The organism is Synechococcus sp. Minos11 (genome assembly GCF_014279855.1).
In the GTDB taxonomy this organism is placed as follows: Bacteria; Cyanobacteriota; Cyanobacteriia; order PCC-6307; family Cyanobiaceae; genus RCC307.
This window is the reverse complement of sequence record NZ_CP047953.1, coordinates 879,082-932,347: the sequence shown is the minus strand read 5'-3', so window position 1 is coordinate 932,347 and position 53,266 is coordinate 879,082. Positions and strand designations below refer to the sequence as shown.

General features: G+C 61.5%; 61 protein-coding genes and 2 tRNA genes (2 of these 63 running past the window's edge). 41 read left to right on the top strand and 22 right to left on the bottom strand.

Annotated elements, in window-relative coordinates:
• From SynMINOS11_RS05055 to SynMINOS11_RS05020, 8 genes are all read left to right on the top strand, one after another.
• On the top strand, positions 1 to 280 hold the 3' portion of the coding sequence (locus tag SynMINOS11_RS05055) for a hypothetical protein (RefSeq protein WP_186550256.1). 110 nt of this gene lie to the left of the window's left edge; 280 of the gene's 390 nt are visible here — the last part of the coding sequence; its start codon lies beyond the left edge, outside the window; it ends in the stop codon at positions 278 to 280.
• Positions 280 to 1,389: a Gfo/Idh/MocA family protein gene (locus SynMINOS11_RS05050; protein ID WP_186550254.1), complete on the top strand. Its 1,110-nt coding sequence runs from the start codon at positions 280 to 282 to the stop codon at positions 1,387 to 1,389. Before SynMINOS11_RS05055 ends, SynMINOS11_RS05050 begins: the two co-directional genes overlap by 1 nt.
• 41 nt (positions 1,390 to 1,430) lie before the next feature.
• Complete coding sequence (locus tag SynMINOS11_RS05045; protein ID WP_011935407.1) at positions 1,431 to 2,504, top strand: sirohydrochlorin chelatase; 1,074 nt, start codon at positions 1,431 to 1,433, stop codon at positions 2,502 to 2,504.
• 364 nt (positions 2,505 to 2,868) lie between these two features.
• Positions 2,869 to 3,126 carry a DUF2811 domain-containing protein gene (locus tag SynMINOS11_RS12905; RefSeq protein WP_043737972.1) on the top strand — a complete coding sequence of 86 codons (258 nt, stop codon included), beginning with the start codon at positions 2,869 to 2,871 and terminating at the stop codon, positions 3,124 to 3,126.
• A gap of 130 nt (positions 3,127 to 3,256) precedes the next feature.
• Complete coding sequence (locus SynMINOS11_RS05035; protein WP_186550253.1) at positions 3,257 to 3,973, top strand: GAF domain-containing protein; 717 nt, start codon at positions 3,257 to 3,259, stop codon at positions 3,971 to 3,973.
• A 143-nt stretch (positions 3,974 to 4,116) separates the two neighbouring features.
• Positions 4,117 to 4,281 carry a hypothetical protein gene (locus tag SynMINOS11_RS05030; RefSeq protein WP_186550251.1) on the top strand — a complete coding sequence of 55 codons (165 nt, stop codon included), beginning with the start codon at positions 4,117 to 4,119 and terminating at the stop codon, positions 4,279 to 4,281.
• Positions 4,282 to 4,328: 47 nt separating this feature from the next.
• Entirely contained in the window at positions 4,329 to 4,703 is a 375-nt protein-coding gene (gene mscL / locus SynMINOS11_RS05025) for a large conductance mechanosensitive channel protein MscL (protein WP_186550249.1), read from the top strand.
• A 181-nt stretch (positions 4,704 to 4,884) separates the two neighbouring features.
• Positions 4,885 to 5,112, top strand: coding sequence for a helix-turn-helix domain-containing protein (locus SynMINOS11_RS05020; RefSeq protein WP_011935402.1), 228 nt, complete (start codon positions 4,885 to 4,887; stop codon positions 5,110 to 5,112).
• A gap of 257 nt (positions 5,113 to 5,369) precedes the next feature.
• Here the strand turns inward: SynMINOS11_RS05020 and SynMINOS11_RS05015 are convergent.
• From SynMINOS11_RS05015 to SynMINOS11_RS04995, 5 genes are all read right to left on the bottom strand, one after another.
• Positions 5,370 to 5,446 (bottom strand) — tRNA-Met (locus SynMINOS11_RS05015).
• A gap of 48 nt (positions 5,447 to 5,494) precedes the next feature.
• Complete coding sequence (locus SynMINOS11_RS05010; RefSeq protein ID WP_011935401.1) at positions 5,495 to 6,460, bottom strand: asparaginase; 966 nt, start codon at positions 6,458 to 6,460, stop codon at positions 5,495 to 5,497.
• 15 nt (positions 6,461 to 6,475) lie between these two features.
• Positions 6,476 to 6,961, bottom strand: coding sequence for a CGLD27 family protein (locus SynMINOS11_RS05005; RefSeq protein WP_186550247.1), 486 nt, complete (start codon positions 6,959 to 6,961; stop codon positions 6,476 to 6,478).
• A gap of 3 nt (positions 6,962 to 6,964) precedes the next feature.
• Positions 6,965 to 7,336, bottom strand: coding sequence for a ribosome silencing factor (gene rsfS, locus SynMINOS11_RS05000; RefSeq protein WP_186550245.1), 372 nt, complete (start codon positions 7,334 to 7,336; stop codon positions 6,965 to 6,967).
• Complete coding sequence (locus tag SynMINOS11_RS04995) at positions 7,329 to 7,964, bottom strand: DUF3318 domain-containing protein (protein WP_011935398.1); 636 nt, start codon at positions 7,962 to 7,964, stop codon at positions 7,329 to 7,331. Before SynMINOS11_RS04995 ends, rsfS begins: the two co-directional genes overlap by 8 nt.
• Positions 7,965 to 8,071: 107 nt before the next feature.
• Here SynMINOS11_RS04995 and carB point away from each other — a divergent pair, with 107 nt between their 5' ends.
• The 3 genes from carB to SynMINOS11_RS04980 are packed head-to-tail and all read left to right on the top strand — an operon-like array spanning position 8,072 to position 13,424.
• Positions 8,072 to 11,374 (top strand): carbamoyl-phosphate synthase large subunit, encoded by a 3,303-nt coding sequence (gene carB / locus SynMINOS11_RS04990; protein WP_186550243.1) that lies wholly within the window; start codon positions 8,072 to 8,074, stop codon positions 11,372 to 11,374.
• Complete coding sequence (locus SynMINOS11_RS04985; protein ID WP_186550241.1) at positions 11,371 to 12,036, top strand: DUF3386 domain-containing protein; 666 nt, start codon at positions 11,371 to 11,373, stop codon at positions 12,034 to 12,036. The genes carB and SynMINOS11_RS04985 overlap by 4 nt, the downstream gene beginning before the upstream one ends.
• A gap of 53 nt (positions 12,037 to 12,089) precedes the next feature.
• A complete protein-coding gene (locus SynMINOS11_RS04980; RefSeq protein ID WP_186550239.1) occupies positions 12,090 to 13,424 on the top strand; it encodes an alanine/glycine:cation symporter family protein in 1,335 nt (444 codons plus the stop codon).
• Here the strand turns inward: SynMINOS11_RS04980 and SynMINOS11_RS04975 are convergent.
• Positions 13,405 to 13,629 (bottom strand): DUF6447 family protein, encoded by a 225-nt coding sequence (locus SynMINOS11_RS04975; protein WP_011935394.1) that lies wholly within the window; start codon positions 13,627 to 13,629, stop codon positions 13,405 to 13,407. The genes SynMINOS11_RS04980 and SynMINOS11_RS04975 overlap by 20 nt on opposite strands.
• A 99-nt stretch (positions 13,630 to 13,728) precedes the next feature.
• Positions 13,729 to 15,471 (bottom strand): ABC transporter ATP-binding protein, encoded by a 1,743-nt coding sequence (locus SynMINOS11_RS04970; RefSeq protein ID WP_186550237.1) that lies wholly within the window; start codon positions 15,469 to 15,471, stop codon positions 13,729 to 13,731.
• 21 nt (positions 15,472 to 15,492) lie between these two features.
• Between SynMINOS11_RS04970 and SynMINOS11_RS04965 the strand changes: the two genes are divergently transcribed.
• The 3 genes from SynMINOS11_RS04965 (at position 15,493) to folP (ending at position 17,352) form a co-directional block, all read left to right on the top strand.
• Complete coding sequence (locus tag SynMINOS11_RS04965) at positions 15,493 to 15,702, top strand: RNA-binding S4 domain-containing protein (protein ID WP_186550235.1); 210 nt, start codon at positions 15,493 to 15,495, stop codon at positions 15,700 to 15,702.
• A 73-nt stretch (positions 15,703 to 15,775) separates the two neighbouring features.
• Positions 15,776 to 16,492: a triose-phosphate isomerase gene (tpiA, locus tag SynMINOS11_RS04960; RefSeq protein WP_370586195.1), complete on the top strand. Its 717-nt coding sequence runs from the start codon at positions 15,776 to 15,778 to the stop codon at positions 16,490 to 16,492.
• Positions 16,489 to 17,352 (top strand): dihydropteroate synthase, encoded by an 864-nt coding sequence (folP, locus tag SynMINOS11_RS04955; RefSeq protein WP_186550231.1) that lies wholly within the window; start codon positions 16,489 to 16,491, stop codon positions 17,350 to 17,352. Before tpiA ends, folP begins: the two co-directional genes overlap by 4 nt.
• Here folP and SynMINOS11_RS04950 read toward each other — a convergent pair.
• Both SynMINOS11_RS04950 and dapB read right to left on the bottom strand, forming a co-directional pair.
• A complete protein-coding gene (locus tag SynMINOS11_RS04950; RefSeq protein ID WP_186550229.1) occupies positions 17,309 to 17,953 on the bottom strand; it encodes a hypothetical protein in 645 nt (214 codons plus the stop codon). The two genes, folP and SynMINOS11_RS04950, sit on opposite strands and share 44 nt — an antisense overlap.
• A 3-nt stretch (positions 17,954 to 17,956) precedes the next feature.
• Positions 17,957 to 18,778 (bottom strand): 4-hydroxy-tetrahydrodipicolinate reductase, encoded by an 822-nt coding sequence (gene dapB / locus SynMINOS11_RS04945; RefSeq protein ID WP_186550227.1) that lies wholly within the window; start codon positions 18,776 to 18,778, stop codon positions 17,957 to 17,959.
• A gap of 67 nt (positions 18,779 to 18,845) precedes the next feature.
• Between dapB and SynMINOS11_RS04940 the strand changes: the two genes are divergently transcribed.
• From SynMINOS11_RS04940 to SynMINOS11_RS04925, 4 genes are all read left to right on the top strand, one after another.
• The gene (locus SynMINOS11_RS04940) at positions 18,846 to 22,835 is read left to right on the top strand and encodes a magnesium chelatase subunit H (protein ID WP_186550224.1); all 3,990 of its coding nucleotides are present in this window, start codon (positions 18,846 to 18,848) and stop codon (positions 22,833 to 22,835) included.
• A gap of 67 nt (positions 22,836 to 22,902) precedes the next feature.
• The gene (locus SynMINOS11_RS04935; RefSeq protein WP_043736756.1) at positions 22,903 to 23,148 is read left to right on the top strand and encodes a hypothetical protein; all 246 of its coding nucleotides are present in this window, start codon (positions 22,903 to 22,905) and stop codon (positions 23,146 to 23,148) included.
• A 65-nt stretch (positions 23,149 to 23,213) separates the two neighbouring features.
• Positions 23,214 to 24,377 carry an FAD-dependent monooxygenase gene (locus tag SynMINOS11_RS04930; RefSeq protein ID WP_186550223.1) on the top strand — a complete coding sequence of 388 codons (1,164 nt, stop codon included), beginning with the start codon at positions 23,214 to 23,216 and terminating at the stop codon, positions 24,375 to 24,377.
• Positions 24,378 to 24,464: 87 nt separating this feature from the next.
• On the top strand, positions 24,465 to 24,677 hold the full coding sequence (locus SynMINOS11_RS04925; protein ID WP_011935384.1) for a DUF2949 domain-containing protein: 213 nt from the start codon (positions 24,465 to 24,467) through the stop codon (positions 24,675 to 24,677).
• A 2-nt stretch (positions 24,678 to 24,679) separates the two neighbouring features.
• Here SynMINOS11_RS04925 and SynMINOS11_RS04920 read toward each other — a convergent pair whose 3' ends face one another.
• Positions 24,680 to 25,213: an adenine phosphoribosyltransferase gene (locus SynMINOS11_RS04920; protein WP_186550221.1), complete on the bottom strand. Its 534-nt coding sequence runs from the start codon at positions 25,211 to 25,213 to the stop codon at positions 24,680 to 24,682.
• A gap of 2 nt (positions 25,214 to 25,215) precedes the next feature.
• Here SynMINOS11_RS04920 and SynMINOS11_RS04915 point away from each other — a divergent pair, with 2 nt between their 5' ends.
• Genes SynMINOS11_RS04915 through SynMINOS11_RS04900 form a run of 4 tightly spaced genes read left to right on the top strand, consistent with a single transcriptional unit; the run spans position 25,216 to position 27,209 of the window.
• Positions 25,216 to 25,827 (top strand): DUF3038 domain-containing protein, encoded by a 612-nt coding sequence (locus tag SynMINOS11_RS04915; protein WP_255445500.1) that lies wholly within the window; start codon positions 25,216 to 25,218, stop codon positions 25,825 to 25,827.
• On the top strand, positions 25,824 to 26,489 hold the full coding sequence (locus SynMINOS11_RS04910) for a DUF4335 domain-containing protein (protein WP_186550219.1): 666 nt from the start codon (positions 25,824 to 25,826) through the stop codon (positions 26,487 to 26,489). The genes SynMINOS11_RS04915 and SynMINOS11_RS04910 overlap by 4 nt, the downstream gene beginning before the upstream one ends.
• Entirely contained in the window at positions 26,486 to 26,773 is a 288-nt protein-coding gene (locus SynMINOS11_RS04905; RefSeq protein WP_011935380.1) for a hypothetical protein, read from the top strand. Before SynMINOS11_RS04910 ends, SynMINOS11_RS04905 begins: the two co-directional genes overlap by 4 nt.
• Before the next feature lie 49 nt (positions 26,774 to 26,822).
• Positions 26,823 to 27,209, top strand: coding sequence for a hypothetical protein (locus SynMINOS11_RS04900; protein WP_186550217.1), 387 nt, complete (start codon positions 26,823 to 26,825; stop codon positions 27,207 to 27,209).
• Positions 27,210 to 27,213: 4 nt separating this feature from the next.
• Here the strand turns inward: SynMINOS11_RS04900 and SynMINOS11_RS04895 are convergent, their stop codons facing one another.
• Positions 27,214 to 27,663 carry a nucleoside deaminase gene (locus SynMINOS11_RS04895; RefSeq protein WP_011935378.1) on the bottom strand — a complete coding sequence of 150 codons (450 nt, stop codon included), beginning with the start codon at positions 27,661 to 27,663 and terminating at the stop codon, positions 27,214 to 27,216.
• A 2-nt stretch (positions 27,664 to 27,665) separates the two neighbouring features.
• Positions 27,666 to 28,109: an EF-hand domain-containing protein gene (locus SynMINOS11_RS04890; protein WP_011935377.1), complete on the bottom strand. Its 444-nt coding sequence runs from the start codon at positions 28,107 to 28,109 to the stop codon at positions 27,666 to 27,668.
• Between the two features lie 187 nt (positions 28,110 to 28,296).
• Here SynMINOS11_RS04890 and SynMINOS11_RS04885 point away from each other — a divergent pair, with 187 nt between their 5' ends.
• Genes SynMINOS11_RS04885 through SynMINOS11_RS04870 form a run of 4 tightly spaced genes read left to right on the top strand, consistent with a single transcriptional unit; the run spans position 28,297 to position 31,370 of the window.
• Positions 28,297 to 29,025, top strand: a complete 729-nt coding sequence (locus SynMINOS11_RS04885; RefSeq protein ID WP_011935376.1) for a response regulator — start codon at positions 28,297 to 28,299, stop codon at positions 29,023 to 29,025.
• Positions 29,026 to 29,059: 34 nt separating this feature from the next.
• Entirely contained in the window at positions 29,060 to 30,346 is a 1,287-nt protein-coding gene (locus SynMINOS11_RS04880; RefSeq protein WP_011935375.1) for an ATP-binding protein, read from the top strand.
• Between the two features lie 50 nt (positions 30,347 to 30,396).
• Entirely contained in the window at positions 30,397 to 30,588 is a 192-nt protein-coding gene (locus SynMINOS11_RS04875) for a hypothetical protein (protein ID WP_011935374.1), read from the top strand.
• On the top strand, positions 30,585 to 31,370 hold the full coding sequence (locus SynMINOS11_RS04870; protein WP_186550213.1) for a UDP-2,3-diacylglucosamine diphosphatase: 786 nt from the start codon (positions 30,585 to 30,587) through the stop codon (positions 31,368 to 31,370). The genes SynMINOS11_RS04875 and SynMINOS11_RS04870 overlap by 4 nt, the downstream gene beginning before the upstream one ends.
• Positions 31,371 to 31,732: 362 nt before the next feature.
• On the opposite strand, the gene SynMINOS11_RS04865 is transcribed toward SynMINOS11_RS04870, so the two are convergent.
• A tRNA-Ser gene (locus SynMINOS11_RS04865) sits at positions 31,733 to 31,817 on the bottom strand.
• 137 nt (positions 31,818 to 31,954) lie between these two features.
• Here SynMINOS11_RS04865 and SynMINOS11_RS04860 point away from each other — a divergent pair.
• Positions 31,955 to 32,131 carry a hypothetical protein gene (locus SynMINOS11_RS04860; protein WP_186550211.1) on the top strand — a complete coding sequence of 59 codons (177 nt, stop codon included), beginning with the start codon at positions 31,955 to 31,957 and terminating at the stop codon, positions 32,129 to 32,131.
• Here SynMINOS11_RS04860 and nrdJ read toward each other — a convergent pair.
• On the bottom strand, positions 32,128 to 34,407 hold the full coding sequence (nrdJ, locus tag SynMINOS11_RS04855; protein ID WP_186550722.1) for a ribonucleoside-triphosphate reductase, adenosylcobalamin-dependent: 2,280 nt from the start codon (positions 34,405 to 34,407) through the stop codon (positions 32,128 to 32,130). The two genes, SynMINOS11_RS04860 and nrdJ, sit on opposite strands and share 4 nt — an antisense overlap.
• Before the next feature lie 98 nt (positions 34,408 to 34,505).
• Between nrdJ and SynMINOS11_RS04850 the strand changes: the two genes are divergently transcribed.
• Positions 34,506 to 35,267 carry a Coq4 family protein gene (locus SynMINOS11_RS04850; protein ID WP_255445499.1) on the top strand — a complete coding sequence of 254 codons (762 nt, stop codon included), beginning with the start codon at positions 34,506 to 34,508 and terminating at the stop codon, positions 35,265 to 35,267.
• On the opposite strand, the gene SynMINOS11_RS04845 is transcribed toward SynMINOS11_RS04850, so the two are convergent.
• Positions 35,261 to 35,503 carry a hypothetical protein gene (locus tag SynMINOS11_RS04845; protein ID WP_255445498.1) on the bottom strand — a complete coding sequence of 81 codons (243 nt, stop codon included), beginning with the start codon at positions 35,501 to 35,503 and terminating at the stop codon, positions 35,261 to 35,263. The two genes, SynMINOS11_RS04850 and SynMINOS11_RS04845, sit on opposite strands and share 7 nt — an antisense overlap.
• A 71-nt stretch (positions 35,504 to 35,574) precedes the next feature.
• Here SynMINOS11_RS04845 and SynMINOS11_RS04840 point away from each other — a divergent pair, with 71 nt between their 5' ends.
• From SynMINOS11_RS04840 to SynMINOS11_RS04830, 3 genes are read left to right on the top strand one after another with little or no spacing between them, the layout of a single operon-like run.
• Positions 35,575 to 37,212, top strand: a complete 1,638-nt coding sequence (locus SynMINOS11_RS04840; RefSeq protein ID WP_186550208.1) for a peptide chain release factor 3 — start codon at positions 35,575 to 35,577, stop codon at positions 37,210 to 37,212.
• Positions 37,213 to 37,244: 32 nt separating this feature from the next.
• The gene (locus SynMINOS11_RS04835) at positions 37,245 to 37,490 is read left to right on the top strand and encodes a hypothetical protein (protein WP_186550206.1); all 246 of its coding nucleotides are present in this window, start codon (positions 37,245 to 37,247) and stop codon (positions 37,488 to 37,490) included.
• Between the two features lie 45 nt (positions 37,491 to 37,535).
• Positions 37,536 to 38,216, top strand: coding sequence for a CPP1-like family protein (locus SynMINOS11_RS04830; protein ID WP_186550204.1), 681 nt, complete (start codon positions 37,536 to 37,538; stop codon positions 38,214 to 38,216).
• On the opposite strand, the gene SynMINOS11_RS04825 is transcribed toward SynMINOS11_RS04830, so the two are convergent.
• From SynMINOS11_RS04825 to SynMINOS11_RS04815, 3 genes are all read right to left on the bottom strand, one after another.
• A complete protein-coding gene (locus SynMINOS11_RS04825) occupies positions 38,213 to 39,040 on the bottom strand; it encodes a peptidoglycan recognition protein family protein (RefSeq protein WP_186550202.1) in 828 nt (275 codons plus the stop codon). The genes SynMINOS11_RS04830 and SynMINOS11_RS04825 overlap by 4 nt on opposite strands.
• Positions 39,040 to 39,627: a hypothetical protein gene (locus tag SynMINOS11_RS04820; RefSeq protein ID WP_011935364.1), complete on the bottom strand. Its 588-nt coding sequence runs from the start codon at positions 39,625 to 39,627 to the stop codon at positions 39,040 to 39,042. The genes SynMINOS11_RS04825 and SynMINOS11_RS04820 overlap by 1 nt, the downstream gene beginning before the upstream one ends.
• Positions 39,628 to 39,698: 71 nt before the next feature.
• Positions 39,699 to 40,148 (bottom strand): TM2 domain-containing protein, encoded by a 450-nt coding sequence (locus tag SynMINOS11_RS04815; protein ID WP_255445497.1) that lies wholly within the window; start codon positions 40,146 to 40,148, stop codon positions 39,699 to 39,701.
• A 61-nt stretch (positions 40,149 to 40,209) separates the two neighbouring features.
• Between SynMINOS11_RS04815 and thrS the strand changes: the two genes are divergently transcribed.
• From thrS to SynMINOS11_RS04790, 5 genes are all read left to right on the top strand, one after another.
• Positions 40,210 to 41,982 carry a threonine--tRNA ligase gene (gene thrS, locus SynMINOS11_RS04810; protein ID WP_370586187.1) on the top strand — a complete coding sequence of 591 codons (1,773 nt, stop codon included), beginning with the start codon at positions 40,210 to 40,212 and terminating at the stop codon, positions 41,980 to 41,982.
• 48 nt (positions 41,983 to 42,030) lie between these two features.
• The gene (glk, locus tag SynMINOS11_RS04805) at positions 42,031 to 43,074 is read left to right on the top strand and encodes a glucokinase (protein ID WP_186550197.1); all 1,044 of its coding nucleotides are present in this window, start codon (positions 42,031 to 42,033) and stop codon (positions 43,072 to 43,074) included.
• 26 nt (positions 43,075 to 43,100) lie between these two features.
• Positions 43,101 to 44,045, top strand: a complete 945-nt coding sequence (gene thrB, locus SynMINOS11_RS04800; protein WP_011935360.1) for a homoserine kinase — start codon at positions 43,101 to 43,103, stop codon at positions 44,043 to 44,045.
• A gap of 66 nt (positions 44,046 to 44,111) precedes the next feature.
• Positions 44,112 to 45,629, top strand: coding sequence for an NAD(P)H-quinone oxidoreductase subunit 4 (locus SynMINOS11_RS04795; RefSeq protein ID WP_186550195.1), 1,518 nt, complete (start codon positions 44,112 to 44,114; stop codon positions 45,627 to 45,629).
• Between the two features lie 6 nt (positions 45,630 to 45,635).
• The gene (locus SynMINOS11_RS04790) at positions 45,636 to 47,714 is read left to right on the top strand and encodes a M3 family metallopeptidase (RefSeq protein WP_186550193.1); all 2,079 of its coding nucleotides are present in this window, start codon (positions 45,636 to 45,638) and stop codon (positions 47,712 to 47,714) included.
• Here the strand turns inward: SynMINOS11_RS04790 and SynMINOS11_RS04785 are convergent.
• Positions 47,711 to 48,010: an MTH1187 family thiamine-binding protein gene (locus SynMINOS11_RS04785; protein WP_186550191.1), complete on the bottom strand. Its 300-nt coding sequence runs from the start codon at positions 48,008 to 48,010 to the stop codon at positions 47,711 to 47,713. The genes SynMINOS11_RS04790 and SynMINOS11_RS04785 overlap by 4 nt on opposite strands.
• Positions 48,011 to 48,048: 38 nt before the next feature.
• On the opposite strand from SynMINOS11_RS04785, the gene SynMINOS11_RS04780 reads away from it, so the two are divergent.
• The 3 genes from SynMINOS11_RS04780 (at position 48,049) to SynMINOS11_RS04770 (ending at position 49,523) form a co-directional block, all read left to right on the top strand.
• On the top strand, positions 48,049 to 48,837 hold the full coding sequence (locus SynMINOS11_RS04780) for an ABC transporter ATP-binding protein (protein ID WP_186550189.1): 789 nt from the start codon (positions 48,049 to 48,051) through the stop codon (positions 48,835 to 48,837).
• 54 nt (positions 48,838 to 48,891) lie between these two features.
• Positions 48,892 to 49,116, top strand: coding sequence for a hypothetical protein (locus SynMINOS11_RS04775; protein ID WP_011935355.1), 225 nt, complete (start codon positions 48,892 to 48,894; stop codon positions 49,114 to 49,116).
• Positions 49,117 to 49,358: 242 nt separating this feature from the next.
• On the top strand, positions 49,359 to 49,523 hold the full coding sequence (locus SynMINOS11_RS04770; protein WP_186550187.1) for a hypothetical protein: 165 nt from the start codon (positions 49,359 to 49,361) through the stop codon (positions 49,521 to 49,523).
• Positions 49,524 to 49,729: 206 nt separating this feature from the next.
• Here SynMINOS11_RS04770 and SynMINOS11_RS04765 read toward each other — a convergent pair whose 3' ends face one another.
• A complete protein-coding gene (locus tag SynMINOS11_RS04765; RefSeq protein ID WP_011935353.1) occupies positions 49,730 to 49,972 on the bottom strand; it encodes a hypothetical protein in 243 nt (80 codons plus the stop codon).
• Between the two features lie 115 nt (positions 49,973 to 50,087).
• Entirely contained in the window at positions 50,088 to 50,348 is a 261-nt protein-coding gene (locus SynMINOS11_RS04760; RefSeq protein WP_043736744.1) for a hypothetical protein, read from the bottom strand.
• Between the two features lie 92 nt (positions 50,349 to 50,440).
• Between SynMINOS11_RS04760 and SynMINOS11_RS04755 the strand changes: the two genes are divergently transcribed.
• Positions 50,441 to 50,620 (top strand): hypothetical protein, encoded by a 180-nt coding sequence (locus tag SynMINOS11_RS04755; protein WP_011935351.1) that lies wholly within the window; start codon positions 50,441 to 50,443, stop codon positions 50,618 to 50,620.
• Positions 50,621 to 50,662: 42 nt separating this feature from the next.
• Positions 50,663 to 53,230, top strand: coding sequence for a cyclic nucleotide-binding domain-containing protein (locus SynMINOS11_RS04750; RefSeq protein WP_186550185.1), 2,568 nt, complete (start codon positions 50,663 to 50,665; stop codon positions 53,228 to 53,230).
• 1 nt (position 53,231) lies between these two features.
• Here the strand turns inward: SynMINOS11_RS04750 and SynMINOS11_RS04745 are convergent, their stop codons facing one another.
• A protein-coding gene (locus SynMINOS11_RS04745; RefSeq protein ID WP_186550183.1) for a hypothetical protein crosses the window boundary here: on the bottom strand, positions 53,232 to 53,266 show its final stretch. Its footprint extends 763 nt past the window's final position; only the last 35 of its 798 coding nucleotides appear in the window; its start codon lies beyond the right edge, outside the window; it ends in the stop codon at positions 53,232 to 53,234.

The window sequence follows — 53,266 nt, the reverse complement described above, 5'->3', positions numbered from 1 at the left end:
AGGCCAACAGTGGTGGGACAAAGGCAGCCTCAGGCTCAACCGCCGCGGTGAGCTCACCGTGCTCAGCCGGTTCACGCCAGCGGCCACCGATGACAAACCCAATCCATCCGGCCAGTTGTATGTGATGGCGATTGAGTGCGGAAGCCAGCGCTTTCGTGATCTGCAAGTCAATGGCCTGCCCAAGCTTCAGGCCGATTGGGAGATTGCCTCCGAAGACGCCTTGATCTCCAGCGTGATGGAGCAGGTTTGCCAAGAAGCTCAGCTGGAGGGTTTGGCTTGATGAGCGCTCCACGCCCCCTTGGAGTTGCCGTTGCTGGTCTGGGCTTTGGCGAGAAGGTGCACATACCAGCGCTGCGGGCCTGCCCCCAAGCCGTGCCCGTGGCGTTATGGCATCCACGCCAAGACCGGGTCGAGCAAGCCAGCCGCGCCGCCGAGCTGCCCGGCAGCAGCAACTTTGAGCAAGTTCTTGGCGACCCTGCAGTGGAAGCTGTGGTGATTGCCACCCCACCAGCTGCTCGGTTTGAACTCGCCAAACAGGCGCTGTTGGCCGGCAAGCATCTTCTACTGGAAAAGCCTGTGGCCCTCAATGCCTCAGAAGCCCAGCAGCTCGAACAGCTGGCCCTTGAACGCGGGCTGATTTGCGCGGTGAATTTCGAATACCGGGCCGTTCCAGCGTTTCAACAGCTGGCCGCCCTGCTTCACCAGGGCTGGCTCGGCGATCCCTGGCTGCTTCGTTTTGATTGGTTGATGGGCAGCCGGGCCAACCCGCAGCGCCCCTGGAATTGGTATTCCCAGCAGGCCCTCGGAGGAGGGGTCTTGGGCGCCTTGGGAAGCCATGCCTTCGACATGATGCAGTGGCTGGTGGGCCCCGTCCGCCAAGTGCAATCTCAGCTCTCGGTGGCGATCAGCGAAAGGCCCAAAGCTGATGGATCTGGGCTGGGCCAGGTGGATGCAGCCGACACGGCATTTGCCCAACTGCAACTCGAACCCCAGTGGCCAGGAGCGCGTCAACAGCTCTCAGCCCAGCTCGCCCTCGCCTCCACAGCCCGCCAAGGGCGCGGCTGCTGGATGGAGTTCTACGGCTCAGAGGGAACGCTGGTGCTGGGGTCCAGCAATCAGAGCGACTACGTCCATGGCTTTTCCCTACAGGGATCCAAAGGTGGCGCTGGGTTGGCGCCCCTGCCTCCCGATCCAAGCTTGAGCTTTGCTCGCAGCTGGGAAGACGGCCGTATTGCTCCTGTGAGCCGCCTGATCGGCTGGTGGGCTGATGCCGTTCGCAAACAGCGCCCCATGGTGCCGGGGCTCCTGGAGGGGCTCGCCAGCCAGCAGGTCATGGATGCCTGCGTGAGCAGTCATCAGTCGGGACAAACCGTGGGGCTCGGGCTCTAGAGAAAGCCAGGCGATAGCGTCGCTTGCAGTAAGGCCAACCCATGGCGGACGACTTCACCAGCGCAGACGGACTCGGCGTACTGATCTGCGGCCATGGCAGCCGCAATCGCTTGGCCGTCGATGAATTCGCCAAGCTGGCTGATGGCCTGCGCCGCAAGCTCCCCCAGCTACCGGTGGAACATGGCTACTTGGAATTTGCCAGGCCCATCCTTCGCGATGGCCTCGAGAAGCTGAGGCAGCAAGGGGTTCAGCGGGTGCTCGCCGTGCCCGGAATGTTGTTTGCCGCAGGCCATGCCAAGAACGACATCCCATCGGTGCTGAACACCTACAGCGCTGAGACCGGTCTGCAGGTCGACTACGGCCGCGAACTGGGGGTTGACCTCAAGATGATCCAAGCGGCGGGGGCACGCATCCGCGAGGCCATTGATCAGGCCAGCGGCGATGTGCCCTTGAGCGACACCCTGCTGGTCGTGGTGGGCCGCGGCTCATCCGACCCTGATGCCAACTCCAATGTCGCCAAGGTGACCCGGATGCTGGTGGAGGGTTTTGGCTTTGGCTGGGGTGAAACGGTGTATTCCGGTGTCACCTTCCCCTTGGTGGAGCCTGGCCTACGCCATGTGGTGAAGCTGGGTTTCAAGCGCGTGATCGTGTTCCCCTATTTCTTGTTTTCAGGGGTGCTGGTCAGCCGCATCCGGCAACACAGCGAGCGCGTTGCCGCCGACCACCCCGAGGTGGAATTCCTACAAGCCAGCTACCTCGGTGATCACCCAATGGTGATCGACACCTTCATCGAACGGGTGGCGGAGGTGGTTCGCGGCGACACCGCCATGAATTGCTCACTCTGCAAATACCGCCAGCAGGTGCTCGGCTTTGAAACCGAAGTTGGCGCTCCTCAGCACAGCCATCACCACCACGTCGAGGGCCTCAATGAGCCCTGCCAACTCTGTGAAAACGAATGCACCGGGGCTTGCCAGCCCGATGGCGTGCCGCTTCCCCAGGGCAGTCATGACCACAGTCACGACCATGGTCATCACCACCCGATCTATCCCCACGCGGATCACCCCCTCGGGCCTCGCACGATGCAGATCAAATCGGAAGAAAAACCCAGCATCTAACGATCACATCCGTCGCGCTCTCATGCCAGTCTCGCAAGACTCACAATCATTAGCCCTGCTAATCGTTTCCTGTTCTCCACAGCCAAGCGGGCTTTTCCCCAGGCGGCCGGGGGGCTTTCCACAGGTTTTCTCCTTACAAGCTCCTAATTTGGTCGTTCTGTGGAGATCGCATCAGCCCGAACGAATCACTTGACGCTCGAGGCCAAGCGATTCAATCAGCAGAAAGTCGTCATGTTCGGTTGATACAGACACTGGTAGCGAGAGCAATCTCAGCGATGAGACAGGAGCTGATTCGACATCAGCACCACCTTTGACGAAGCACCCCGATGTGTGGCTTCATCACTGGGCAAGCGGAGAGCCAACGTTGAACGACGGGTGCAACAGCCAGACCAGTAACGCCAACCCAAGCCAAGAAATCATCAGCCTGGAAGCCGAAATCCCCGAAGCCCTGTTCGGCAGCATGCAGGGCTTCCTGCAATCCAACCCGCAGTGGGATCAATACCAACTCGTGAGCTCGGCGTTGGCCAGCTTCCTGTTCCAAAACGGCAGCAGTGATCGCGCGGTTGCCCAGCACTACCTGAACGGCCTGTTCAGCCGGTCCTGCGATGTTGCCGCTAGCTGAGCAGGGGGCAAACCATTTGATTGCCAATCAATACGTTTTATCCCCGATCAATAATTCACGAGCCAGACAATCCTGATCGCCATTAACACCGTCATAGGGCCCTTTACAGGGATGAACCTCAGGTTTTTGGATGGCTCTGTATTACTCAGCCAAACGGGCAGCCAATGAGGCAGAAAGGCTCCAAGCCCTCGCCGAATATCGCGTGCTGGGGACCCGGCCAGAGCAGTGTTACGACGACATCACCCGCATCGCTTCGATCACCTGCGGTACACCAATTGCCCTGATGAGCTTGGTGAGCGATGAGAAGCAATGGTTCAAGTCAACCGTTGGCTTAGAAGCGCGAGAAACACCACGGGATTGGTCGTTTTGCGCCCATGCCATCGCCGATTCCGAGCCGATGATCATTGAGGACGCCCTCAACGACACACGCTTTCGGCATAACCCTCTGGTCAGCGGCGATCCCAACATTCGCCTCTATGCCGGCTTCCCACTGGAAACACCCGCGGAGCATCGCCTCGGCACCCTCTGCGTGATTGACCGCAAACCGGGAGCACTCAGTGATGCGCAGCTGATCGTGATGAAGTCGCTGGCCCGGCAGGTGGTGACCCTGTTGGAACTGCGCCGCCGCTCGCTGCGCCTGCTCAACAGCTTGAGCAGCATCACCAGCAGCCAACAGGTGCTCCCCATCTGCTCCTATTGCAGAAAGGTGCGTGATTCCGAAGGGGACTGGGACTACCTGGAGAACTACCTCAGCCGCACCACCTCGATGGGCTTTAGCCATGGCGTCTGTGACCACTGCCTCGATGAGCACTTCCCTGAGGTGGTGGATGCTTTGAAGACGTCGTAGTCGTTATGGCTTGCAGTCAATGCAACACAAGTAACGCAACATCACGTTGAACGTCACAGAGTCCAACGTTCTGAGTCGAAAGAACAAATCAACGCCATTTCTGGCTGGTTCTGATAATTTCGCCTGAGCGAATAATGGTTGAAATGTCAGACACCATTTCATTCATTGAAAAGCTGGCTGAGCGCCGCAGCCAACTCATCCAGCGGGCAGAAGACGCCACAACAGAGGGCGAACGCCAGCACTGGCTCGAGGTGGCTGAGCAGCTGCAAATCATGATCCACCTCCACACCACACCGATTGCAGCCTGAAACCAAGCGGCAAAGTCGGCATCCTGAAACCCAACTTGGGCAATCCCATGGGCAAAGGACTCGGCCGTGAATTTCTTGACTTCATCAACCGCGGCAACGTGGTTGATCTGGCGGTTGCCGTGATTATTGGAGCGGCCTTCACCAAGGTGGTGCAAGCGGTTGTGGAACTGTTCACCACCGCAGCCCTCAACCCCACCATGGCCGAGCTGGGCATTGATTCAATCAGCAGCTGGCCAGCAGGCAACCTTTTGGTGGCACTGCTGAACTTTGTGGTCGTGGCGGCGGTTGTGTTTGTGGTGGTCAAGAGCGTGGAGCGGCTCAGGCACCGCACCGCCAAACCCGATCCTGCTGCGGAAAGCCAAAAGCAATTGGCGCAAGCGGTGGAGCGGCTCAGCGCAGCTTTGGAGGAGCGACGTCTCTAGGGCTGTGTCGTTGTGAGTCGTACGACTCTTGACAACAACCGCAACGATTCAGTCGCGCGGTGGTCACACAAAACCCATTCAGTAGGTTCGCCAGCTCCTGAAGCGGTGGGATGCAGGGGAGCTGGCTGGGCTGGATCGTTCCGCAGACACCAGCCCAACTCTTCACACCAGCTGAGCAACCATGGCGATCACCAGCAAACGCTATCCAGACCCGCTGCAACTCACGCGCCGCGAATGCGAAGTGCTACAGCTGCTCTGCGATGGCCTCACCAATCAGCAGATCGGCCAACGGCTGCATATCGCTGGCTCGACAGCCAGAGGACATGTGCAAACGATCATGCAAAAGCTTGATGTTCAAGGCCGCACAGCAGCCGCAGCGGAAGGGATCCGGCGGCAGCTGGCTCATTAGGACGTTGCCACCAAAGGGCTGAGATCCCGCTGACGACACCGCGGTGCTATCAGCAGCTCAAACGGTTTCGAAGCTGAGATGCGCATTGATGCCAACGAGCTCATCGTCAATGTCACAGCACGGCAACACCTGCTAGCCATCACAAGCTGCATCTGCAGAACCGAACGGCGAGCGTGGGAGAAGCGATCCGCACCCACCTGATAGCTGGTGGACTAAGCCAATAAAAAACCGCCCCCAGAAGGAGCGGTTGAAGGAATTGGTGGCGGGGGGGAGATTTGAACTCCCGACCTTCGGGTTATGAGCCCGACGAGCTACCAGGCTGCTCTACCCCGCGGCAACCGAAACCAAAACTTAGGTGACAACGGCGACAGTTGGCAACCAATCAAACCAATTCGCCGATCACCTCAAGCCGCTGACCAGCCATCGGAATCATGAATTGCTGCTCCAGTTCCTCCAAAGCGGTGGGCGTGAGCCAATCCAACTGACGCAACAGGTGCAAAGCCACCGCACGTTTGGCGCGGCTCGCGCCGTCTTCCACCTTGATCGCCAAACCAAGACCCTCGCCCACACGAGCCAGGCATTGAATCCCCTCAGCGCCACCTTTGCTGATCAGCATGTCCAAGCCGCGGCGCATCAGCTCGGTGTCAAAACGACCAACCCCTGCCACCAGCTCGGGGTGGGCCTGCATCGCGCGCACCAAGCGCTCGAGGTTGGGCAGCGTTCCAGCCCCAAGGTGGGCAAACAGCAGCGCCATCTGACTCAAAGGAAGCTGAACGGTGGGGGCGCCACAGTCATCGCTCGCGATGATCAGTTCATCTTTTGGCAACCCCAGGAGCTCAGCGATGCGGCCAAACAACTCCTGCTGCAATGGGTGATTTTTGTTGAGGTAGCCCTCCAAAGGCCAGCACATGCGCCGGCAACTGGCCAAAAACGCCGCATGCTTTCCCGAGCAGTTGTGCTCCAGCGGGCTCTCTTTGCCCGCTGGGACCGGGCAACGCAACATCGACGCATCGATGTCGGCCCGCCAGAGAATCTGGAAGGCTTCACGGGCTTTGTCTTTGCCGCCGTCATGGGAGGCGCAAGCAATCGCCATTGCGCGCTCCGCGCCCCCTTGAGCATCGAGGGCACCACTGGAGACAAAAGTCTGGGCTTGAAAGGGCTTGAGCGCCGAACGAATAAAGCTCAGATGCTGGGCATCTCCAGCGCGCATCAACAGGCGGCCGCGCTGGTCACAGACCACGGCATGCACCCGGTGCACCGATTCGGTCATCCCATCGCGCAGCAGCCGCACCTCCAGCGGGGGATGGCCCGCAAGGCTGGAACCACTAAGACCCATCGATGACGTCATGCGTCGGTGCCGATCTCAAAGAGCCTGGCAGAGGCTGGCGCCCCAGAGCAGTAGCGCAGCCAGAACACTGATAGCCCGCAGCAAACGGCCCAGCACAGGCCTCACCTGATGTTGAGCAATCAACAGATCTTTCTCACGCCACTCCAAGGGCTTCTCCCACTCCTGCCCGTCGTACCAACCCGATTCCTCATAGGTGATGCGCTCACGCATCAAGCGGCGATGCACATAGGTCCAGCCCAGCCACTGACGCACCAACAGCAGCAAAGGCAACACCAAGGCGGAAACGGCACCAGCGGCAAACAACCGCGGCACGTCGTGGCGCAACGGAATGCTGCCGCTGGCCACCAACAAAGTGATCGGCAGCAGCAGCAACCAACCCTGGGCTAGCCGGCGGCTCAAGGCCGCAAAACTGGTGGAAGGCCACCGAAAAAACCAAGACGCGGTCAGTTCCTCGTACTGGCGCAGGGGTTGTTGTTCCGCCGGCACCGGACAGACGCTCATGGTTCAGCTTGAAGATCCAGTCGACGCCACCGCAGAGACAAAAGGAACAGTTGTTCCGTGTCCCCAGAAAGCCTCCAGATCGTAGTAACTGCGTTCTTCTGGTGTGAGCACCTGGACAATCACATCGCCGTAATCCAGCAGGACCCAGCGCCCTTCGCTGAAGCCCTCCTTGCGCAAGGGAAGCTGCCCCTGCTCTTCCAAACGATCTTCAACTGAGCGGGCAATGGCCTTGACCTGCACCGTGGAGAGACCGCTGCAAACCAGAAACCAGTCGGTCAAGGTGGTGACGTCATCCACCTTGAGCAGGCGGATATCAACGGCTTTGCGGTCGTCGGCAGCTTCAGCAGCCAGCTGCACCAGCGCTTCACTATCCATACACGTTCTCACTACTTACAGAGCGACTGCTGCCCTGCTGTTGGGCCATTTCAGCGCGGGCGCGGCCAGCGCTCTTGCGCAGAGCTTCAAGCCGATCTTCAAAAAAGCTGCGCTGCCGCTTTTTACGGGTCTGCTCGATGCGTTCCTTCAGGGCGCCACCCAAGCTTTTGTAGGCATTGGGCAGGGTGTAACCAAAGCGGGTGGCCAGGTTGATGGCCCGCTCATCAGCGGCAATGGCGTCTTGCAGACGCTTCTCAGAATTGTTTTTCAGATACAAGCGATAGCCGGCAAAGCCCGAAAGCCCCATGGCCAACACAAGCAGCAAGCCGTCTTGAACCCACAGCTCACCAATGGCACCGCCTAGGCCGATGGCCAAGGCAGCCATTTCCCAGCCATCGCGGGGAATCGCATCGTTTTGGATGCGGCCCACCTCATGCCAGAAGAGCAGATTGCGGTGGTCGAGCGCCAGGGCATCCCACTTCTCGAGATCCACCTGGATCTCCACCTCATCACGCCCGATCTCCTCAAGGCTCACCAGCGGTGGATCAGCAGCGGCCGCGGCCTCCACGAAGACCCAGCTCTGCATCTCTGGAGGCAGCAGCCCTTTCAGGCGCTGAAGCTCACTCATGAACGGGGACGACTCAAAGGTCAAGGTCAACCTTCAGCGTAGCGACCGCCAGCCGAAGCACGACGGGGGGATGAGAAGCTGAGAATGTTTTGAGTCAACGCTGGCCCATGCCCCGTCGCACGGACCTTCGCCGCATTTTGCTGCTTGGATCTGGGCCGATTGTGATCGGCCAGGCCTGCGAATTTGACTATTCCGGCACGCAAGCCTGCAAAGCCTTGCGGGCTGATGGCTTTGAGGTGGTGTTGGTGAACTCCAACCCCGCCTCGATCATGACCGATCCAGAGATGGCAGATCGGACCTACATCGAGCCCTTAACCCCCGATGTGGTGCGGCGTGTCATTGAGCTGGAGAAGCCCGATGCCCTGCTGCCCACCATGGGCGGCCAAACCGCGTTGAACTTGGCCGTGAGCCTGGCCAAGGACGGCACACTCGAGCGCTATGGCGTGGAGCTGATTGGCGCCAACCTGGCTGCCATTGAGAAAGCCGAAGACCGCGACCTGTTCAAACAGGCGATGGAACGGATCGGTGTGGGGGTATGCCCATCGGGGATCGCCACCTCCATGGAAGAAGCCGAAGCCGTTGGCAATCAAATCGGCAGCTACCCACGCATCATTCGCCCCGCCTTCACCCTGGGAGGTTCGGGTGGCGGCATCGCCTACAACCCCGAGGAATTTCGGGCGCTGTGCAATAGCGGTTTAGAAGCCAGCCCCGTTGATCAGATCCTGATTGAGAAGTCGCTGCTCGGCTGGAAGGAATTTGAGCTGGAGGTGATGCGCGACACCGCCGACAACGTGGTGATCATCTGCAGCATCGAAAACCTGGATCCCATGGGGGTTCACACCGGTGATTCGATCACGGTGGCGCCAGCACAAACCCTCACCGATCGCGAATACCAGCGCCTGCGCGATCAATCCCTGGCGATCATCCGCGAGATCGGTGTCGACACCGGCGGCAGCAACATCCAATTCGCCATCAACCCAGCCAACGGCGATGTGGTGGTCATCGAGATGAACCCCCGCGTCAGCCGCAGTTCGGCCTTGGCCAGCAAAGCCACTGGGTTCCCGATCGCCAAAATCGCTGCCCGCCTAGCCGTGGGCTACCGGCTCGACGAAATCATCAACGACATCACTGGCAAAACGCCGGCCTGCTTTGAGCCCACCATCGACTACGTGGTGACCAAGGTGCCCCGCTTTGCCTTTGAAAAGTTCAGTGGCAGCTCATCGGTTCTTACCACCTCAATGAAATCGGTGGGTGAAGCCATGGCGATCGGACGCTGCTTTGAGGAGTCGTTCCAGAAAGCCCTGCGGTCGCTGGAAACAGGCCATGCCGGCTGGGGCGCTGATCGCGCTGAAGCCAATCCCAGCGAAGGGGATCTCGATGCCAACTTGCGCACCCCAACACCCGAGCGAATTTTTTCGGTTCGCACGGCGTTGCTGCGGGGCCGAAGCATTGAGCAGGTGCATGCCCTCAGCGCGATCGACCCCTGGTTCCTGGCCAAATTGGCGGCCATGCTGCACCGGGAACAAGCCTTGCTTCAAGGGCGCTCCCTCAACGAGCTCAATGCCGAGGCCATGCTCGAGCTCAAACAGCTGGGCTACAGCGACCGGCAAATCGCCTGGTGCACAGGCAGCGACGAATTGGCTGTTCGAGCCCATCGCCAAGGGCTGGGAATTAATGCGGTGTTCAAAACAGTCGACACCTGCGCCGCTGAATTTGCCTCCACGACGCCTTACCACTACTCCAGCTACGAGCGCCCGGTCGAATGGCTCAATGCTGCAGGCCAGCTTGAGGTCTTGGCCCCGCAGACGGAGGTCGCGCCGGAATCACGCCGAAAGGTGATGATCCTTGGTGGAGGTCCGAACCGGATCGGCCAAGGCATCGAGTTCGACTACTGCTGCTGCCACGCCTCCTTCGCCCTGCAAGAGGAGGGGCTCGCAACGGTGATGGTGAACAGCAACCCGGAAACGGTTTCAACTGATTACGACACCAGTGATCGCCTTTATTTCGAACCGCTCACCCTCGAAGACGTGCTCAATGTCATCGAAGCCGAGCGTCCCGATGGGGTGATCGTTCAATTCGGCGGACAAACCCCGCTCAAGCTGGCCCTGCCACTGCTGCGCTGGCTGGAATCGGCGCAAGGCCAAACCACCGGTTGCCGCATTTGGGGCACCTCACCGCAATCGATCGACCTAGCAGAAGACCGCGAACAATTTGAAGGCGTGCTGCGCAAGCTGCAGATTCGCCAACCGGCCAATGGCATCGCCCGCAGTGAAGACGAGGCCCGAGCCATTGCTGAGCGCATCGGCTACCCGGTCGTGGTGAGGCCCAGCTACGTGCTGGGGGGCCGTGCCATGGAGGTGGTGTTCGGCGCCGATGAATTGGATCGCTACATGCGCGAAGCCGTGCAGGTGGACCCCGATCAACCGGTGCTGATCGATCAATACCTGGAAAACGCCACCGAGGTGGATGTTGATGCCCTCTGTGATGAGAGCGGTCAGGTGGTGATCGGTGGGCTGATGGAACACATTGAGCCGGCAGGGATCCACTCCGGCGATTCAGCCTGCTGCTTGCCGTCGGTCAGCCTCAAACCCGAAGCCCTGGCCACGATTCGCCAATGGAGCGCCGATTTGGCGCGTTCCTTGCAGGTGCAGGGCTTGATCAACCTGCAATTTGCCGTCTGCCACGACGAGGTGTACATCATTGAGGCCAACCCCCGTGCCTCGCGCACGGTGCCCTTTGTGGCCAAGGCAACAGGCGTGCCCTTAGCCAAGTTGGCGAGTCGCCTGATGGCGGGCCGCAGCCTGGAGCAGTTGGGATTGCAAGAGGAGCCCAAGCCTCCGCTACAAGCCATCAAGGAAGCCGTCTTGCCTTTCCGCCGCTTCCCCGGTTCCGACACTGTTTTAGGCCCAGAGATGCGCTCAACTGGCGAAGTCATGGGCACCGCCAGCAACTTTGGAATGGCGTACGCCAAAGCCGAGCTAGCTGCAGGCGAGGTACTTCCCACCAAGGGCACCGTGTTTCTCTCCACCCACGACCGTGACAAGGAAGCTCTGGTGGAAGTGGCCGGCAAATTGCAGGAGCAGGGATTCGAGCTGATTGCCACCGAGGGAACCGCCAAGTACCTCTGCTCCAACGGCCTCAAGGTCAAACCGGTGCTGAAAGTCCACGAGGGCAGACCCAACATCGAAGATGCGATCCGCTCCGATCAGGTGCAGATGATCATCAACACCCCAATTGGCCGGCAAGCCGCCCACGACGATCGTTACTTGCGCCGGGCCGCCCTCGACTACCGCGTGCCGACCGTCACCACCCTCGCGGGGGCCAGAGCGGCAGTGGAAGCAGTGGGCTGCCTGCAGCGGCAGAATGATCTGCCCATCAACGCCTTGCAGGATCTGCACCAACAGCCATGAGCGTCAGCACTCCCATCGCCCCGGGCACCGACATTCGTTCCCTCTTCGCAGAGGCCTACAACAACCGCTACACCTGGGATCCTGGCTTCGCTGGTTACAGCGGCCGCTGCCTCTGGAGCCAGGGCGATCAGCAGGTTGAGGGCCGCTTCAAAGTTGGCAGCGACCTCAAGGCTGAAGTTGAAGGCATCAGCAATGAGGAGGTGCACAAAGCTGTGGCTTCCCAACTTTGGGAGGTCTGCATCCACCGGGTGCGTCGCCCCTTTGAGGTGACCCACAAGGACAACCAGTTCAGCGCGGGCGACAGCACCGATGAAGGCCTTGAGGTTCTCGTAGGCGGCAAAGGGGAAGGCGACAAGTACCGCATCAAAGACAATGTGGTGACGATGGTGCACCGCCACATCCACGGCACCGTGGTGACCATCCACACCGCAGAAGTCACCGACACCGGCAGCGGCTATTTGAGCAAGCGCTACAGCAGCCAATACGCCGACCCAGCCAGCGGCGAAGCCAAAGGTGGTGTGAATCACTTCACCGACACCTTCGTGCCATTGGGTGAAGGCGGAACATGGGTGCTCAGTGAGCGCGTGATTCGCACCGAAGCCTTCGGTGACAGCCCAGCTGGAGAGCAGAGCTTTCAATTTCTCGACTTGAAGGCCAACTGAGCTGAAACTGGCTCAGACCTGTGGCACCATCCCTCGGACAACCGAGGGATGGGATGGAGCAATTCATCAGCAGCATTAACGATCCGATCAACGGGATCGTTTGGGGGTGGCCGATGGTTCTCCTGATTGCCTTCACCGGCATCGTTTTGATGCTGGGGCTGCGCTTCATGCCGCTGCAACGGCTCCCCTATGGCGTTCGCATGCTGTGGCAGCGCGAAGCTGGTGAAAGCGATGGCGACATCACCCCCTTCCAGGCGTTGATGACATCGCTGTCAGCCACCATCGGCACCGGCAACATCGCAGGCGTTGCTGGTGCCATTGCCATTGGCGGACCGGGTGCTGTGTTTTGGATGTGGGTGATTGCCGTGTTCGGCATCGCCACGAAGTACGCCGAAGCCGTGCTCGCCGTTCGCTACCGGGAAGTCGACGGACTCGGCAACCACGTCGGTGGCCCGATGTATTACATCCGCAATGGCCTAGGCCCCAACTGGCAGTGGTTGGCGGTGCTGTTTGCCCTGTTCGGCATGTTGGCCGGCTTTGGCATCGGCAATGGTGTGCAGTGCTTTGAGGTTTCCAGCGCCCTGGCGATGCTGGGGGTTCCCCGGTTGGTCACAGGCATCGTCCTTGGGGCGGTGGTCTTTGCGGTGATCATTGGTGGCATCAAGCGCATTGCCCAAGCCGCTTCAGCAATCGTTCCGCTGATGTCAGTGCTTTATCTGCTCGCTTGCTTGATTGTTCTGCTGATCAATATCGAATCCGTGCCAGAAGCCTTTGCCACGATCTTTGGCAATGCTTTTTCCGGCGAAGCGGCTGCAGGTGGCGCCTTCGGCCAGGTGGTGTTGATGGGCTTCAAGCGCGGCATTTTCTCCAATGAGGCGGGCTTGGGCAGTGCACCAATCGCTCACGCCGCTGCCAAAACCAACGACCCCGTGCGGCAGGGCACGGTGGCCATGCTCGGCACCTTCATCGACACCCTGATCATCTGCACCATGACGGCACTAGTGATCATCACCACCGGGGTTTACGCCAATGGCGAAGCAGGTGCCGTGCTCTCCATCACCGCCTTCAACACTGGCTTGATGGGAAGTGGTGGGGTGGTTACCGCAGGCCTGGTGGTGTTTGCCTTCACCACGGTGTTGGGCTGGAGCTTCTACGGCGAGCGCTGCACCGAATTCCTGTTTGGCGAAAAGGCAATTCTTCCCTTCCGCCTGGTTTGGGTGGCTGTGGTGGTGATTGGTTCAGTGGCGGGCGATCGCGGTGTGGTTTGGGGTGTTGCTGACACCCTCAATGGCCTGATGGCCCTGCCCAACCTGATCGCCCTGCTGCTGCTCTCTGGAACGGTGTTCCGCCTCACCCGCGACTACCGCTTCAACCAGGCAGGGGAGTGACGTCCTTGAGGCGCTCATTGAGCTGGAAGGCCATCGACTGACGTCCGATGGCCAACACCTTGAGGGTGTCCTCGTACATGCGCAGTTGGGCCTCAGCCACCTGCATCCCGCGCACCAGCTCTTTGAGCTCATCGGAGAGGGAATTGATGTCGTAGCGCTTGCCCTCAAACGTGAGAATCGGGTTTTGGTCCTGGGGGGTCTGCATGTCAAAGGCATGGATGCACCCATCCTTTTAGAGCAGGCCTGAAAGTTGCGGTAGAGGTCCTAGGACGCTTGAAGAAGACGATCACACCCAAGCCGGTGATCAGATCAGAGCTGGGCGAATGATTTGGCGGCTGCACAGGGCGCTATACCGCCCACCAGAGCGCATCAGCTCATCGTGGCTGCCTTGCTCAACGATGCGGCCCCGCTCAAGGAACAAGATGCGATCGGCTTCTTGAACCGTGGACAACCGGTGGGCGATCACAAACACGGTGCGGCCGGCCATGGCCTGCTCCAGCCCCTGCTGCACCGAGGCTTCGGCCTCAGCATCCAGAGCGCTGGTGGCCTCATCGAGCAGCATCACCGCGGGATTGCCGAGCACAGCACGGGCAATCGCAAGGCGCTGCAATTGACCGCCTGAGAAGTTGCTGCCGCGCTCTTCCACCCGGGAGTCGTAGCCCTGGGGCAACGACTCAATGAACCCAGCAGCATTCGCCAATTCAGCGGCTCGGCGCACCTCCGAGTCGCTGGCGTTGCGTCCAAAACGAATCGCTTCGGCCACCGTGCCGGAGAAGAGGGCGCTCTGCTGCGGCACCAGGGCAATCGAGCGGCGCAATTCAGCCGCGCGCAAATCGCGCAGATCAACGCCATCTAAGAGCAGTTCCCCCTGTTGGGCCTGGTTGAAGCGCAGCAACAAGGAGAACAGGGTGGTCTTTCCTGCACCGGAGGGACCCACCAACGCCACCACCTGGCCGGGCTCGACGCGCAGGTTGAGCTGCTGCAACACCGGCTTGCCAGGCTCATAGGCAAAGCTCACATTGCGCAGATCCAAGGCTCCCTGGAGGGCGGGCATGGGCCGGGCATTGGGACGATCAGGCTCTTCCATCGGCTCGCGCTCGATCTCGCGCAAACGGCCGAGCGAGGCCTGACCCTGCTGGAACTCATTGAAGTTATTGATCAACCGAGAGATCGGATCGATCAGGATCAGCAGTGCCGCAATGAAGCTGCTGAAGCCGGCACCGCTCAGGCCACCGGCACTGATCCGCAGGGCACCGATCAAAAGGATGGCCAAGATCCCAGCCGCTTCGATGAAGCCCACCACTGGGTGCTGCAGCGCCAGCAACCGCATGGTGCGGTAGCGGGCACGGCGGTGCTGCTCGATCTCCTCTTCAAAGCGTTGCTGCAACCAAGGCTCAGCAGCAAACGCGCGCACGAGCGGCAAGCCAGAGATGGCCTCGCCCAATAACCCGGCCAACTCACTGACCTGCTTTTGACTGCGCTCAGCAGCGGTGAGAACCCGGCCCGCAAAGCTGCTCACCAGCACAGCCACCAACGGGGCCAGCAGCAGGGTGGCCACTGAGAGCTGCCAGTCCAGCGAAATCATGTAGCCGAACATGACCACCAGCTGGAGAATGCTGGGAACGGTCTCCTGGATGTTCTTGTAGATGACCTCACCGATCCGGTCAGCGTCTTCGGTCAGGCGATAGGTGAGATCACCGGCTGAAAGCGTTTCCAGCGCTCCAAATTCCAAACGCTGCAGCCGGGCAAAGCTCTGGCGGCGCAGGGCTTGGGTCACATGCAGGGCAGGATCAGCCAGCAGGGTGTCCTGACCAAATTGAGCCAGCTTCTGCAGCAAAAAGAGGGAGAGGGACACGGTGATGACCCGCAACACCCGGGAGAAATCCCCATCCCCGATCGCTGGAATCAACTGACCGACCTGGGCCGCCAACAAGGGCCACGACGCCACGAACAGCAGCATGCAAATGCCGCCCGCCAGCAGCTCCCTCTTGTAGGGCTTCAGCAGAGGCAGCAGCCTGCGAAATCCGGCTGAAGAAGGTGCAACCATGGCGGCAGGCTACGCGGTGCCATGCGCCTAGATCAGGCCCTGAAATGGCAGGGGCTCGTTGCCACCGGTGGGGAAGCCAAGCTGCGCATCCAAGGCGGCGAAGTTCAGGTGAACGGCAGCGTGGAATCCCGCCGCGGCCGGAAGCTGCAATCCGGTGATGTGGTGGAGCTCGCAGGCCGCCGCTTCACAATTGAGCCCACCGAACCAGGGGATGGCACAGCCACCCCGTAAGTTAGGCAACCCTTAATGAGGAGCGCAGGTGAGCACTCAGTCCCGGCCGGTCGTGATCGCCGGTAACTGGAAAATGCACATGACCTGTGCTCAAGCCAAGCAATACGCCGCCGCGTTCCTGCCCCAAGTGGCCAATGCCCCCAAGGACCGCAGCATCGTGCTGGCGCCGCCCTTCACCGCCATTGCGACACTTCAAGAGGCCTTGGCTGGAAGCGACGTGCAGATCGCCAGCCAAAACGTGCACTGGAAGGACTCAGGAGCCTTCACCGGCGAGATCTCTGCCGAGATGCTGCTCGAACTGGGGGTGGGCTACACGATCGTGGGCCACAGCGAACCGCGTAAATACTTCTCCGAGAGTGACGAGCAGATCAACCAACGGGCTCGTGCCTCCCAAGCTGCTGGCTTGATCCCCATCCTTTGCGTGGGGGAGAGCGATGAGCAGCGCAGCAGTAACGAAACCGAGCGCGTCATCCGCCGTCAGGTGGAGCAGGGACTCGAAGGCATCGATCCCTCCAAGCTGGTGGTGGCCTACGAACCGATCTGGGCCATTGGCACCGGCAAAACCTGTGAATCCGAGGAAGCGAACCGCGTCTGCGGCTTGATCCGCAACTGGGTGGGCTATCCCAATCTGACGATTCAGTACGGCGGCTCGGTGAAACCCGGCAACATCGATGAGCTGATGGCCAAATCGGATATCGACGGCGTGTTGGTGGGTGGCGCTTCGCTGGAGCCCGATAGCTTTGCTCGCATCGCCAACTACCAGATGGCCAGCGCAGCTGCTGCGGCATGACGCCAGATCACCGCACCGCGGTGATGGGAATCCTGAACATCACCCCGGATTCCTTTAGTGACGGTGGCCGTTTTCAGTCGACTGAACAAGCGTTTCGGGGCGTCAAGCGCATGGCCGCCCAGGGCGCAGATCTGATTGATCTCGGGGCGCAGAGCACCCGCCCTGGGGCCACCGATGTGGGAGCTGAGGTCGAGATCGAGCGATTGCTGCCGGTGTTGAAGCGGCTGCAGCAAGCCCGGCGTGATGGCGATCTTCCGGCCGAGTTGCTGTTCTCCATCGACACCTTTCTGGCACCGGTGGCCGATGCCTGCCTCGATGCTGGGGCCGACTGGATCAACGATGTCTCCGGTGGCCTTGGCGATCGGCAGATGTGGCAGGTCGTGGCCGAGCACCGCTGCCCCTATGTGCTGATGCACCGGCGGGGCGATGCCCGCACGATGAACAGCCTCGCCCACTACAGCGATGTGGTTGCTGAAGTGAAAGCTGAGCTGCTGCAACTCTGCGAGCAGGCCCAACAGGCCGGCGTTCAGCGCCAACAACTTGTGCTGGACCCCGGCATTGGCTTTGCCAAAACCACCCAGCACAACCTGGAGCTCATGCAGGGACTGCCGCAACTGCAAGCCCTTGGCTACCCACTGCTGGTGGGCACCTCACGCAAACGCTTCATCGGCGAGGTGTTGAACGAACCCAGACCCCACGCGCGCCTTTGGGGAACAGCCGCCAGTGTTTGCCAGGCCGTGGCCGCCGGGGTGGCTGTGGTGCGGGTGCACGATGTTGGACCGATTGTTCAGACCTGCCGCATGGCCGAGGCCCTGTTCAAGCCAAACGCCGCAAGCAGAGCTCCTCAAACGCTGGCCTGAGCAGATAGGGGTACTCGCCAACCCAAAGCCGGGCCTGGGGCACCCAAGCATCACTGATCCGGTCGATCCGCGAAAAATCCTTGCGCTCAGAGAGCACCAGACAGCGCAAGGTCATTCCACGGCGCAGCGCTTTATGGCCCTTTTCCAAGGGAAAACGCAGCTGGCCCAGATAGCCCTCCTCATCTTCCAGTTCCAGACACAGCCAGGTCCGCCGGTTTTCCACCATCTCCAGGCGACCTTGGCGATCGGTGGTCTCTTGGCGACCCTCCAAGCGTTCACGCGTGAACAGATCACCAATCTCGCCTTCAAACAGGGCGGCTGAGGGGTAGCGGCGCAGCTGGGCATTGCGGCTGCCGGCCTGCACGATCGGTCCCCAGAGCATGTAGAGGAGCATCACCAGCCCCACCACCAGCCAGATGCTGCTCCAGCGGCTGCCAAAGCCGCCCTGGGCGATCAGCAGGGGGATCACTCCACCAACGCTGGAGATCAGCAAGCGCTGCAGCAGCTGTTGGGGGCTGCCGGAGCACTTATTGAATTGAGGACCACTGGCCACAGCAGGGATCAACCGCTGCAGTTCGCCGGGTTTGAGCGGAAGCAACATGGCTTACAGCAGCCGCTCCAAGCCATACACAAGAGAGCCAAGCTGACGCACCTTGCGCACGGTCAGCAGCACCCCAGGCATGTAGGCCGCTCGATCAAAGGTGTCATGACGCAGCACGTAGCGCTCGCCGGCTCCGCCAAATTGAACTTCTTGATGGGCCACCAAACCGGGTAGGCGAATCGAATGGAGCCTGAGGCCACTGGGACGCAGGCCGCCACGGCTGCCCTCGAGGGTTTCGTGCTCCTCCACCTCTTGGGCATTGAACTGTTTGCCCAGCTCCTCCATCAGCTCGGCGGTTTTGATGCAGGTGCCGCTGGGGGCATCGGCTTTGCGGTTGTGATGCAGCTCAACCAGCTCGGCATGGTCATAGAAGCGGGCGGCGGCGGCAGCGGCTTGCTGCAGCAGCACCATGCCCACCGAAAAATTGGGGATCACAGCACCCCCCATCGAGGCCTTAGCCGCAAAGCTGGCCAGCTCTTGCAGCTGCTCTGGCGCGAGGCCAGTGGTGCCGATCACGGGCGTGACCCCATAGGCAATGGCGGCACGGGTGTGCTCATAAACCACCTTCGGGTGGGTGAAATCCACCAACACTGCTCCGGGGTGCTGCTGACTGGCCAAGCAGAGAGCGCCCTCAAAATCCTGGGTCAGAGCCACTTCGAGCTCACCCAAACCCAAGGCCAAGCCAACGTCTTCGCCTTCGCGACCCTGGCAGGTATCAATCGCCCCTACCAGCTGACAGTCCCCTGCCGTGTGGACCGCTTTGATCACTTCCGCGCCCATCCGGCCTAGGGCTCCGGCCACCACGACTGGGATCTGATCTGTCATAAAGCGCGAGGTTGGCCCCAATGGGACGAGTCTGTTCGTAATCTTTCCTGATCGCCCGCCTTCGCGCATGTTCACCCAGGTCCGTTCTTCTAGCCGTCGCGTCTCGCCTGAGGCCGCCGACGGACGGACCGTCATGCGCGCCGTCTATGTGGTTCTCGAACCGCAATACCAAAACGCGCTGACCCAAGCCGCCAACAGCCTCAACGCCCAAGGCGGCGAGCTGGCGATCGATCTCTCCGGCTACCTGATCGAAGAGCTCAGGGACCCCGATAACTACGCTGCATTCTGCGCCGATGTCGCTGAAGCCGATGTCTTCATCGCTTCGTTGATCTTCATTGAAGATTTGGCCCAGAAGGTGGTGGACGCCGTCGCTCCCCACCGCGATCGCCTCAAAGCGGTTGTCGTCTTCCCCTCAATGCCGGAGGTGATGCGGCTCAACAAGCTGGGCAGCTTCTCGATGGCCCAGCTCGGCCAAAGCAAGAGCGCAATCGCCAACTTCATGCGCAAGCGCAAGGAGGCTGGCGGCGCCGGCTTCCAAGACGCGATGTTGAAGCTGCTGAACACCCTGCCAACGGTGCTCAAGTATTTGCCGGTTGAAAAAGCTCAGGACGCCCGCAGCTTCATGCTCAGCTTCCAGTACTGGCTGGGAGGAACGCCGGACAACCTGCGCAACTTCCTGTTGATGCTGGCCGACAAATACGTTTATCCAAAAGGGGAAGACAACAGGCCAAGCCTTGAGGTCGCTGAACCGGTTGTCTTCCCTGATCAGGGCATCTGGCACCCACTGGCGCCAGAGATGTTTGAAGATCTGCGGGAGTACCTCAATTGGTATGAGGGCCGCAGCGATGTGGCCAATGGTCCCCTAATCGGCCTGGTGCTGCAGCGCAGCCACATCGTCACCGGAGACGATGCCCACTACGTGGCGCTGATCCAAGAACTGGAATACCGCGGCGCTCGCGTGGTGCCCGTGTTCTGCGGCGGCCTGGATTTCTCTAAGCCGGTCAACAGCTTCTTCTTTGATCCGCTTAAACCCGACCAGGCATTGGTGGATGCCGCGGTGTCTCTGACTGGTTTTGCCCTGGTAGGGGGGCCTGCTCGCCAGGATCACCCCAAGGCCATCGAAACCCTGAAGCGGCTCAATCGCCCCTACATGGTGGCGCTGCCCCTGGTGTTCCAAACCACCCAGGAATGGGAAGCCAGCGACCTGGGCCTTCACCCGGTGCAGGTGGCTCTGCAGATCGCCATCCCTGAACTGGATGGCGCGATCGAACCAATCGTGCTCAGTGGCCGAGACGACGCCACCGGCAAGGCCCACACCCTGCAGGACCGGGTGGATGCCATTGCTGAACGTTCGATTCGCTGGGCGAACCTGCGCATCAAGCCTCGAAACGAAAAGAAGCTGGCCATCACGGTGTTCAGCTTCCCCCCCGACAAAGGCAACGTCGGCACCGCCGCCTACCTTGATGTTTTTGGCTCAATCCACCGGGTGCTCGAAGAGATGCGCGCCCGCGGATACCAGGTTGGTGATGTGCCAGCCACGCCCAAGGGCTTGATGGATCTGGTGCTCACCGATGCCGAAGCCATGGAGGGGGCACCTGAGTTAGCCATTGCCCATCGCATGAGTGTTGAGGAATACGAGCGCCTCACTCCGTATTACGAGCGCCTGGAAGAGAACTGGGGCAAAGCTCCTGGTGAACTGAACAGCGACGGCCAAAACCTGCTGGTCTTTGGCCGCCACTTCGGCAACGTGTTTGTTGGTGTGCAGCCCACCTTCGGCTACGAGGGTGACCCGATGCGGCTGCTCTATTCCCGCAGCGCCAGCCCCCACCACGGCTTCGCGGCTTACTACACCTATCTCGAGAAGATCTGGGGCGCTGATGCAGTGCTGCACTTCGGCACCCATGGCTCTTTGGAGTTCATGCCCGGCAAACAGATGGGCATGAGTGACACCTGCTATCCCGACAGCCTGATCGGCGCGCTGCCGAACCTCTACTACTACGCAGCCAACAACCCTTCGGAAGCCACCATCGCCAAGCGGCGTGGCTACGCCTCCACGATCAGCTACCTGACGCCCCCTGCTGAAAACGCTGGTCTCTACAAGGGCCTCAAGGAACTCGGCGAGTTGGTGGGCTCCTACCAACAGCTGCGTGAGAGCAGCCGTGGCGTCCAGATCGTCAACGCCATCGTTGAGACCTCACGTCTGTGCAACCTCGATAAGGACGTTGCCCTGCCTGAGCAGGACGCCTCTGAGCTGAGTGAAGAGCAACGTGATGCCGTTGTGGGCGCGGTCTACCGCCAACTAATGGAGATCGAAAGCCGCCTGCTGCCCTGCGGCCTGCACACCATTGGCAAACCCCCCACCGCCGAGGAAGCCATTGCCACCTTGGTGAACATCGCCGCGCTCGAGCGAGAAGACGATGGCTTGCGCTCCCTGCCCAGCCTGCTGGCCGAGAGCATTGGACGCTCGATTGACGAGGTCTACCGCGGCAACGACGAAGGCGTGCTGGCCGATGTGGAACTCAACCAGCGCATCACCGAAACCTGCCGCCTCACCGTGGGCGCCATGGTTCGTGCTGTTACCGGCAACGATGGCCGCGTCACCCTGCAGCAGAACTTCGGTTGGCTGCTCAAACTGGTGGAGTCGGTGGGCATCAAGCTGCCGAGCCCTTGGCTGCGGACCGTGCGCCAAGCCGGGTTCAACAGCGTTGATCAGGAGGAACTTGACAAGCTCTTTGGTTATCTGCAGTTCTGCCTCGAGCAGGTGTGCGCCGACCAAGAGATGGAAAGCCTGCTGAAAGCTCTCGATGGCGAATATGTGCTGCCTGGTCCTGGCGGCGACCCGATTCGCAACCCCGGGGTACTGCCCAGCGGCAAAAACATCCACGCCCTCGATCCTCAAGCCATTCCCACCCGGGCAGCTGTGGCCGCCGCCAAGGTGGTGGTGGATCGTTTGATCGAGCGCCAAAAGGCTGAGCAGGGTGCTTGGCCTGAAACCATCGCCTGCGTGCTCTGGGGCACCGACAACATCAAGACCTACGGCGAATCCCTCGCTCAGATCCTTTGGTTCATCGGTGTGCGCCCAGTGCCCGATTCCTTGGGCCGAGTGAACAAGCTGGAGCTGATTTCCCTCGAGGAGCTGGGGCGACCCCGCATCGATGTGGTGGTGAATTGCTCCGGGGTGTTCCGCGATCTGTTCATCAACCAGATGGCCCTCATCGATCAGGGCGTGAAGATGGCCGCTGAGGCCGACGAGCCTCTGGGTCAAAACTTCGTTCGCGCCCACGCCAGCGAGCAAGCCGAAAAAGAGGGCACCAGCCTGCGCGATGCTGCCACCCGGGTGTTCTCCAATGCCAGCGGCAGCTACAGCTCCAACGTCAACCTGGCGGTGGAGAACAGCAGCTGGGAAGAAGAGGACGAGCTGCAGGAGATGTATCTGAACCGCAAGACCTTTGCCTTCAACGCCGATAACCCCGGCGAGATGAACCAGAACCGTGAGGTGTTCGAATCGGTCATGAAGACCGCTGATGTCACCTTCCAGAACCTGGATTCCGCAGAGATCTCGCTCACAGACGTGAGCCACTACTTCGATTCCGATCCCACCAAATTGATCGCTGGCCTGCGCGACGACGGCAAAGCCCCCTCCAGCTACATCGCTGACACCACCACGGCCAATGCCCAAGTGCGCACCTTGAGCGAAACCATTCGCCTGGATTCCCGCACCAAGCTGCTCAACCCGAAGTGGTACGAGGGCATGCTCGACTCCGGCTACGAGGGTGTGCGTGAAGTGGCCAAGCGCCTCAACTTCACCCTGGGCTGGAGTGCCACCAGCGGCGCCGTCGACAACTTCGTTTATGAGGATGCGAACGACACCTTCATCAACGATCCAGAGATGCGCAAGCGGCTGATGGAACTCAACCCCCACAGCTTCCGCCGCATCGTTGGAACGCTTCTAGAGGTCAACGGTCGTGGCTACTGGGAGACCTCGGACGAAAACATCCAGCAACTCCAGGACCTGTATCAGGAGATCGAGGACAGGATCGAAGGCGTCAGCAGCTGAGAAAAATCAAGGGGCGCCGTTACATAACGCAATACTGCGTTACAGTCAGCAAAGAACACGGCATCACATGACCTCCTCCTCCTCCGCTCCGATCCGCGGCGCTGTGGTGACCACCGAAGACGGCGGCCGCCTCAATGCTTTTGCCTCTGAACCCCGCATGCAGGTGGTTGAGCCTGAAAATGGCTGGGGGTTCCACGAGCGCGCTGAAAAGCTGAATGGCCGGATGGCCATGCTCGGCTTCATCGCTCTGCTGGCCACTGAATTCGCCATGGGCGGTGAGGCCTTCACCCGCGGCCTGCTGGGCATCGGCTGATTACCGGATCACCAGTCCACAACTTGACTCCATCCCGCGGCAGACTTTCTGTCGCGGGATTTTTTATGCAACGCGCGGGATCAGAACGCACCGCATGGGTCCGCGGAGCCGGGCCCACCGGCAGCTTGGCGGCCCTGGCTTTGGCCGAAGCCGGCTGGCGGGTGCACCTGCTGGATCCCCAGACCCCTGAGCAGCTGCTGCAGCGCAGGCGGGCCTATGCGCTCACCCACTCCACCCAGGAGCTGCTGATCCAGCTCAAGCTTTGGAAGCATTTGAGCAGCTGCTGCCATCCCTTCCGGCGCCTTGAGCTGCACGACCGAGGCAGCAAGGCCAGCACACTCTTCTCAGCCCCAGAAGCGGTGGGCTGGATTGCCGATCACCGGCCCTTGCAACAGCATCTGCTGGAGGCCTGCCACCAGCACAAGGCCGTGGCGATGCACCTGGGCACGGGCAGCAGCCCCAGCCCCAGCCCCGATGACCTGCAAGTGATTGCAGAGGGCGCAAACTCCAGCAGCCGGGATGCCTTGGGCATTGGCTTTCGCGGTTTTCGCTACCGCCAAAGCTGCCTGACGGTGCAGGTGAAGCTGACAACCACCAGCTCCAGCTCGGACGACACGGCCTGGGAGCTGTTTCGCCCCGAAGGCCCGCTAGCCGTGCTGCCATTTGGCGCCGGAGTGGCCCAAGTGGTGTGGAGCGCCCCTCAGCAGCGCTGCCAACAACGCTGCGAGCTGCACCCTGAAGCCTTCCTGGCTGCGCTCAACCAAGCCCTGCCACCTGCAGCCCAGGCGGAAGTCTTGCTCGACCAACCAGCCTGGTTCCCCGTGGAATGGCGGCTCGCCCCACGGCTGGGCCGAGGCACCACCTTGCTCTGCGGCGAAACAGCGCACCGCTGCCACCCGGTGGGCGGCCAGGGACTCAACCTCTGCTGGCGCGATGTGGCCACCTTGGCGGCGTTGGCTCAACAACCAGAACTGGGGGCCCGCCAGCTGGTGCAGCGCTATGGCCGCAGGCGCTGGCTGGATCTCATCGCCGTAATGATCGCCACCGATGGCCTGATCCGGCTGTTCTCCAATGGCCATCGCCTGCTGCTGCCGATCAGACGTTTTGGCATCGCCCTGCTGGATGGAATACCAGCGCTCCGCCGCTTGAGCCTCAATCTGGCCACCTATGGACCAGTAGGAATGCTCTTGACAGGTGCGTGGCAGCGGCCAAATAATCAACCCCCTTAAGGCGCTCTTAACGGCTTTCTGATCCAAACGAGGGCACACTCGTGCGTACGGAAAGCCTTCAGCAACCACTCCGCCCCCTAACCGGCCATGGTGATTACCACCACGCCACAACCTGTTCCCGCATCGGCCCTGGTGGATTACCTGCGCCGAGACATCGGTTTGAGCGAAGACGCCCTAGCTCTTGGCGTTCGTCAAGCCATCCAAGAGCAGGCCCCGCTGCCGGTGACCCTTTGGCGTTTTGGTTTGCTCAACCTGGGACAACTCGACCAAGTGCTCGATTGGCAAGACGGCCAAAGCTGACCTCAGTAATGAATCAGTGACTCCACCGGCACGCCTCCGGGGAGTTTGCTGCGGCCGCCAAGGGCTGTGAGCTCAGCCACAAAGCCGTAACCGCACACGGCCCCGCCAGCTCGGCTCACCAATTCCGCGCAGGCTGCCGCAGTGCCGCCAGTGGCCAGCAGGTCATCGACCACCAACACGCGCTGGCAGCCACTCAAGGCCCCCTCTTGGATCTCCAGCCGGTCGCTGCCGTACTCGAGGGCATAGTCCACAGCGGTGATCGGACCAGGGAGTTTGCCGGGCTTGCGCACGGGCACAAAGCCCAGGCCCATCGTCATCGCCAGGCTGGTGCCAACGATGAAGCCCCGCGCCTCAATCCCCACAATCACCTCAGGCTGCAAGCCAGCCAAAGACTGCTGCATCCCCTCCATCACTTGCTTCCAAGCCTGGGGATCGCGCATCACCGGTGTGAGGTCACGGAACAAAATTCCTGGCTTCGGGAAATCCGGCACATCCCTGACCAGGGCACGTAGTTGCTGCTCAAGGCTCTCGGCCATGGATGGAGGCTCCTAACAAAGAGGTGACGGCACAAGGCCTCAACTGGCATCATCTCAGCCATTGCCCCCGGTCCTTGATCGCAACAGCAGCGCCTGCCACTACCAGCCGGATGCCGCGCCGCGGCATGGAGCGGCTCGACCTGCTCTTGCTGGCCATCGAAGCCCTTGATTTGCATGGCAGCGAAGCCATGGTCTGGAGCTGTGAGCAATTGCAGCTGCAAGAAGCCTTTCCCGATCGCGTCGCCCTCTGGAAATCGCGCTGTCGCAATCCCTTGCGCCGCGCCAGCCGCCGCGGTGAGCTCAATGCCGCTGAACAACGGGGCCTTGTGGAGCTGGTCTGCAGCCTCGCCGATCGCCTCTACCCAATGCTGCGCCAATTGCTCTCCAGCAGCGAGCCCGCTGAACTCAATGCTCAGCGCTGGGGCTTGTTTCGCGAGCGCTACAACGACTTGGTGGAAGGCCGCATGAATGGCCGCAGGGGGGCCATTCGTCAACTGCTGGATCCAGCCGATGGCGAGGCCTTACGCCAGGAATTGGTACTGACCCTGGCCCTCTGCTGCGGCCCCGGTGGCGTGCAACGGTTGGAAGCCAGCCTGCTGGACGGCAGCCGATGACCAACTTCTCCTCCCTGGCGAGCGCAGCAGGGCTCAGCGGCACCCAGTACAAGTTGCGCTACGAGCAATCCAGCTGCCGCCTAGAACTCACCGGCCTGCCTGATGTCACCGCCGCTGCCAGGGCTGACCAGCCGCAACAGCAGCTCAACATCCTCACCGGCTGGGACCTCAACTTGGGGCAGAAGGCCAGTCTTCAAGGCAAACGCGAGCATCTCCAAGCCCTGGTGAGCGCCGTTCAGCCCTATGTGCGGCTCCTGGTGAGCGCGCAGCCCTGCCAACAAAGCGGCGGCAGTGACGCGGTGGTGAGCCTGGAGCCACAAGACGACGGGCGGCACCTGCTGCGGTTGCGCTCAAGCCAGCCCGACACCCCTCCTCTGGAGCTGGCGCTCGATCACGCCGAGCTTGCTGATCTCAATCACTGCATTGATCAGATGTTGGTGGACGCCCGCTGCGCTCTGGGGCTTGAGGTGCAAAGCCCGCAGCCATTGCGCCGGGGACAGTACCGGCGCTCCAGCGTGCGCAGGCAGGGGCAATGGATCGCCCCTGCCGCGGCCTGCGCCAGTGTTGTCATCGTTGGTGCCTTGGTCAGCTTGCTGCCGCTTCCGCAGCGCACAGCAGAGCCGACTGGCAACACAACCACCACCGAACAGAGCAAGCCATGATTCCGCGTAAGTCCAGCGGCGCCCTGGAGTGGAATGAATGCCGCCGGCTGGTGAGCCGTCTTGGTGCCAACCTCGATGTGGTGGTGCGCAGTGACCCCGAGGTCTGCGGACTCAGTGGTGATGACTTCCGCCTCAGCCTCCACCACTCCGGCCATGGCGACTGCACCGTCGGCAGCATGAGCCTGGTGGACTGCCCCAACAGCTTGGTGGTCGAAGAGTTCTTGCGCTGGATGCAACAGGCGGGCCGGCTGCAGGACAGCCCCCTCGACGACACGCAGGATTGACCCGCCCCAGAAGGCCGATACCGTTGGCGTTCTGCTGCTCCTGAGTCCCGTGTCAGCCCAACGCCGCGGCAAGCAGGGACCCACCCGCCTGCGCTCTCTGTTGACCTCGGCTCTCTGGTTGGGTGCCGGTGGTGCCTTGATGTTTGGCTTGGCGCAGTTGCCGAGCTATCTCGACACCGTGCTGTTTTTCAGCACCGCGGTCCGCAACCTCACGTTGGGGCTGATGCATTTCGGCGCCGGTGTGCTCCAGCTCGCAGGAGCCCTGCTGCTGTTGGCCCTGGTGAGCCTCAGCCTGGTGCTTTTGGTTGGCGGTGTGGTGCGCGGAGTGAAAGCATTGATGGCCGCTCCAGCTCGCCCCGCGCGCCGCAAAAACCAACAGCGGTCTGTGGTTCAACGCCGCCAACCCGCCACCAGCTATCTGCTGCAGAGCCGCTAGGGGCTCAATGGCCGATGTCTTCGGCCCAAAGATCGGGCTTGTGCTGCAGCATGCGCTCCATTAAGGCCATGCAGCCGCTGTCATCGAGGCAGTCCACTTCAATACCCGCATCCACCAGCCAGGATTCCTGACCGGCAAAACTCCGGCGCTCACCGATGAGCACCCGGCGAAATCCCAACAGCACCGCGGTCCCCGCGCACATGGGGCAGGGAGAGAGCGTGGTCACCAAGGTGAGCTGATGCCAATCACGCCGGCGCCCGGCGTTGCGAATGCACTGGGTTTCGCCATGGGAGGTGGGGTCACCGTTCTGCACGCGCTGATTGTGTCCGCGGGCCACCACCTCCCCCGATTCGGTGGCCAGCACCGCTCCAATTGGAATGCCACCTTCGGCCCAGCCCAATTCCGCCTCAGCCCGGGCTTGATCCATCAACTGCTGACGCAGGTCGCGGTCCATCGCTAGCGGGGACGGCGCGGGGAGAGCGACTGACGCATCGCCATCAACTCCTGAACCGAGACGTAGCCATCACGATTGCGATCGAAATGCTCAAAACGATGACTCAAGCCAGGCAGAACCTGTGATTCAGCCCTGCTCAACAAGCCATCACCGTTGCGATCAGAGCGGCGAAAAGCCTGCAACAGGCGCTCGCCAATGAATGGTGCGCCTGGCGGTGTGATGTCTCTCAGCAACAAGATGCCATCACCATCGCGGTCGAGGTTGCGCATGCTCGGGTGCAGACCAGCCTCTCGCAAATACAGGCGACCGTCGTTGTCGTGATCGAGGCGATGGAAGAGCTCCAACATCCTCTGACGATGGCGCTGCACGGCTTGGGGATCCTGCGCCAACGCCGGCGTGGTGGCCGCCAGTAGCAGCAACAGCAGTGGCAGCAGCTTTCGGTGCATAGCCACACCTTATGGAGCCAACTCCCAATCAATTCTTCCTATGCAGGATCTTTTTGACACCAACCTGTGACGGAATCCAACTGAAACCAGTCTTGGAAAGATTCAGTGCGCGGCACCTGCTGCCCAGCCATGGCTTGGCGGCGCTGAACTCCATACGATCTGCAGGTCCCGGCAGAAGTGCGGCGTCATGGCCAAACAGCAGACCATCTGGGTGGTCGACGATGACTCAGAACTGCGGCAGCTGCTGAGCACCTACCTCAGCGAGCAGGGCTATGAGGTGCGCACCCTCAACGACGGCAAGCAGTTCACAGCACGTCTGGAGTTTCAGCGCCCTGATTTGGTGGTGCTCGATTTGATGATGCCCGGTGACGACGGGCTGACGATTTTGCGGCGCCTGCGCGACGGCGGTGATGATCTGCCGGTGGTGATGCTCACAGCACGCGGCGAAGCTGTGGACCGAATCATTGGCCTCGAGCAGGGCGCTGATGACTACCTGGCCAAGCCATTCATGCCACGGGAGCTCTCCGCTCGGATTGAGGCGGTCTTGCGGCGACGCGGCGCCGTGCCCGCTGGCACGCCGGTGGCCGATGGCGAGGTGATCGGCTTTGGCAACAACAGCCTCGACCTTTCGGCGCGCACCCTCGAGCGCGATGGGGAGCCAGTGGTGATCACGAGCGGCGAATTTGGCTTGCTGGCCGCCTTTGTGCAAAACCCCCACCGCCCCCTCTCACGGGAGCGACTGATCGAATTAGCCCGCGGCCCAAGCAGTGAAACCGATAGCCGCAGCATGGATGTGCAGGTCTCACGCGTGCGCAAATTGATCGAGCCCGATCCCAGTCGTCCCCGCTACCTGCAAACCGTTTGGGGCTATGGCTACGTGTTCGTTCCCGATGGCGAACCGCGTCAGAAGAGCTGACCAACCTGCTGAACGCGTCTAGGTTCTGCGGCGAATGACGCGTTCCATTTCAGCCCGCTCCAACCGCTTGCCCTCCGCTGGGTTGTTGCTGCGGCTGGGCCTGTTTTTGCTGCTCAGCTGGGGGGGCAGTTTGGTGGTGCTGCAACTGCTGCTGGGCCAACGCCTCGATCGCGCTCGCATGGTGCAGATGGGCCGCGATTTGGCCAGCAACGTTCGGCTCAGTGAAGTGGCCTTGGAGCAATTCCCCCCCTCGGTGGTGTCGGAGCTCAGCGGCCTCGCCATGGTGACTGGCGATCAACCAGCACCAGCTGGCGATAGCGAATTGGAGGGCCGTGCCCGGGAGCTGCGGTTTGAGCTGTGCCGCCGTTTGCCCTATTGCCCTGAAGTCTCACCCACCTTGAATCCCGGTCATGGGGTGTGGGTGGAGCTGCTCAACCCCCTCGAGCAGGTGTGGCTGTTTGCACCGCTGCCACCGAACAAATGGTGGCCGCCCGATCCCCTGCTCGCGTCGTTGTCGTTGATCAGCGGCAGCGTGATTGCCGGTGGTTTTTTTCTTCTCTTGGAAGTGCAGCGGCCCTTGCGCAGGCTGGAGCGTGCCTTAGCGAGAGTGGGCCTGGAAGAGCGCCCAGCCCCGGTTCCCCAAGAGGGGGCTGGAGAAGTGCAGCGCTTGAGCCAACGCTTCAACGCGATGCTGGCGCGGCTACAACGCAGCGAGGAAGAGCGGGCCACGATGCTCGCTGGCATCGCCCACGACCTCAAAAGCCCGATCACGCGCCTGCGCTTACGCCTGGCCGTGGAGGGCAATAGTCCGCAGGCAGAAGCCGATCTCGATGCCCTTGAGCGCATAACCGGGCAGTTTTTGCTGTTTGCCGGTGGCGGACAGAGCGAAGAACGGGTGCTGCTCCCGCTGCATGGACTGCTTGGGGAGGTCTTGGCCCGCTACGACCAACAACCGGTGGACTTGGAACTCGAGGAGTTCCAAGCGCGGGTGCAGCCTGTGGCCTTGGGGCGCGCTATTGCCAACTTGGTCGACAATGCCCTTTCCTATGGCGAACCACCGGTTGTGGTGCGTTTGCAGCGGGAAGGGGATTGGCTGCTCATTGCCATTGAGGACCAAGGCCAAGGCATTGACCCCAGCTTGCGGGATCAGGCTCTGATGCCGTTTCAACGTCTCGATGCCTCCCGGGGCGGCAGCGGCCACTGCGGCCTCGGCCTGGCCATCGCGGCTCGGGTGGTGGAAACCCATGGAGGGCGACTGGAACTTCGCGACCCACCCGAGGGGGGCTTCAGCGTTTGCCTACTGCTGCCAGCAATGAGCTGACGCAGCGCCAAGCGCTATCCACACTGAGATCATCAGCCTCCATCAACACTGTGGACGCAGTTCCTCCGTGGCCCATTCCGGGCTTGCCCTGGTCGCAGGCGGCCGCTGTTGAGCTGCCGGCCCTGCTGCGCGAACCCAGCGAGCGCCGGTTGCGCCATGAAGGGTTGCTCTACCAGTGCCAGATGCTCAATCCCAATCAGGGCCGTAGCCCTGAGGTCTGCTGGAACGATCACTGGCGATGAGCCTGCCGCATCGCTGCCTGTTTCTCAGTGATGTGCATCTCGGCACAGGCCGCACGCGGGCGCGCGCCCTTTGGACACTGCTGCAAAGGGAACCCAGCGAGCGGGTGGTGCTGGTGGGCGACATCCTGGATCTCACGAGCTGGCAGCAGCGGCACCCTCGGTTTTCACAAGTGGAATGGCAGGTGCTGCAGTGGTTGCTGCAGCGCCATCGCGCCGGAGAACTGGTGTGGCTGCTGGGCAACCACGAACAGCCCTTGCGCGATTGGCTCGGAACATCCGCCGCTTGCAGCTGGATCAGCGAGCAGCTGACGTACACCAGCCTTCATGGCCAGAGGCTGCTCGTGACCCACGGTGATCAGCTCGACTGCCAAGCGATCAGCTTCAACCGCGGCGAAGAACTCGCGATTCGGCTGTGTCATCGCCTCGAGAGCCAGCATCTGCGCTGGAATCTCAAGCTGCCCAGCCCGAGTGCGCTGGCCATGGGCACCGCGAGCGGACGCCGTCTGATCAGCCGTTTTCATAGCGCCCAGCTCGAAGCAGCACGCCAAGCAGGCGTCGACGGCATCATCTGCGGCCATAGCCATGGGGCTGCCCTAGAGCAGCGCGACGGATTGCTGCTGATCAACACCGGTTGCTGGACCCATCCCCCTGGCACCGTGGTGGTGGAAACCGCTTGCGGCAGCTGGGAGCTGCTGGATGGCAACGGAGGACGCCAGCAATGGCACCCAGAGACAGCATCAGGACACACCAATGTCTCGAGTGTCAGAGCCGACCAGCTCTAAACGGCGCATCTGAAGAGCCGTTTTGTAATGTCATGAACTGAGTACTTATGCGTCACATGACGGTTGAAATCTGAAGCGCCTTGATTAAGGTCTTTGTTTCCGACATTGTCTGCAATCGGAAGAAACCCGGGAGCCCGCAGAGATAAGCCTTCACCAGAGGATATTTTCCGGGCGAACTGACACCGCAGCCAAGCCAGGTCAGTGGCCGTCAAAAGAGCAGCAACCATCACCAAGGCGCGCCGCTTTTGACCTCAGAAACCAGGCTTCAGCCAGATTCGAACGCTGGGCAGCAACCTGGAGATCAAGAATCAGCAACGAGCAAAACCCTTTGATGCAACTGGGGTTTGCGTTGATGGATGAAACGGAGGGGGTGGGATTCGAACCCACGGAAGCTCTCACTTCGCCGGTTTTCAAGACCGGAGCCATCAACCACTCGACCACCCCTCCAAGCCAACACCTGCGCGAGGTGCGGTGATCGGATTTTGCCACAAGCAGAAGGGCAAAAGCCCAGGGGCAGCAGCGGAGTCTCAAGCAAGTCTCACGAGACAGAACGGCACGGTGGAAGTGGTCGCCCCCGCCGCGTCATGTCTGTTCTCAACACCGATTTTCTGGCCATTCGCACCCGGCACCTGGCTGAAATGATTCAAACCCTGCCGGACTCTGCCTGTCCACAACATCAATGCAATCGCTGCAATGAACTCCTGCAGCAACTGGTCAGCGCGCTCGACACGCTGACCTTGATGGAGCAAAGCGGGACTTAACCCTGCTTGGCCAGCGGCAACAGGCACTTGTCGGAGTCACAACCAGCTGGACCGGCTTCCACCAGTTCGCCTTGGTCGTAACGCTGCAACGCCTCAAAGAAGTCGCTGGTGCTGCGGCGCTTGACCACCTCAGCCTGCAGCTCTTCGTAGCCAGCCTGATTAATGGGCTCAAATGGCAGCCGGGGGAAGGTGGCATTGGCATCGAAACGAGCCAACAGAGCCGCAGAGATGTAGCCCTTGCCTTCGCCAATAGAGGCGTGGATGGCTTCAGCCAGAGGCTCAATCTCATTCTCACGGAATTCGATCGTGGCTGAGGTGTTGTGCGCCGTGTAGTGCTGCTGCACCTGCATGTAGAAGTCGAACTGAGCCATTGCGGAGAAGTTGTTGATCTCCACCTGATCAGCGCCAGGAAGGTTGGCCCAGCTCACTTCAGTGGGGATCTCCACCAACCATTCGGTGCAACGGGGATCGAACGGATCATCGAGAAGGCGGCCCTGCTCATCCTTATCGGACTGGGACGGCACAATGGAGTAGCCGTAGTCCATGCAAGCCAACGCCACGGGGTCGTTCTTGCGGAACGTGATGCGGCGAATGAAGCGCTGAGCTTTGGGGGGATGCCAGCCGGGGGCTGCGCCGGTTAGCAGGCTCTTGGTGCCAGCCGGTTGAACCGTGGTGCAGCGGTTGGGACGACGCAGCCCATGGCGATCGCAGTAATCCCACACCGCCTCATTGACGGTGGTCTTCCAGCGAGCCAAGAAGGCAGCTTCCTGTTCTTTGAACGCCAAGCCTTCTGCTGTTTCGGGGCGGCCTGCAGCCCACCACTCCAACCAAGGGGTACCAAAGGCATGCACGAAGAAGTCGAACAGGCCGGTGAAGCTCACACCAACGATGGGGTCCCAAGCGCGGCTCTGGCGATAACGCTCCACCTCAAAGCGGTGGTTCAACAGGCAAGCCACCGAGAGGCCCGCGGCGCGGAAAGCATCGCTTTGACCTTCCAGATCGTCGGGGTCCAGGCGGTTGAGATGAACCTCTGCCAAGTTGCAGTGGAAATCAGCGCCGAGGATTTCACCGCAGGGGTTGAGGCCATAGCGGCCTAAACGGTGCTCCAGCTCAGCCTCAGTGATCTCCGGGTGGTTGAGCTGCAGCCAGCGGCCGGCTTCCTGGCGGCCCTGCTCGCAATAGATCTCCTGGAATTCCTGACGCAGTTCAGCGGTGGTGAGCAGATCGGCGTTGGAGCGAGCAATCGCCTCAGGAGCGAATTGAATTGCACCCTCACCGGAATGGAACTGCTTGGTGACCGCCTCTTGCACCACCTCAAGGCTGGGGCGCGTGTGGAAGACGCGGGTGTGATTGGCCATGCGCAGGGCATCGCGCTCAGGATCGATACGCCAGTTGCCATCGCTGTCCTGCTGCCAAAGGTTTTCTTTGGCACCTGCAGCAGCGGTGTCTGCTGAAGCGAACTGCCGCATACCAGCGCTGCGGCGAATGTTGCCGGCAACGATCGTCACAGCGGCCTCATCAATCAGCAGGCAGCACTCGACCGAGGTGAGCTGGCGGCCAAGGGCGTTGTTGAGGATCTGGGCCACACGGCCATAGAGATCTTTGAGCTTGACCGGGTTGGCCATGCCACCAAAGCCCTTGAGGGTTTCACCAACCGGGCGCACATCGGAGAGGTCAACCTCGATTTCAACGGGGCCGCTGAAACGCTCATCGCTGCTGAGATCAAGCAACAGCTGATAGCTATCCACCCAACCGCGGCGGGTGTCGCCGACCTTGATCTGAACTTTGTGACCTTCGATGCTGTGGGAGGTGGCCTCTTGGCGCTCGGCAGCGGGGGTCGCGCCGATGTTGCTAACGCTCAAGACGCGCAGCTCATTGCGCACGACTGGCAGACGTTCCACCAGGTGGGGCTCAATGATGGCGCCAGTACCGCAACCCATCATCGCCAGGTCCATCATCAGACCAAAGGCTTCCCAATCCACGAGGTTGGTGGAGGTGCAGTTGTAGGCGCCAGAAAAATTCTCTTGCTTCTCAATCCAAGGAGTTCCACCAATCCACAGCCAACGGCCCGAGGGCAGTGAGGCTTGCCGCAACTGCATGCGGCGCATCAGATCGATCTCATCGTCATTCAGCTGGCCCAGGCTCTTGAGGCCGGCCAAGTTGCGCTCAACCACTTGCTTCCAGCTCTCCCGGCCGGTGGCGGTTTTACGGCTATAGGTGCGATAGAAGACCGGATTCGCCGCAGGCGCTGTCGCAGGGAAATCCCCCTGCAGCATTGAGGATTCCGGTGGCACAAGCAGTTCAGCTGGAGTCACGACACTAGATCTAGTAGGTAGAGGGAAGCGGAAACCCCACAGGAAGCGGTAGCCCATGGATGACGGCCGCTGATCTGACCATTACCAGCAACGGCTTGCGATGGCTGTGGCTAGGCCAGCAACAACAAGCTCTGGCCGTGATGGCGCGCTTCAAGACCCTGCTGCAAACCCTCAAGCAAGCCCGCCTCGTAGTGGAGGTTGGCCGGCAGAAAGGAGAGCTCAGCAGCGTGGCTGATCTAGTGGACAGCTTTCTGGACACGCCCCAGATGGAGGCCTGCCTGAAGCGCTTTCGGGCCGATCCCGACGGCGGCGCCTTGCTGGAGGAGCGTTACCCGCCGCTGCAGCCAGATCTCGAACGAATGCAGAAACTGCCGACCAACAGCCTTGGCTTTCAGTACGCAAGGCTGATCTTGGAGCAGGGCTATGACCCCGACTTCTTCCGTCCGCGACCGGTGGAATCAGACGCCCAGTGGCTGACGCAACGCGTTGCCACGACCCATGACATCCATCACGTCGTGGCTGGTTTCTGCACGCGGCCGGAAGGAGAGGCCGGTGTGCTGGCCATCACCGCGATGCAAATCGGCTTCCCGGCCTACATCAGCCTGACCAATGCAGCCGCGATCAGCCGCTTTCGCTTGCAACCGGAATCATTCGGCGAGATGAGCCAAGCGATCAGCCATGGCATCAGCCTTGGCTTTGGCGCCAAAACACTGGCTGCGATGCGATGGGAAGACGGCTGGGACAAGCCACTCGCGCAATGGCGCCAGGAGCTGGGGATCGGCCATCCGGCCAACCCCTTTGCCTATGGCTTGGATCAGTAGCCCAGCAAACGCATCCGAAATTGCACCAACTGCTGGGCTTGTTCGGGCTCGCGCTGCAGAAAGGGATGTTCCGCCAAGCTCTCCAACACCAGCTTGAGCTTGGCCTCACGCTCCAGGCCATGGGCTGGATGCTGACGCTCGTAGTCCTCCCAGGCTTCGCTGAAAGCCATGGCGAAGCCATCGGGGTTGTCAAACACCCGCTGAGTCGGCAAACGGTCCGGATCAGGCAGGGGCACCACAGCACCTTCGCTGCTCAGCAGATTACGGAGTGGGAAGCTTGTGCTTTGCGCTGTTCAGCAGAAGCCCCATGGCGCCGAGCCCGCAGGATCTGACCAGCGCCGAGATGGACGAAGCGGTCGCCAAGCGCCGCAACTTCGCGATCATCTCCCACCCTGACGCCGGTAAAACCACCCTCACCGAAAAGCTGCTGCTCTACGGCGGTGCGATTCAGCAGGCCGGCGCGGTCAAAGCGCGCGGTGAGCAGAGGCGCGTGACCTCCGACTGGATGGAGCTGGAAAAGCAACGGGGCATTTCCATCACCTCAACGGTGCTGCAGTTCGACTACTCAGGCAGCACCATCAATCTGCTGGACACCCCCGGTCACCAGGACTTCTCCGAAGACACCTACCGAACCCTGGCGGCGGCGGACAACGCGGTGATGCTGGAGGACGCCGCTAAGGGGCTCGAACCCCAAACCCGCAAGTTGTTTGAGGTCTGCCGCATGCGGCAGATCCCGATTTTCACGTTCATCAACAAGATGGACCGGCCGGGCCGAGAACCACTCGAGCTGCTCGATGAAATCGAAAAGGAGCTGGAATTGCTGCCCTGGGCAGTGAACTGGCCGATTGGTAGCGGAGAACATTTCCGAGGGGTGATCGATCGACGCACCCGTCAGGTCACCTTGTTTGAACGGGCTGAACGGGGCCGGCAAGCCAGTGAACGCAGCCTTGATGCCGCCGACCCTGAGCTGCGGGAGCTAGTGGAACCCGAGCTCTTGGATCAAGCGCTCGAGGAGATCGAATTGCTTCAGGAAGCTGGCGCCGATCTGGATCTGGAGTTGGTCCATGCGGGCGAGCAGACGCCTGTGTTTTTCGGCAGCGCCATGACGAACTTTGGCGTTCGTCCTTTTCTCAACGCCTTTTTGGAATTAGCCCAACAACCCGTGGCACGACAAAGCCATGAGGGGCCTATCGATCCGCTGCGGCCTGAATTCAGCGGCTTCGTCTTCAAGCTGCAAGCCAACATGGACAGCCGCCACCGTGACCGCGTGGCCTTTGTGCGGGTCTGCTCAGGCAAGTTTGAAAAAGACATGACCGTGCAACACGCCAGAAGCGGACGTGCGATTCGCTTGTCTCGACCTCAAAAGCTGTTTGGCCAAGACCGAGAGGTGGTGGAAGAGGCCTACCCGGGCGATGTGATCGGTCTCAACAACCCAGGCATGTTTGCCATTGGCGACACCCTCTACATCGGACCGCGGGTCGAATACGAGGGCATCCCCTGCTTCAGCCCAGAGATCTTTGCCTGGTTGCGTAATCCCAACCCCTCAGCCTTTAAAAATTTCCGCAAAGGGGTCAATGAGCTGCGTGAGGAAGGCGCCGTTCAGATCCTTTACGACACCGACCAAAGCAAGCGCGATCCGATCCTGGCGGCGGTGGGGCAACTGCAATTAGAGGTGGTGCAACACCGGCTGGAAAAAGAATACGGCGTTCCAACGCGCCTAGAACCGCTTGGATTCAGCGTGGCGCGCTGGGTGAGTGGCGGTTGGGGCGAACTCGAAAAGCTAGGCCGCATCTTCAACTGCAAAACCGTTCGTGATGCCTGGGACCGTCCAGTGCTGCTGTTCAAAAACGATTGGAACCTGAATCAACTGGTGGAAGATCACCCCGACCTGGAGCTCGCCTCCGTCGCGCCGGTTGTGAGCGGACTCGAACCGATCAGTCTCTAAACGAACCACGCTGGCGCGATTCTCTCGCCAGGATGTTGGTCTCTGAACGGTTCAACGTGCTGATTCAGTGGTGGGTCAAAAGCCATCGCGATGGCAGCTGCGACTACGTGCGTGTGCGTTCATCCGATCAACAGGAACTTGAATGGGTTGAGGGTTCCCATCTGCCGCCCCAGATGCCTTTGCTCAAACATCGCTTCACGGTGAGCTTCGAAGCAGCGCAACTGCGGCAACAAAATCTCTTGGCAATGGGTTTCAAGCCGGGCCAGCCGCTGTTCTGAACGAGGCGTTCGCCGATACGCTTTTCTCTAAATAGGCCCCAGTTCATGGCCCAGGCTCCGCCACCCCCCAATTCCGATAGCAACGACCCCTACGACCGTTTGGGGCTCAAGCCTGGCGCCAGCTTTGAGGCTGTTCAAAACGCCAAAGTCGCCCGCTTGGCTGAACTACCAGCCGACGACATGAAGGCCCGTGCCCAGGTGGAAGCGGCCTATGACGCGGTGTTGATGCAGAGCCTCAAAGAACGACAGCTGGGGCAACTCACCGGAGCTGCTGCTACTGCCTCGAAACAAGAAGCTGGCGGTAGCAGCTCTGGGCCACTCAGCGGCGGAAACTTGCCGCGCTTGCCATCGCTACCGGCACTACCCAAGCCGCAACTCTCCATCGCCATGCCCGAGCTGAATCTCGCCGAAGGCGAGCAGCTTTGGCAGCCCTTGGCGGCCCAAGGCCTGTTGCTGGTGGTGTTGTTGTTGGTCGGCCAGCAAGCAGGAACACCGGAACTGCTGCTCTCGGTGGCTGCGCTGATCACAATCGCCAACCTGCAGCGCCGCAGCCGCAAGTTTTTCCGCAGCGTCGGCCTCACGGTGCTGGTGCTGATCGTGGGCACCTTGCTGGGGGGTCTAACTAGCAGCGGCCTGGCTGCTTCCGGTCTGCCGATAACGGCCTCTCAATTGGCGGCCCTGCCCACCTTGATCCTGTTGGCGGCTCTATCGGTCTTGGTTGACTAAATCTGCGGCATGGCATCAAGGCCGTAGGGACCCTCAGCGCTGATGCCGCAGCTGGAGGCTGCCTGCAGCCAGGCGCGGTCAAAGCGCTCCCAACGAAAACTGCGGGGATCGCGGCGGCTATGGCTGCGGTCAACCGCGGCGTGGGTGGTGATGCGGCGCATGGGGATGCCCCAGCGCAGCTGCCAGATCAGCACATGCTCCGCCAGGCGCTCGTATTGCGCTCGGCTATAGCCGCTGTGGGCATCGTCATCGCCGCGGCCATCAGCAGGCGACTCAAGGCTGAGGTGCAAAGCGACGTTGTTGATCGAGCCACCAGCCAACGGGCTGCTCAAGGGGCGGTGCCGAATCGAGCCATCCCCCCAAGCACTCCACCCCGAACCAAAGGCCCGCTTGGCATCAGGAACCAAGCGGTAGGCCATACCGCGGCGATCCAACAGCAGGTGATAGCTGGCCTGATCAGCATCGCGGGGATGGGGTGTCTGAAAAAAGCGCAGCGTGTCGCCCAGCGACATCACCGTTTCATGCAAAACGATCACCGATGGCTGGTTGGGCACCAGCCCCCCTTCAGCATCAGTGGGGCGGCGCTCGCCGAAATTCGTGGGATCAGCAGGCGTTGGCCGTTCGCGAATCGCCAACTTGGCGGCACAACGGCGCGCTGCCTGCGGATTGGGCCGCAGCAGCGGTTGCAGGCCAGCCCCTTGGGCCCAACCACGCTTGGGTTCTGGGGCAATGGGCGGCTCGCGCCCGGCCACCACTACAGCAGCCACACCCAGACCCACCCCAAGCAGCACGGCGGCAACCGGACGGACCGGGAAGGCAGGCATCAAGCCTTGGTGGAGCTGTAGAGAGATTGCAGCAAAAAGGCAGCCAGGGGAAGCCACAACCCCAGCAGCCACCAGCCAATGCCAAGCGCTAACAGGGTCAGCCCCCAGAGCAGCAGCAAAGGCGCCAACACCTGCTGACGGCGGCGCAGCACCAGCTGGCCGCTGCGCGCCATGGCATCCCAGGCTTCACCGCCTTGATCCAGCAACAGCGGCAGGGCCAAGCTCCAAGCCAGCAGCAACACCACGCCCGGCAGCACAAATGCCAGGGAAGCCAAGGCCACCAGCGTGCCAACGAGCAGCGGCAGCAGCAGCAGCGGCCACGGGGCCCGGCGCAAAGGCAGCCAAAGGCTGGCCAAGGTCATGGGGGATTGCCGCTGCGCCACGTCAATGAGTCCAGCGCTGGCCCAGCTGAAGCACAGCAAGCTGGCCCCAAACTGGAGCCAAATCGGCAGAGGCAACAGGGCCATCAGCTGCCAGAGCAGCATCCACCCCAACGCCCAACCGGCCAGCAGCACAGGGGCTTGGCGGTAGCGCTGCCAGCTGCGCTGCAACAGCAGCAGCGGTGGCTGCAGGGGGGTGGCAGTCATTCAACTCAGCCCAATAACACAAACGTAGAAACTGAGTCCAATTTGAGCCACAACTGTTACCAACCCAGGGTTTAAGGCTCCCGGTAGACCACGCGCCCTTGCGCGTCATTGCTGATCAAAAGCAGCTCGTGCTGTTGCAAGTCGTCCAAGACACGGCGCAGCTCAGTGAGCTCAACGGCCGGATCCAATGCCAAAACGGCGTCATTGAGGCTGAAACCGGCTGAACCTTTGCTGCGGGCCAGCAGCAGCAGTTGGCGATCAATCGGCTCAACCGCTGCGCGCGCTTGATCCAACAGCGTGGGGGCATTGGCATGGCGCACCAAAGAGGGGATCAAAAACAAATCCACCACCGTGCCGATGCCCAGCAGCCCAAAGCTGAGCAGATACAACACGCCACTGAGAGGCCGGCGGTTGTAGATCCGCTGCACGCCGCAGATGCCCACCAGCGACAGGCACCACAGCAGATAGGACAGATCCAACCGGCGCAACGGTTGATCGGCTTGGGAAACGGCTCGGGGCACACCCGTGCTGCGTAAGATCCCCATTCTCACTGCAAAAGAGTCGGTGTCTTCAGCAGCCGCCGTGGCGCTTCCTAAGACCAGCGAAAGCCCTCAGCTGCTCAAGATTCGCCATTCCATGAGCCATGTGATGGCCATGGCTGTGCAGCAGCTCTTCCCCAACGCCCGCGTCACCATCGGCCCCTGGACCGAGACGGGCTTCTATTACGACTTCGATAATCCCGACCCCTTCACCGAGGCCGACCTCAAGGCCATCAAGAAGGGGATGATCAAGATCATCAACCAAAAACTGCCGCTCCAGCGGGTGGAGGTGAGCCGCGCAGAAGCCGAGACGCGGATCAAAGCTCAAAACGAGCCCTACAAACTCGAAATCCTCGAGGGTCTGCAGGAGCCCATCACCCTCTACACCTTGGGGGAGAAGTGGTGGGATCTCTGCGCTGGTCCCCATGTGGAGCACACCGGCCAGCTCAATGCCAAAGCCTTCGAGTTGGAGAGCGTGGCCGGTGCCTACTGGCGTGGTGATGAGAACCGGCAACAGCTGCAGCGGATTTACGGCACTGCGTTTGAAACGCCTGAGCAACTCAGCGAGCACAAGCGCCGCATCGAAGAAGCCAAACGCCGCGACCACCGCCGCATCGGTACCGATCTGGATCTGTTCTCCATCGAAGATGAAGCCGGCGCTGGCTTGGTGTTCTGGCATCCCCGCGGCGCCCGGATGCGTCTGCTGATCGAAGACTTTTGGCGCGAAGCCCACTTCGCTGGGGGTTACGAACTGCTCTACACCCCCCATGTGGCCGACATCGACCTGTGGAAGACCTCAGGCCACTTGGATTTCTACCGCGAATCGATGTTCGGGCCGATGACGGTCGATGAGCGGGAATACCAGCTCAAGCCAATGAACTGCCCCTTCCACGTGCTCACCTACGCCAGCACGTTGCGGAGCTACAAGGAGCTGCCGATTCGCTGGGCCGAATTGGGCACGGTCTATCGCTATGAGCGGCCTGGCGTGATGCACGGGCTGATGCGGGTGCGCGGTTTCACCCAGGACGACGCCCACGTGTTCTGCCTGCCCGAGCAGATCAGCGACGAAATCCTCAAGATCCTCGACCTCACCGAGACGATCCTGTCCACCTTTGATTTCCGCAACTACGAGATCAACCTCTCGACCAGGCCGGAGAAATCCATCGGCGATGACGCCGTGTGGGACCTGGCGACCAAGGGACTCACCGAAGCGCTGCAGCGCAAAGGCTGGGACTACAAGATCGATGAGGGGGGCGGTGCCTTTTATGGCCCCAAGATCGATCTCAAGATCGAAGATGCCATCGGGCGCATGTGGCAGTGCTCAACGATTCAGCTGGATTTCAACCTGCCTGAGCGCTTTGGTTTGGAGTACGTCGCCGCCGACGGATCCAGACAGCGGCCGATCATGATCCACCGGGCCATTTTCGGGTCCCTGGAACGGTTCTTCGGAATCATGACCGAGAACTACGCCGGCGATTTCCCCTTCTGGCTGGCCCCTGAACAAATCCGGCTGCTGCCGGTCACCGATGAGGTGATGGGCTACGCCGAGACGATTCAAAGCGAGCTCAGTGCAGCCGGTATCCGCAGCCGCATCGATCGCAGTGGCGAGCGCCTCGGCAAGCTGATCCGCTCGGGAGAGCAGCAGAAAATTCCAGTGCTGGCAGTGATCGGCGCACAAGAAGCCGAGCAGGGCACCTTGAGCTTGCGCAGCCGCCGGCAGGGTGATCTCGGTTCAGTGGCCCGAAGTCAGGTGCTCCAGGCCGCTACCGCAGCCAATGCCGCGCGCGCCGCGGGTTTGGAACTCGGCGCGTCTTAACCGAAGCACCCACTGCCATGGCCAGCCTGAGCGCGATCGGGTGGGCTGATGACGCTGCTGCTAGCGGGTGATCTGGGCGGAACCAAAACCTTGCTGGCGTTGTATCGCAGCGACGGCGATCAACTGAGCTGCGTTGCCCGCGAGCGCTACATCTCGGCGGAGTGGCCCCACCTCGGGCCGATGCTGCAGCGCTTTTTGGCCGATCACAACAACAACGGCGCTGAGGTGGCCGCCGGCTGCATTGCCGTTGCCGGACCGGTGCGTCAAGGACGCGCCCACATCACCAACTTGCCCTGGGATCTCGAACAAGCCGCCCTAGCGGCCGATGGGGGTCTCAACCAGCTGGAACTGGTGAATGATTTCGCGGTGTTGGTCTATGGGCTCCCCCATCTGAGCGAGGAGCAGCAGGTTGTGCTGCAGGAAGGGGAGGCTGATCCCCAAGGACCAATCGCCATCCTCGGCGCCGGCACAGGCCTGGGCATGGCCAGCGGCGTGCGGCTCAGCAATGGCGCCTTGATGACCCTGCCGAGCGAAGGCGGACACCGGGAATTTCCGCCCCGCAATGCCGAGGAGATGCTGATGCTCGGCTGGTTGCGGCGCGAGTTGCAGCTCGAGCGGCTTTCGGTGGAGCGCATCGTCAGCGGCACCGGCCTGGGCCTGGTGTTCCTCTGGCTGTTGCACTGCGGCGGCGATCAACCCATCAGCGACTTGCACCAAGCCGCCATGGACTGGCATCAGCAAGCCCCTGGCACCCCCGGTCGCCCCGATCTGCCGGCCCTGGTCTCGCAGCGGGCCCGTGATGGGGACATGCTGGCCAGCAAAGCCGAGCAGATTTGGCTCGGGGCCTATGGCTCAGCGGCCGGTGATCTGGCGCTGCAAACCCTCTCCACTGGTGGGCTCTGGGTGGGCGGCGGCACCGCCATCAAGCAGCTGGAGCGGCTGCAAAGCGATGCGTTCCTGGCACCGATGCGCTGCAAAGGGCGGTTTGAAGACTTCATCAACAAGCTGCCGGTGCGGGCCCTGGTGGACCCTGATGCCGGCTTGTTCAGCGCCGCTTGCCGTGCGCGCATGCTGGCAGGATGCCTTCAATAACGGGCTGAGCCGCCCAACGCGCACCGATGGGAAAACCGGAGATCGGCACCACCGTGGTGGTGGATGTCCCCGCGACAACCGCCAATCTCGGCCCTGGATTCGACTGCCTCGGGGCAGCGCTTGATCTGAACAACCAGTTCCAGCTCAAGGTGCTGGAGGGGGGCGCTGAACGCTTTGAGCTGATTATTGAAAGCAAAGAGGGCTCCCACCTGCGCGGCGGCCCCGACAACCTCGTTTACCGCGCTGCCCAGCGGGTTTGGCGCGAAGTGGGCATGCAGCCGATCGCCTTGGAGGCGCGGGTGCAGTTGGCCGTACCGCCAGCTCGGGGCATGGGCAGCAGTGCCACCGCCATCGTTGCGGGGCTGATGGGAGCCAATGCTCTGGCCGGCGAAGCGCTTGGCAAGGAAAAACTGCTGGAGCTTGCCATCGACATCGAAGGCCATCCCGACAATGTGGTGCCCTCGTTGCTCGGCGGGCTTTGCCTGACGGCCCAAGCCGCGTCGCGGCGCTGGCGCGTGGTGCGCTGTGAGTGGCACGAGAACGTGCAAGCGGTGGTGGCGATCCCCAGCATTCGGCTCTCCACCGCCGATGCCCGCCGGGCCATGCCCAAGCAGATCGTGGTGCCCGACGCCGTGTCCAATTTGGGCTCGCTCACCCTGCTGCTGCAGGGTTTGCGCAGTGGCAATGGCGATCTGATCACCGATGGCATGCACGACCGGCTGCATGAGCCCTACCGCTGGCCGCTGATCCAAGGCGGCAGCGCCGTGCGCAAAGCGGCGATGGATGCTGGAGCTTGGGGCTGCGTGATCAGCGGCGCCGGACCCAGCCTGCTGGCGCTCTGCCCGCCGGACAAGGGGCGCGCCGTGGCCGAAGCCATGGAGAAGAGCTGGGAACAAGAGGGGGTGCAGACCCGCGCCTTGCCGTTGAAGCTGCAGAGCGGCGGTAGCCGCTGGAGACCCAAACCAAGCTGAGTAGATCTACTCACAACGCTCAGCCCTGGCTGATAGGTTGACCCGTACGTATCGCAAGCGCGTCCCGTGGATCTCAGCCTCATTGTGCTGTTACCCCTGGCTGGCGTGCTTGCCCTTGTGCTGCTGCCGGCTTCGCTGCAGAAGGCCTGCCGCTGGGTGGCCTTCACCACCCTGCTGGCCGATCTCGGTCTGATGCTGTGGTCCTTCAGCCGCCACTTTGATCCCGCCTTGGGCAGCCTGCAGTTGGTCGAGCGGATCGACTGGCTGCCAGCCATGGGGCTGCAGTGGTCGCTGGCCGCCGATGGCATTTCAGCTCCCTTGGTGCTGCTCAGTGGCTTGGTGACCTTGCTAACGGTTGCCGCCAGCTGGGATGTGGAGCGCAAACCACGGCTGTATTTCGCCCTGCTGCTGGCGCAAGCCTCCGCCCAGGCGGTGGTGTTCCTCTCGCAGGATTTCCTGCTGTTCTTCCTGGCCTGGGAACTGGAACTGGTGCCGGTGTATCTGCTGATCGCCATCTGGGGCGGCCAGCGGCGCCAATACGCCGCCACCAAATTCATCCTCTACACGGCCACCGCCTCACTGCTGATCTTGATCAGCGGCCTAGCCCTGGCCTTCCATGGCGACGGCTTCACCCTCAACTTGGCTGAGCTGGCTAGCCGCAGCTATGGCGGCAGCTTTGGCTTGCTCTGTTACTTGGGCTTCCTGATCGGTTTTGGCGTGAAGCTGCCGATGTTCCCGCTTCACACCTGGCTGCCGGATGCCCACGGCGAAGCCAATGCACCGATCTCGATGCTGCTGGCGGGTGTGCTGCTGAAGATGGGCGGCTACGCGCTGATCCGCTTCAACGTGCAGATGCTGCCGGATGCGCACCTGCAGCTGGCTCCGGCGCTGATGGTGCTGGGGATAGTCAACATCGTCTGGGGGGCCCTCAACGCCTTCGCCCAAGACAACGTCAAACGCCGCATCGCCTGCAGCTCGGTGAGCCATATGGGCTTTGTGCTCCTGGGCGTTGCCGCCGTCAATGACCTCGGCCTCAGCGGCGCCATGCTGCAAATGATCAGCCACGGGCTGATTGCCGCTGGCCTGTTCTTTGTCACCGGCGTCTTTTACGAGCGCACCAAAACCCTCTCGATTCCAAACATGGGCGGCTTGGCCAAGGTGCTGCCGATCACCTTTGCCCTGTTTGTGATCACCTGCTTGGCCTCCCTTGCCCTGCCCGGCATGAGTGGCTTTGTCAGCGAGATCACCGTGTTCCTTGGGATCACCAGCAACGACGCCTTCACGACGGGCTTCAGGGTGATCACCATCGTGCTGGCGGCCATCGGCCTGGTTCTCACACCGATGTATCTGCTGAGCATGTGCCGGCGGGTGTTCTTTGGACCTCGGATTCCGGCGCTGGCCAAATTGGGCGACATGAGCCCCAGGGAGCTCACGATTGCTCTGGTGCTGGTGGTCCCCACCTTGATGATCGGCTTCTGGCCGCAGCTGGCCACCGGCCTCTACGACGCCACTACTGACAGCATCGCTGCCCAGCTTCACAACACCGTGCAGACCGCCCTAGAACTGCCTTCTGTTTTTGGCTGATCGCCCATGGGCCAGGCCCCAGCTGCTGCGGACACCCTGCTGAAAGGGGAAGGTTTACCCGACTATCAAGCCATCACCCCAGAGGCGGTGAGCCAGGGGATGCCCTGGCTGCTGGAGCAGCTGGAGGCTGAACTGGCCCGCATTGAATCCAACCTGGGCAGCCAAGGCGACGCGCTGCGCTGGGACGATCTGATGCCGCCGATGCAACAGCTGGGGGAGCGGCTGCGCTGGAGCTGGGGTGTGGTGAACCACCTGCTGATGGTCTGCAACACCCCTGAGCTGCGCCAGGCCCACGAGCAGCAACAGGCCGCTGTGGTGCGTTTCTCCAGCCGGCTGGGCCAATCCAAAGCGATCTACCGGGCCCTCAAGCAACTGAGCGCCGACAATCAACTCACCCCCTGCCGCCGGCGCATCCTGCAGCAGGAATTGCTGGGCATGGAGCTGCGCGGGGTGGGACTCGAAGGCCCTGAGCAAGAGCGCTTCAACGCACTCACTGAAGAGCTCACAGCGTTGAGCACCCGCTTTTCCAACAACGTGCTGGATGCCACCGCCTCCTGGGAGCTGCTGCTCAGCAGCCCCGAGGAAATGGATGGCTGCCCCGACAGCCTGCGGGAATTGCTGGCTGATTCAGCCCGGCGCAAGGGCCATGAGCAGGCCACAGCGGCGGATGGTCCCTGGCTGATGGGCTTGGACTACCCGCGCTACGGCCCCTTTCTGCAACACAGCAGCCGGCGCGATCTGCGCGAAACGGTGTATCGCGGCTTCATCAGCCGCGCCGCCAGCGGCGAGCACAACAACAGCGATTTGGTGGGGCAAATCCTGGCCCTGCGTCAGCAAAAAGCTGCCTTGCTTGGCTATGGCAACTGGGCTGAAGTGAGCCTGGCCAGCAAAATGGCCCCCTCAGTGCAGGCGGTGGAAACGCTGCTGGAAGACCTGCGGGCCCCCAGCCACAGCGCGGCGCAACAGGAGCTCAAGGACCTGGAAGTCCTAGCGGGCGCTCCACTGCAGCCTTGGGATGTGAGCTACTGGTCGGAGCAGCTGCGCAGGCAGCGCTTTGATCTCGACAGCGAAGCGCTGCGCCCCTGGTTCCCCCTTCCCCAGGTGCTCGATGGCCTCTTCAACCTCTGCGGACGCCTGTTCGATATCCGCATCAACGCCGCCGATGGGGAAGCACCGATCTGGCATGAAGACGTGCGCTTTTTCCGCATCAGCGATGCCAGCAGCGGTGAACCGCTGGCCGCCTTCTACCTCGATCCGTTTAGCCGTCCGGGGAGCAAGCGCGGCGGCGCCTGGATGGACGACTGCTTAGGCCGCCACACCAGCCCCGATGGCAGCAAGGTGCTGCCGGTGGCCTATTTGATTTGCAACCAAACCCCACCCGTGGGGGAGACCCCCAGCCTGATGAGCTTTGGGGAGGTGGAAACGCTATTCCACGAGTTCGGCCACGGCCTGCAGCACATGCTCACCACCGTGGAAGAACCGGAAGCTGCCGGCATCAATGGCGTTGAGTGGGATGCCGTGGAACTGCCGAGCCAGTTCATGGAGAACTGGTGCTACGACCGCCCCACCCTCGACGGCATGGCGCGCCACTGGCAAACCGGAGAGCCCCTTCCCGAAGCCGAGCGCCAAAAGCTGCTGCAAGCCAAAACGTTCATGGCCGGGGCCGGCACCCTGCGTCAGGTGCACCTAGCGCTGACCGACTTGCGTCTTCATGAGCAATGGCGCGCCGAGGATGGCCAGAGCCCAGAGCAGTTACGCCGTCAGGTGGCTGAAAGCACCACCGTGCTGCCGCTGCTTGAGGAAGACGCCCTGCTGAGCAGCTTTGGCCACATCTTTTCGGGGGGCTACAGCGCCGGCTACTACAGCTACAAGTGGGCCGAGGTGCTCAGCGCCGATGCCTTCAGCGCCTTTGAAGATGCCGGACTGGACGATGAGCAGGCGGTGCAAGCCACCGGCCGCCGCTTCCGCGACACGGTGCTGAGCCGGGGCGGCAGCGAAGCTCCAGCGGATGTGTTTTCAGCCTTCCGCGGCCGGCCGCCTTCGGCTCAGGCTCTGCTGCGCCATTCCGGCCTCGTGGCTGCCTAGGCCAGCAGCTTCTGCACCGCGGCTGTCTTCTCTTCCAACGCTTGATCGCGGTCGGTGCGGCTGTTGATCTTGAGGCTGGTGAAGATGCGCAGTGCACCCAGCTCATGCACCACTTCATGGCAGGCCTTCACGGCATCCATCACCGGGCCCCAGTCGCCTTCGATGGCGGTGGAGTTGGGCCCCAATTGGTGCTTCAGCCCCCGCTGCAGCAGCACCTGCTGGCACGCCGCCACATAGGGAGCCAAATCGATTCCCACGCCAATGGGAACCACGCAGAGATCAACGATCACCTTCATGGCCTGCGCTCAATCAGCCGCAGCAGCATCATGAAGCCATGAGCCCAACGCCCTACCTGGAACTGGAGGGCGTTGCCGCCCACTTGGGTGAGCGGCGCGTCTTTGACAACCTCAGCCTGCGGCTCAATCTTGGTGAGCACGCTGTGGTGCTGGGTCCCAACGGGGCCGGCAAAAGTGCCCTGGTGAAACTCATCAGCCGAGAGATCTATCCGGTTGTTCAACAGGATTCGAGCCTGCGCCTGTTCGGAGATCGCACGGTGAATCTCTGGCAATTGCGTCAGCGCATCGGCCTGGTCTCCAGCGACCTCGAACGGCTCTACAACCCCAGGGTGTGCGCCAACGATGTGGTGCTCTCCGGTTGCTTTGGCTCAGTGGGCATCGGCCGCAGCCAAACCCCAACGCCAGCCATGCAGCAACGGGTGGCTGAGCTGATGGACCAGCTGGGTTTGCTGGAGCTGGCGGAAGAGCGATTTGGCCACCTCTCGGAAGGCCAGCGCCGGCGGCTGCTGATTGCCCGCGCCTCGGTGCACAAGCCCGATGTGCTGGTGCTGGATGAGCCCACCAATGCGCTGGATCTCAAGGCCCGGCATCAGTTGCTGGAGCTGATGCGCCAGCTGAGCTGCGGCGGCACCACCTTGCTGCTGGTGACCCACCAAATCGAAGCCGTGATTCCTGAGATTCAGCGTTGCGTGATGCTCAAAGCAGGGCAGTTGATGGCCGATGGCCCCTGCGATCAGGTGCTCACCAGCCCCAATCTGAGCGCCTTATTTGAAACGCCGCTGCAGCTGCTGAGCGCCAATGGTTACCGGCAAGTGCTGCCGGGCTGAGCGGAGAATCCCTCCAATGGGGGAGGCGCTCAGCGGGCCACAGCAGGGAGCCTGATGGAAGCCAGCTTTTCAGGCCAATCCATGACAGCCAGCTTTTATCCGAACCAACAAAGCAGCCGCCACGGCAAAGCAGCGATCACCATTTTTGTGAAGCCAGAAGCCAAAGCCGCCATCCGCGCTGCCCTCGCCGACGGGGGTTACGGCACCAGCTACCAAGAGGGGATCGTCAACCTGCTCAATGAGCTGCTGGACAAACAAAACAGGCAGCCGTTGCTGTGAACTCAGAGGCGCACATCCAGGGCGATCAACATCAGATAGGTCACCCCAAGGCAAGCTCCCACCACAACGATCAACGACCTGTCCTGCCTTTTAGGTTGAGACCAAGATGAGGTGATGAGACCGATCTCACTGCCTCATTGGCTACCCGACGCCAAAGACAAGCACTTCTACCCATTACAAGTTGCCGCTTTCAAGCTCTCATCGAACTAAAATAGCCAACCAATTGCCGCCCCCACCCGGCCATGCGCTTGTTCTGCATCCTGCTGCTGGTTGGTTTCACGGTGCTGGCATCGCAGAACTGGTTTGAGCACCAAGCCGCCTTGCAGCAAGCGGCAACGCTGCACAACGCATCCCTGCACAAGGTGGTGAGCATGTTCTCGCCGGCCACCGTGCCCCCCTTGGGCTAGGTCGCATTTAGCCAGCGAGCCAACGCAACAAACCCCAACAGCGTTCAGCCAGGGTTGGGCGCCGAAACACATACACCCGCCGGCCATTGAGACGCCAAGGCTGTGTGACCACTCGCCTCTCCTCCGTGAAGCACGAGAAAAGTGTGGCGATTCGAATCCCGCTGCCCTTGAGAGCAGCCTGAGAAGTCAATGACAACTCGCGGCAACTAGCCCGCGTCGAGTTGCCATGGCGTGGGGCACTCCCGCGGCGCCGACATCACGTAGTGGTTCACCCAATCACTCAGGGGCTCATCGCGGTCTTTCAACAACCGGTTAATCGCCTGCTTATCGACGCCTTCGTAGCGGTAACAGGATTGCCCCTGAAAGCAGACCGCCACCATGCCCTGCTGAGGATCAACAAACAGGGCCTCTGAAAACGCCACCGGACTACGCACTGAAATCCAGGTCATCACCTCTCCTCCAACGTCGTGCCTCCGGTCTAAGGAGTTCTTCGCGCTGGAGGGAAAACCAAAACGCAGCGTTGCGAGAGCTCACGAAACGTGATGAACCAATGCTGCGCAGCCGTTAATTGATGCGTTCGCACAGCCCGTAGCCCACATCGCAGAGATAGCGATTCCCGCGGGAATCCATCACCACCTCCTGCAGCGCCGAAACCTGCTGAGGAACTGGGGACTGCCTGGGCAGTTGCCGCACCAACTCCCCCAACACAGGCGCCACTGAACCCAGCGGGGATGCACCACCTGCCCATGGAGCTGCAGGCTGCGATCCAGCGACATTGGAGAGCGCAACACCCAGAGCCGCATTCAAGAGTGCATCGAGACCCATCCGAGACTGGCGAGAGCTGGAAACCTTATGCCGATCGGAGCGCCACTGGTGCAAAAGCCTGCTTATCAGGCTCTGCTTGCTAGGGATAAGGCATGGATTGGCTCCTGCTCCTGGTCTTCGCCAAAGCCTTCTGCATTGGCTATGGGGTGCTGTATGCCTTTGCCGCCACGGTGCACACCGGCCGGCCTTTGGTGATCACCAAAAAATCGTTGCTGGTGGCGTTTGTCAGCGGTGTTGTGTTGTTCGCTGTGCTCTACACCATCCGACGTTGAGGCCAGGGCGAGCTACCAACAGAACATGCAAGAGCTCGGTTGATGCAAGGCCTCAGTCTTTGGCCGGAGCGGCAAGCTCGCGTGGTGCGCTGGTGCCTCCTGATCGGCTGGGGGCTGCTGATTCTGTCGCTGCTCATACCGGCCCTTCAATTGCCCGAGGCCTTAGCGCCGCAATGTGATCCAGAGGCTGCCGCCTGCGTTCTGCACCGAGAGCCAGGCAATCGTCTCTTTTGGGGAGTCGTTGTTCCCTCATCGGTGTTGATGCTGGTGGTATTGAGCCACGAGCTCTGGCGCCGCATCTGCCCACTGGCGTTCCTCTCACAGCTCTTCCGCCATCTCGGTTGGCAGCGCCAGGTGCTCAACAAACAGGGCAAGCCGGTTGTGGTCAAAATCGATGCCAATTCCTGGCTCGGTCGCCATCACATCCAACTGCAATGGAGCCTGCTGATCGCCGGGCTTTGCCTGCGGTTGCTGGTGGTGAATGCCTCCCCAATCGGGCTGGCTGCGTTGCTGTTGGTCACCATCGCCGCGGCCCTGCTGGTGGGCTGGGCCTACGGAGGCAAAGCCTGGTGCCAATACTTCTGCCCCATGGGCCCTGTGCAAACCGTGATCACAGGCCAGCGCGGTGCCCTTGGCAGCACCGCCCATCTGGGCCCGCGCAGCAAAACCAGTCAGTCGACCTGCCGAACAGTGCGGCCCGATGGCAGTGAGCAAAGCGCCTGCGTGGCCTGTCAGGCGCCGTGCATCGACCTCGATGCGGAGCGGGCCTTCTGGCAACAGCTCAAGGGCAAACGCGGCCTGCGCTGGGCTTGGTATTCCTACCCCGGCCTGGTGTTGATGTTCTTTGAGTTGATGATGCAGGTGGAGGCCCATCTCGCCCCACCCAACGCCCAACTCAGCTACCTGCGCTATGGCAAGTGGGCCTTTGATGCCAGCCTCAGCAGCCGCGCCCTCGATCCACTCAACAGCCTGCTGCCGCTACCCAAGTTGCTGGCTGTTCCGTTGCTGCTGAGCCTTGGAGCTTGGCTTTCGGTGCGGGTGTTTTCAGCCATTGAAGGCCGGCTTCAACGGGGACTGACGCGAATCGGATATCCAGATCCCAGCGAGCTCGCCATCAGCCGGACACGGCTACTGGCCACCTTTTTGGCTGTGAACTCGTTTTTCTGGTTCGTGGATCCCACCCAAGGTGCGATGGGACCCCACGGCGGCCAATGGATTCGCTCGCTGGTGCTGACCGTGTCAGCCATCGTGCTGTTTCGCGGTTGGGGGCGTGATCAAGCCACCTACCGCCGGGAGAGCGCCAGCGACAGCTTGAGGCGCCAGCTCAAGGACCTGCCGGGCCTTGAGGCTGCACTCGACGGACGCCAACTGGATCAACTGCCCGCCCAGGAGGTTTTCACCCTGGCCAAGGCTCTGCCGCTCGCCCTGCGCAGCCAGATGACAACCATCTATCGGGGTGTGGTGCGCGACATGCTCGACACCGGCCGGCTTGATCAAGCTTCAGCCCTGGTGCAACTGGCCGAACTCAGGGATGCCCTGGACCTCAGCACCGACGACCACCTCGAGGTGATGCGCGTTCTCGCTGAAGAGGAACCGGCGTTGCAAGGCCTTGATCAGCGCGAACGGCAACTGGAGGAACTGCGAAGGGAAGCCTTGGCTGATGCCCTTGAGCAACTGTTGGGCGCAGCCAATGTTGAGGTGCTCAACCCTGGGCAACTGCGGCCTGAATTGCGCCAGCAACTGGAGCGCTTGCAGGCGAACTCAGGCCTAGAGGCCGAAAGTTGCCAGGCTGTGTTGAGCCGCTTTGCGCCGGAAGGAGACATTGCCCAGCAACGGCTGCAGCAGCGCTGCCAGCGCTTGACACAGGAGCTTGGTTTGCAGCGGCTGCTGGAGCAAGAAGGCCAGCGCAACGCGTTGTTCAACCCCTTAGCCGTGGCCATGGGCCTCAAGGTGGCCGCCACCTTGGAGCTGGTTCAACAGCATCGCCCAAAAGGCGAGCTCGCCGAGATGCTGCGCAACGTGAGCGCCGCTGGCTCGCTCGAGGAGGCCTTCGCCATGCTCTGGCTCGATCCCGACCCCGACACCGCCGGGTGGACGTTGATGCTGCAACGGACCTTGCAACCAGCTCAAGTGGCCATCAACAACCTCCCCCCACGCCCAGGGCTTGGCAGCTCACCTTTTCTGCAAGCGCAATTGGCAGCTGAACCGGAAGCGGCTCACCCCGCCTTGGTGCATCTGGCGGCTTCAACCAGCTTTGCCGACCTGCCACCAGCAGGACTGATCTGGGTGCTGAACAACAGCAGCCTGCGCCATGCCACAGCGGGAGAACTGCTGAGACGCTCTGGGGAGCCCAGTTCTGCCCTACTGCTGATTTTGCAAGGAGGCGCCGTGGTGCAATCCAAAAGCGACCAGCAGCAGCTTGGGCCAGATCAAACCATTGACGCCCAAGCCCTGATGCGCCAAGAAGCCAGCAATGATTCCGTCGTCGCCGGGAGCCAGGGAGCCGAGTTGTTGGTGTTTCCCAAAGAGGCGTTCGAGGCGTTGATGCAGCGCTCCAATCAATTCACCTGCGCTCTGTTGCGCCAACTCTCAGGCCAAGCCGGCGGTTGATTTAGGCCTCAAACGTTGCGGGGAACAAGCGCCGCT

Bases quoted from the DNA above. Each gene is read 5' to 3' on its own strand.
- nrdJ (WP_186550722.1), bottom strand. From the start codon at position 34,407: ATGCTGCAGGGGGATTTCCCTGCGACAGCGCCTGCGGCGAATCCGGTC.
- SynMINOS11_RS04820 (WP_011935364.1), bottom strand. From the start codon at position 39,627: ATGACTGCCACCCCCCTGCAGCCACCGCTGCTGCTGTTGCAGCGCAGC.
- SynMINOS11_RS04850 (WP_255445499.1), top strand. From the start codon at position 34,506: ATGACGGCCGCTGATCTGACCATTACCAGCAACGGCTTGCGATGGCTG.
- SynMINOS11_RS04885 (WP_011935376.1), top strand. From the start codon at position 28,297: ATGGCCAAACAGCAGACCATCTGGGTGGTCGACGATGACTCAGAACTG.
- SynMINOS11_RS04935 (WP_043736756.1), top strand. From the start codon at position 22,903: ATGACCTCCTCCTCCTCCGCTCCGATCCGCGGCGCTGTGGTGACCACC.
- SynMINOS11_RS05030 (WP_186550251.1), top strand. From the start codon at position 4,117: ATGTCAGACACCATTTCATTCATTGAAAAGCTGGCTGAGCGCCGCAGC.
- SynMINOS11_RS04890 (WP_011935377.1), bottom strand. From the start codon at position 28,109: ATGCACCGAAAGCTGCTGCCACTGCTGTTGCTGCTACTGGCGGCCACC.
- SynMINOS11_RS04835 (WP_186550206.1), top strand. From the start codon at position 37,245: ATGTTGGTCTCTGAACGGTTCAACGTGCTGATTCAGTGGTGGGTCAAA.
- SynMINOS11_RS04895 (WP_011935378.1), bottom strand. From the start codon at position 27,663: ATGGACCGCGACCTGCGTCAGCAGTTGATGGATCAAGCCCGGGCTGAG.
- SynMINOS11_RS04905 (WP_011935380.1), top strand. From the start codon at position 26,486: ATGATTCCGCGTAAGTCCAGCGGCGCCCTGGAGTGGAATGAATGCCGC.
- SynMINOS11_RS04985 (WP_186550241.1), top strand. From the start codon at position 11,371: ATGAGCGTCAGCACTCCCATCGCCCCGGGCACCGACATTCGTTCCCTC.
- SynMINOS11_RS04755 (WP_011935351.1), top strand. From the start codon at position 50,441: ATGGATTGGCTCCTGCTCCTGGTCTTCGCCAAAGCCTTCTGCATTGGC.
- SynMINOS11_RS05035 (WP_186550253.1), top strand. From the start codon at position 3,257: ATGGCTCTGTATTACTCAGCCAAACGGGCAGCCAATGAGGCAGAAAGG.
- SynMINOS11_RS04840 (WP_186550208.1), top strand. From the start codon at position 35,575: ATGGCGCCGAGCCCGCAGGATCTGACCAGCGCCGAGATGGACGAAGCG.
- tpiA (WP_370586195.1), top strand. From the start codon at position 15,776: ATGCACATGACCTGTGCTCAAGCCAAGCAATACGCCGCCGCGTTCCTG.
- SynMINOS11_RS04950 (WP_186550229.1), bottom strand. From the start codon at position 17,953: ATGTTGCTTCCGCTCAAACCCGGCGAACTGCAGCGGTTGATCCCTGCT.
- SynMINOS11_RS04930 (WP_186550223.1), top strand. From the start codon at position 23,214: ATGCAACGCGCGGGATCAGAACGCACCGCATGGGTCCGCGGAGCCGGG.
- SynMINOS11_RS05005 (WP_186550247.1), bottom strand. From the start codon at position 6,961: ATGAGCGTCTGTCCGGTGCCGGCGGAACAACAACCCCTGCGCCAGTAC.
- SynMINOS11_RS04970 (WP_186550237.1), bottom strand. From the start codon at position 15,471: ATGGTTGCACCTTCTTCAGCCGGATTTCGCAGGCTGCTGCCTCTGCTG.
- SynMINOS11_RS04785 (WP_186550191.1), bottom strand. From the start codon at position 48,010: ATGAAGGTGATCGTTGATCTCTGCGTGGTTCCCATTGGCGTGGGAATC.
- SynMINOS11_RS04870 (WP_186550213.1), top strand. From the start codon at position 30,585: ATGAGCCTGCCGCATCGCTGCCTGTTTCTCAGTGATGTGCATCTCGGC.
- SynMINOS11_RS05050 (WP_186550254.1), top strand. From the start codon at position 280: ATGAGCGCTCCACGCCCCCTTGGAGTTGCCGTTGCTGGTCTGGGCTTT.
- SynMINOS11_RS04880 (WP_011935375.1), top strand. From the start codon at position 29,060: ATGACGCGTTCCATTTCAGCCCGCTCCAACCGCTTGCCCTCCGCTGGG.
- folP (WP_186550231.1), top strand. From the start codon at position 16,489: ATGACGCCAGATCACCGCACCGCGGTGATGGGAATCCTGAACATCACC.
- rsfS (WP_186550245.1), bottom strand. From the start codon at position 7,336: ATGGATAGTGAAGCGCTGGTGCAGCTGGCTGCTGAAGCTGCCGACGAC.
- SynMINOS11_RS04975 (WP_011935394.1), bottom strand. From the start codon at position 13,629: ATGCAGACCCCCCAGGACCAAAACCCGATTCTCACGTTTGAGGGCAAG.
- dapB (WP_186550227.1), bottom strand. From the start codon at position 18,778: ATGACAGATCAGATCCCAGTCGTGGTGGCCGGAGCCCTAGGCCGGATG.
- SynMINOS11_RS04860 (WP_186550211.1), top strand. From the start codon at position 31,955: ATGTCTGTTCTCAACACCGATTTTCTGGCCATTCGCACCCGGCACCTG.
- SynMINOS11_RS04775 (WP_011935355.1), top strand. From the start codon at position 48,892: ATGGAAGCCAGCTTTTCAGGCCAATCCATGACAGCCAGCTTTTATCCG.
- SynMINOS11_RS04825 (WP_186550202.1), bottom strand. From the start codon at position 39,040: ATGCCTGCCTTCCCGGTCCGTCCGGTTGCCGCCGTGCTGCTTGGGGTG.
- SynMINOS11_RS04790 (WP_186550193.1), top strand. From the start codon at position 45,636: ATGGGCCAGGCCCCAGCTGCTGCGGACACCCTGCTGAAAGGGGAAGGT.
- SynMINOS11_RS04940 (WP_186550224.1), top strand. From the start codon at position 18,846: ATGTTCACCCAGGTCCGTTCTTCTAGCCGTCGCGTCTCGCCTGAGGCC.
- SynMINOS11_RS04910 (WP_186550219.1), top strand. From the start codon at position 25,824: ATGACCAACTTCTCCTCCCTGGCGAGCGCAGCAGGGCTCAGCGGCACC.
- SynMINOS11_RS04965 (WP_186550235.1), top strand. From the start codon at position 15,493: ATGCGCCTAGATCAGGCCCTGAAATGGCAGGGGCTCGTTGCCACCGGT.
- SynMINOS11_RS04925 (WP_011935384.1), top strand. From the start codon at position 24,465: ATGGTGATTACCACCACGCCACAACCTGTTCCCGCATCGGCCCTGGTG.
- SynMINOS11_RS04780 (WP_186550189.1), top strand. From the start codon at position 48,049: ATGAGCCCAACGCCCTACCTGGAACTGGAGGGCGTTGCCGCCCACTTG.
- SynMINOS11_RS04995 (WP_011935398.1), bottom strand. From the start codon at position 7,964: ATGAGTGAGCTTCAGCGCCTGAAAGGGCTGCTGCCTCCAGAGATGCAG.
- SynMINOS11_RS05045 (WP_011935407.1), top strand. From the start codon at position 1,431: ATGGCGGACGACTTCACCAGCGCAGACGGACTCGGCGTACTGATCTGC.
- SynMINOS11_RS04760 (WP_043736744.1), bottom strand. From the start codon at position 50,348: ATGGGTCTCGATGCACTCTTGAATGCGGCTCTGGGTGTTGCGCTCTCC.
- SynMINOS11_RS04980 (WP_186550239.1), top strand. From the start codon at position 12,090: ATGGAGCAATTCATCAGCAGCATTAACGATCCGATCAACGGGATCGTT.
- mscL (WP_186550249.1), top strand. From the start codon at position 4,329: ATGGGCAAAGGACTCGGCCGTGAATTTCTTGACTTCATCAACCGCGGC.
- SynMINOS11_RS04765 (WP_011935353.1), bottom strand. From the start codon at position 49,972: ATGACCTGGATTTCAGTGCGTAGTCCGGTGGCGTTTTCAGAGGCCCTG.
- SynMINOS11_RS04830 (WP_186550204.1), top strand. From the start codon at position 37,536: ATGGCCCAGGCTCCGCCACCCCCCAATTCCGATAGCAACGACCCCTAC.
- glk (WP_186550197.1), top strand. From the start codon at position 42,031: ATGACGCTGCTGCTAGCGGGTGATCTGGGCGGAACCAAAACCTTGCTG.
- SynMINOS11_RS04750 (WP_186550185.1), top strand. From the start codon at position 50,663: ATGCAAGGCCTCAGTCTTTGGCCGGAGCGGCAAGCTCGCGTGGTGCGC.
- SynMINOS11_RS04920 (WP_186550221.1), bottom strand. From the start codon at position 25,213: ATGGCCGAGAGCCTTGAGCAGCAACTACGTGCCCTGGTCAGGGATGTG.
- SynMINOS11_RS04915 (WP_255445500.1), top strand. From the start codon at position 25,216: ATGGAGGCTCCTAACAAAGAGGTGACGGCACAAGGCCTCAACTGGCAT.
- SynMINOS11_RS04770 (WP_186550187.1), top strand. From the start codon at position 49,359: ATGCGCTTGTTCTGCATCCTGCTGCTGGTTGGTTTCACGGTGCTGGCA.
- SynMINOS11_RS05010 (WP_011935401.1), bottom strand. From the start codon at position 6,460: ATGACGTCATCGATGGGTCTTAGTGGTTCCAGCCTTGCGGGCCATCCC.
- carB (WP_186550243.1), top strand. From the start codon at position 8,072: ATGCCCCGTCGCACGGACCTTCGCCGCATTTTGCTGCTTGGATCTGGG.
- SynMINOS11_RS05020 (WP_011935402.1), top strand. From the start codon at position 4,885: ATGGCGATCACCAGCAAACGCTATCCAGACCCGCTGCAACTCACGCGC.
- thrB (WP_011935360.1), top strand. From the start codon at position 43,101: ATGGGAAAACCGGAGATCGGCACCACCGTGGTGGTGGATGTCCCCGCG.